At 68.3% G+C, this 57,516-nt stretch carries 48 protein-coding genes and 1 pseudogene (2 of these 49 only partly in view); 21 read left to right on the forward strand and 28 right to left on the reverse strand.

Annotated features, from left to right (window positions below; translation table 11 throughout):
• A protein-coding gene (locus GV007_RS03250) for a M20 metallopeptidase family protein (RefSeq protein WP_160070974.1) crosses the window boundary here: on the reverse strand, positions 1-570 show its 5' portion. It extends 642 nt beyond the left edge of the window; only the first 570 of its 1,212 coding nucleotides appear in the window; its start codon is at positions 568-570; its stop codon lies off the left edge, out of view.
• Positions 567-1,694 carry an amidohydrolase family protein gene (locus tag GV007_RS03255; protein ID WP_160070975.1) on the reverse strand — a complete coding sequence of 376 codons (1,128 nt, stop codon included), beginning with the start codon at positions 1,692-1,694 and terminating at the stop codon, positions 567-569. Before GV007_RS03255 ends, GV007_RS03250 begins: the two co-directional genes overlap by 4 nt.
• 232 nt (positions 1,695-1,926) lie before the next feature.
• Here GV007_RS03255 and GV007_RS03260 point away from each other — a divergent pair, with 232 nt between their 5' ends.
• The 6 genes and pseudogenes from GV007_RS03260 (at position 1,927) to GV007_RS03285 (ending at position 7,942) form a co-directional block, all read left to right on the forward strand.
• Entirely contained in the window at positions 1,927-3,201 is a 1,275-nt protein-coding gene (locus GV007_RS03260; protein ID WP_160070976.1) for an ABC transporter substrate-binding protein, read from the forward strand.
• On the forward strand, positions 3,189-3,941 hold the full coding sequence (locus GV007_RS03265; RefSeq protein WP_160071562.1) for an ABC transporter ATP-binding protein: 753 nt from the start codon (positions 3,189-3,191) through the stop codon (positions 3,939-3,941). The genes GV007_RS03260 and GV007_RS03265 overlap by 13 nt, the downstream gene beginning before the upstream one ends.
• Positions 3,934-4,434 (forward strand): annotated as a pseudogene (locus GV007_RS03270) (ABC transporter ATP-binding protein); the annotation flags it as partial. The gene GV007_RS03265 and the pseudogene GV007_RS03270, both read left to right, overlap by 8 nt.
• Before the next feature lie 253 nt (positions 4,435-4,687).
• On the forward strand, positions 4,688-5,560 hold the full coding sequence (locus GV007_RS03275) for a branched-chain amino acid ABC transporter permease (RefSeq protein ID WP_160070978.1): 873 nt from the start codon (positions 4,688-4,690) through the stop codon (positions 5,558-5,560).
• Positions 5,557-6,603 carry a branched-chain amino acid ABC transporter permease gene (locus GV007_RS03280; RefSeq protein WP_160070979.1) on the forward strand — a complete coding sequence of 349 codons (1,047 nt, stop codon included), beginning with the start codon at positions 5,557-5,559 and terminating at the stop codon, positions 6,601-6,603. Before GV007_RS03275 ends, GV007_RS03280 begins: the two co-directional genes overlap by 4 nt.
• Complete coding sequence (locus GV007_RS03285) at positions 6,590-7,942, forward strand: M20/M25/M40 family metallo-hydrolase (protein ID WP_160070980.1); 1,353 nt, start codon at positions 6,590-6,592, stop codon at positions 7,940-7,942. The genes GV007_RS03280 and GV007_RS03285 overlap by 14 nt, the downstream gene beginning before the upstream one ends.
• Positions 7,943-7,960: 18 nt before the next feature.
• On the opposite strand, the gene GV007_RS03290 is transcribed toward GV007_RS03285, so the two are convergent.
• Both GV007_RS03290 and GV007_RS03295 read right to left on the reverse strand, forming a co-directional pair.
• Positions 7,961-8,827, reverse strand: a complete 867-nt coding sequence (locus GV007_RS03290; RefSeq protein WP_160070981.1) for a MurR/RpiR family transcriptional regulator — start codon at positions 8,825-8,827, stop codon at positions 7,961-7,963.
• Positions 8,828-9,081: 254 nt separating this feature from the next.
• Complete coding sequence (locus GV007_RS03295; protein ID WP_160070982.1) at positions 9,082-9,981, reverse strand: alpha/beta fold hydrolase; 900 nt, start codon at positions 9,979-9,981, stop codon at positions 9,082-9,084.
• 73 nt (positions 9,982-10,054) lie between these two features.
• Between GV007_RS03295 and GV007_RS03300 the strand changes: the two genes are divergently transcribed.
• Entirely contained in the window at positions 10,055-10,807 is a 753-nt protein-coding gene (locus GV007_RS03300) for a formylglycine-generating enzyme family protein (protein WP_160070983.1), read from the forward strand.
• Positions 10,808-10,864: 57 nt separating this feature from the next.
• Here the strand turns inward: GV007_RS03300 and GV007_RS03305 are convergent, their stop codons facing one another.
• Positions 10,865-11,359: a small multidrug efflux protein gene (locus tag GV007_RS03305; protein ID WP_160070984.1), complete on the reverse strand. Its 495-nt coding sequence runs from the start codon at positions 11,357-11,359 to the stop codon at positions 10,865-10,867.
• A gap of 184 nt (positions 11,360-11,543) precedes the next feature.
• On the opposite strand from GV007_RS03305, the gene GV007_RS03310 reads away from it, so the two are divergent.
• Both GV007_RS03310 and GV007_RS03315 read left to right on the forward strand, forming a co-directional pair.
• A complete protein-coding gene (locus GV007_RS03310) occupies positions 11,544-12,776 on the forward strand; it encodes a sensor histidine kinase (protein WP_160070985.1) in 1,233 nt (410 codons plus the stop codon).
• A complete protein-coding gene (locus GV007_RS03315) occupies positions 12,773-13,375 on the forward strand; it encodes a response regulator transcription factor (protein ID WP_160070986.1) in 603 nt (200 codons plus the stop codon). The genes GV007_RS03310 and GV007_RS03315 overlap by 4 nt, the downstream gene beginning before the upstream one ends.
• A 501-nt stretch (positions 13,376-13,876) precedes the next feature.
• On the opposite strand, the gene GV007_RS03320 is transcribed toward GV007_RS03315, so the two are convergent.
• Complete coding sequence (locus tag GV007_RS03320) at positions 13,877-16,000, reverse strand: FtsX-like permease family protein (protein WP_160070987.1); 2,124 nt, start codon at positions 15,998-16,000, stop codon at positions 13,877-13,879.
• Complete coding sequence (locus GV007_RS03325) at positions 15,997-16,788, reverse strand: ABC transporter ATP-binding protein (protein WP_160070988.1); 792 nt, start codon at positions 16,786-16,788, stop codon at positions 15,997-15,999. The genes GV007_RS03320 and GV007_RS03325 overlap by 4 nt, the downstream gene beginning before the upstream one ends.
• Before the next feature lie 133 nt (positions 16,789-16,921).
• Between GV007_RS03325 and GV007_RS03330 the strand changes: the two genes are divergently transcribed.
• Together GV007_RS03330 and GV007_RS03335 are read left to right on the forward strand one after the other, a co-directional pair.
• Entirely contained in the window at positions 16,922-18,124 is a 1,203-nt protein-coding gene (locus GV007_RS03330; RefSeq protein WP_160070989.1) for a sensor histidine kinase, read from the forward strand.
• A complete protein-coding gene (locus tag GV007_RS03335) occupies positions 18,121-18,765 on the forward strand; it encodes a response regulator (RefSeq protein WP_160070990.1) in 645 nt (214 codons plus the stop codon). Before GV007_RS03330 ends, GV007_RS03335 begins: the two co-directional genes overlap by 4 nt.
• Positions 18,766-18,830: 65 nt before the next feature.
• Here GV007_RS03335 and GV007_RS03340 read toward each other — a convergent pair whose 3' ends face one another.
• Positions 18,831-20,054, reverse strand: coding sequence for a hypothetical protein (locus GV007_RS03340; protein WP_160070991.1), 1,224 nt, complete (start codon positions 20,052-20,054; stop codon positions 18,831-18,833).
• A 207-nt stretch (positions 20,055-20,261) separates the two neighbouring features.
• On the opposite strand from GV007_RS03340, the gene GV007_RS03345 reads away from it, so the two are divergent.
• Positions 20,262-22,859, forward strand: a complete 2,598-nt coding sequence (locus GV007_RS03345; protein ID WP_160070992.1) for a tetratricopeptide repeat protein — start codon at positions 20,262-20,264, stop codon at positions 22,857-22,859.
• Positions 22,860-23,051: 192 nt separating this feature from the next.
• Here GV007_RS03345 and GV007_RS03350 read toward each other — a convergent pair whose 3' ends face one another.
• Positions 23,052-23,948, reverse strand: coding sequence for a LysR substrate-binding domain-containing protein (locus tag GV007_RS03350; protein WP_160070993.1), 897 nt, complete (start codon positions 23,946-23,948; stop codon positions 23,052-23,054).
• Between the two features lie 126 nt (positions 23,949-24,074).
• Between GV007_RS03350 and GV007_RS03355 the strand changes: the two genes are divergently transcribed.
• Positions 24,075-25,031 (forward strand): EamA family transporter, encoded by a 957-nt coding sequence (locus GV007_RS03355; RefSeq protein WP_160070994.1) that lies wholly within the window; start codon positions 24,075-24,077, stop codon positions 25,029-25,031.
• Here GV007_RS03355 and GV007_RS03360 read toward each other — a convergent pair.
• Both GV007_RS03360 and GV007_RS03365 read right to left on the reverse strand, forming a co-directional pair.
• Positions 24,972-25,784 (reverse strand): tyrosine-protein phosphatase, encoded by an 813-nt coding sequence (locus tag GV007_RS03360; RefSeq protein WP_160070995.1) that lies wholly within the window; start codon positions 25,782-25,784, stop codon positions 24,972-24,974. The genes GV007_RS03355 and GV007_RS03360 overlap by 60 nt on opposite strands.
• Before the next feature lie 140 nt (positions 25,785-25,924).
• Positions 25,925-26,824, reverse strand: coding sequence for a helix-turn-helix domain-containing protein (locus GV007_RS03365; protein ID WP_160070996.1), 900 nt, complete (start codon positions 26,822-26,824; stop codon positions 25,925-25,927).
• A gap of 715 nt (positions 26,825-27,539) precedes the next feature.
• Here GV007_RS03365 and GV007_RS03370 point away from each other — a divergent pair.
• Both GV007_RS03370 and GV007_RS03375 read left to right on the forward strand, forming a co-directional pair.
• Positions 27,540-27,992, forward strand: coding sequence for an Asp23/Gls24 family envelope stress response protein (locus tag GV007_RS03370; protein ID WP_160070997.1), 453 nt, complete (start codon positions 27,540-27,542; stop codon positions 27,990-27,992).
• On the forward strand, positions 27,989-28,189 hold the full coding sequence (locus tag GV007_RS03375) for a DUF2273 domain-containing protein (RefSeq protein WP_104243617.1): 201 nt from the start codon (positions 27,989-27,991) through the stop codon (positions 28,187-28,189). Before GV007_RS03370 ends, GV007_RS03375 begins: the two co-directional genes overlap by 4 nt.
• Before the next feature lie 83 nt (positions 28,190-28,272).
• Here the strand turns inward: GV007_RS03375 and GV007_RS03380 are convergent, their stop codons facing one another.
• The 7 genes from GV007_RS03380 to GV007_RS03410 form a co-directional block, all read right to left on the reverse strand.
• Positions 28,273-29,343, reverse strand: a complete 1,071-nt coding sequence (locus GV007_RS03380) for a hypothetical protein (RefSeq protein ID WP_160070998.1) — start codon at positions 29,341-29,343, stop codon at positions 28,273-28,275.
• A 279-nt stretch (positions 29,344-29,622) separates the two neighbouring features.
• On the reverse strand, positions 29,623-32,154 hold the full coding sequence (locus GV007_RS03385; RefSeq protein ID WP_104305904.1) for an ATP-dependent Clp protease ATP-binding subunit: 2,532 nt from the start codon (positions 32,152-32,154) through the stop codon (positions 29,623-29,625).
• Between the two features lie 198 nt (positions 32,155-32,352).
• Positions 32,353-33,069, reverse strand: a complete 717-nt coding sequence (locus GV007_RS03390; RefSeq protein ID WP_160070999.1) for a hypothetical protein — start codon at positions 33,067-33,069, stop codon at positions 32,353-32,355.
• A gap of 254 nt (positions 33,070-33,323) precedes the next feature.
• A complete protein-coding gene (locus GV007_RS03395) occupies positions 33,324-35,864 on the reverse strand; it encodes a LuxR C-terminal-related transcriptional regulator (protein WP_160071000.1) in 2,541 nt (846 codons plus the stop codon).
• A gap of 243 nt (positions 35,865-36,107) precedes the next feature.
• Positions 36,108-37,337: a hypothetical protein gene (locus GV007_RS03400; RefSeq protein WP_160071001.1), complete on the reverse strand. Its 1,230-nt coding sequence runs from the start codon at positions 37,335-37,337 to the stop codon at positions 36,108-36,110.
• A 116-nt stretch (positions 37,338-37,453) separates the two neighbouring features.
• Positions 37,454-38,743: an MFS transporter gene (locus tag GV007_RS03405; protein ID WP_160071002.1), complete on the reverse strand. Its 1,290-nt coding sequence runs from the start codon at positions 38,741-38,743 to the stop codon at positions 37,454-37,456.
• 78 nt (positions 38,744-38,821) lie between these two features.
• On the reverse strand, positions 38,822-39,001 hold the full coding sequence (locus GV007_RS03410; RefSeq protein ID WP_068477200.1) for a hypothetical protein: 180 nt from the start codon (positions 38,999-39,001) through the stop codon (positions 38,822-38,824).
• An 89-nt stretch (positions 39,002-39,090) separates the two neighbouring features.
• Here GV007_RS03410 and GV007_RS03415 point away from each other — a divergent pair, with 89 nt between their 5' ends.
• From GV007_RS03415 to GV007_RS03425, 3 genes are all read left to right on the forward strand, one after another.
• A complete protein-coding gene (locus GV007_RS03415) occupies positions 39,091-39,879 on the forward strand; it encodes an HAD-IIA family hydrolase (RefSeq protein ID WP_160071003.1) in 789 nt (262 codons plus the stop codon).
• 73 nt (positions 39,880-39,952) lie between these two features.
• Positions 39,953-41,704, forward strand: a complete 1,752-nt coding sequence (locus GV007_RS03420; protein ID WP_160071004.1) for a BCCT family transporter — start codon at positions 39,953-39,955, stop codon at positions 41,702-41,704.
• Between the two features lie 158 nt (positions 41,705-41,862).
• Complete coding sequence (locus tag GV007_RS03425) at positions 41,863-42,945, forward strand: hypothetical protein (protein WP_160071005.1); 1,083 nt, start codon at positions 41,863-41,865, stop codon at positions 42,943-42,945.
• A gap of 139 nt (positions 42,946-43,084) precedes the next feature.
• Here GV007_RS03425 and GV007_RS03430 read toward each other — a convergent pair whose 3' ends face one another.
• The 8 genes from GV007_RS03430 to GV007_RS03465 all read right to left on the reverse strand — a co-directional run bounded on the left by GV007_RS03430 (position 43,085) and on the right by GV007_RS03465 (position 51,966).
• A complete protein-coding gene (locus tag GV007_RS03430) occupies positions 43,085-44,044 on the reverse strand; it encodes an endonuclease domain-containing protein (RefSeq protein WP_160071006.1) in 960 nt (319 codons plus the stop codon).
• A gap of 221 nt (positions 44,045-44,265) precedes the next feature.
• A complete protein-coding gene (lysS, locus tag GV007_RS03435) occupies positions 44,266-45,765 on the reverse strand; it encodes a lysine--tRNA ligase (RefSeq protein WP_160071007.1) in 1,500 nt (499 codons plus the stop codon).
• Positions 45,766-45,895: 130 nt separating this feature from the next.
• Positions 45,896-46,591: an arsenate reductase/protein-tyrosine-phosphatase family protein gene (locus GV007_RS03440; RefSeq protein WP_160071008.1), complete on the reverse strand. Its 696-nt coding sequence runs from the start codon at positions 46,589-46,591 to the stop codon at positions 45,896-45,898.
• Positions 46,592-46,705: 114 nt separating this feature from the next.
• Complete coding sequence (gene panC / locus GV007_RS03445; RefSeq protein WP_160071009.1) at positions 46,706-47,560, reverse strand: pantoate--beta-alanine ligase; 855 nt, start codon at positions 47,558-47,560, stop codon at positions 46,706-46,708.
• A 28-nt stretch (positions 47,561-47,588) separates the two neighbouring features.
• Positions 47,589-48,326, reverse strand: coding sequence for a DUF2520 domain-containing protein (locus tag GV007_RS03450; RefSeq protein WP_160071010.1), 738 nt, complete (start codon positions 48,324-48,326; stop codon positions 47,589-47,591).
• Positions 48,323-50,800, reverse strand: a complete 2,478-nt coding sequence (locus GV007_RS03455) for a PH domain-containing protein (protein ID WP_160071011.1) — start codon at positions 50,798-50,800, stop codon at positions 48,323-48,325. Before GV007_RS03455 ends, GV007_RS03450 begins: the two co-directional genes overlap by 4 nt.
• Positions 50,800-51,285 (reverse strand): PH domain-containing protein, encoded by a 486-nt coding sequence (locus GV007_RS03460; RefSeq protein WP_160071012.1) that lies wholly within the window; start codon positions 51,283-51,285, stop codon positions 50,800-50,802. The genes GV007_RS03455 and GV007_RS03460 overlap by 1 nt, the downstream gene beginning before the upstream one ends.
• Positions 51,286-51,387: 102 nt before the next feature.
• Positions 51,388-51,966: a YdcF family protein gene (locus tag GV007_RS03465; RefSeq protein ID WP_160071013.1), complete on the reverse strand. Its 579-nt coding sequence runs from the start codon at positions 51,964-51,966 to the stop codon at positions 51,388-51,390.
• Positions 51,967-52,450: 484 nt separating this feature from the next.
• Here GV007_RS03465 and GV007_RS03470 point away from each other — a divergent pair, with 484 nt between their 5' ends.
• Positions 52,451-53,140, forward strand: a complete 690-nt coding sequence (locus GV007_RS03470; protein WP_160071014.1) for a hypothetical protein — start codon at positions 52,451-52,453, stop codon at positions 53,138-53,140.
• On the opposite strand, the gene GV007_RS03475 is transcribed toward GV007_RS03470, so the two are convergent.
• Both GV007_RS03475 and GV007_RS03480 read right to left on the reverse strand, forming a co-directional pair.
• The gene (locus GV007_RS03475; protein WP_160071015.1) at positions 53,124-54,590 is read right to left on the reverse strand and encodes a hypothetical protein; all 1,467 of its coding nucleotides are present in this window, start codon (positions 54,588-54,590) and stop codon (positions 53,124-53,126) included. The genes GV007_RS03470 and GV007_RS03475 overlap by 17 nt on opposite strands.
• A 136-nt stretch (positions 54,591-54,726) precedes the next feature.
• The gene (locus GV007_RS03480; protein WP_160071016.1) at positions 54,727-55,851 is read right to left on the reverse strand and encodes a glycosyltransferase family 4 protein; all 1,125 of its coding nucleotides are present in this window, start codon (positions 55,849-55,851) and stop codon (positions 54,727-54,729) included.
• A gap of 84 nt (positions 55,852-55,935) precedes the next feature.
• Between GV007_RS03480 and GV007_RS03485 the strand changes: the two genes are divergently transcribed.
• Positions 55,936-57,054, forward strand: coding sequence for an acyltransferase family protein (locus GV007_RS03485; protein WP_160071017.1), 1,119 nt, complete (start codon positions 55,936-55,938; stop codon positions 57,052-57,054).
• A gap of 211 nt (positions 57,055-57,265) precedes the next feature.
• Positions 57,266-57,516, forward strand: partial view of a glycosyltransferase family 2 protein gene (locus GV007_RS03490; protein WP_160071018.1) — the start only. It continues 583 nt past the right edge of the window; only the first 251 of its 834 coding nucleotides appear in the window; its start codon is at positions 57,266-57,268; its stop codon lies beyond the right edge, outside the window.

The following is a 57,516-nucleotide window of genomic DNA, read 5'->3' on the forward strand; positions in this document are numbered from 1 at the left end:
GAAGTCGTCTGCCGACGCGTTCACCGGGCCAGGAATCGACGAGATGTGCCCGCTCGGGAGCGCCGGCTGAAGGTGAAGGCCGAGCATGGCCTGGATCTCGTTGCTTCTGAACTCATCGCTGGCGACGAAGTCACGGGCGCCAGACGGCATCACCTCTTCGCGCGGCTGGTAGGCGGCGACGAACCCGATCGGGATCTCAAGCTCGCTGAGCGTCATCACTGCCGCCGCGAGCGCGGCCGCATGCACATCGTGGCCGCACAGGTGCGCAGCACCTGGGCGCTCGGACGACCACGCTCGACCGCTCTTCTCCTGGATCGGCAGGGCATCGAGCTCCGCACGGACCGCCACGGAGGGCCCGCTCGCGGGGCCGACCCGGACGTACATCCCCTCCGCGACCGGCACGCCCGTGACACCGAGTGCAGCTTCGATGAGGGACCGAGTCTCCGTCTCTTCCCCGCCGAGCCGCGGGCTGCGGTGAATACTGTGGCGCAGTCCGATCGCCGCCGGGATGTGGCCGGCGAGGTGTCGGCTCGCTTCGCGCTCGAGCGCGTCGAGTTCCGCGATCCTCACGCGTGGTCCTCGATTCCGTAGAGGCGCTCGGCGTTGCCGGACGCGATCAGGCCCGCGATGCGGCGCGCTTCCTCGGCGGTCGTCCAGTCGTCGGCGATCCAGCTGTCGAGGAGTCGCCCCAGCTGCGTTCGCCACGACAGGCTGCTGATGAGGTACTGCTCGGCGAGGCCGTAGGCGTCCGAAGAGAACAGGATCTTCGTGAATGGAGCGACCTCCATCATGTGTCCGATCGCCACGCCAGCGCTTGGTCCGAGGTAGTGGGTGACGGCTCCGACGTCGCAGTACACATGCGGGAAGATCTGGGACAGGATCCCGGCCTCCCGGATGAACGGGTAGCAGTGCAGGAGGGTGAATGCGGCGCCGGACTCGACGGTTGCCGCGAAGAACCTGGTCGCCCGTGACGGGTCGGCTCGGAACAGCTGTATGTCGCTGTCTCCGTACCCCGTGTGCAACTGGATCGGCTTGCCGAACGGGATCGCCGCCCACAGCAGGTGGCGCAAGATGACGGGCTCGGTGAGCCGCCAATCCCCCGTGGCCGAGGCTGCGGAGAACCATCGCCCTGCTGCCTCGACGACCTCAGCGTCGCTCGGCGGCTCGGGCGGGATGTCGAATCCGAACCGGTAGACGATGATCGATTTGAAGCCGATCGCGCGCTCGGCGGCCTCGGTGAGTGCGGTGAGGAAGTCGCTGGCGAACGTTGCCGCGGTGCTCGCGGGGGCAATGTGCTCTGCAATGCGCTCGAGTCGCACGATCTCATGGGCAGGAAGCCCGGTGATCTCCGCCATGGTCGATGGCGAGGCCACCGGCGATGCTTCGAACCCCGTGTCGATGAGCAGGCGTGAGATCCCTGAGGCGCCCATCAGACGGCGATGCACCTCGTCGGCTCCGAGCTCTGCGCGCCGGTCGAGATAGGCGTCGATTTCGGTGTGGCGCGGGAGGTCGAGCAGCGGCGCGCAGCGGGAGCGGATCGCGAGGCCGATTGGAGAGTCGAGTGTCTCTTGCGGTGTGGGGGCCAGGTGATCGGACTCCGTCGCGAGGAGGCGGAACTCTTCGCCCGTCAGCGAGGTTGGAACCAAGCCGTGGCAATGGTGATCCAGCAGCGACAGTGAATCGGTCACGCTCATGTGAATCCCTTCGAAGTTTCGTCGTTGCCGACATGAGATCGAGGCGATATTTCCGGTATGCACGTTCCGAACAACCCCGTTCGAGGCACACTATCTCAGATCCAAGCAGAACGTAACCAGAATTTCACATCATTATCTATTGACCCTTTCTGGAATGTGAGTATCGTGAATCCAACGCATTCCAGACCGCTCGGGCAACGGTGTCCGAGACCACAACTGCAGGGAGTCCCCCATGAGTTCCAAACGCGTCCAAGTGCCTTCTCGTCGGGCAGCAGCACTGGCGGCAGTGGCGGCTGTGACCCTGACCATGTCCGCATGTGCACCCCCGAGTGGTGGGTCCTCCGGAGACGGGGAGGGTGACGTTGTCCTGGGCCTGCTTGCACCGCTCACCGGCGGCTCGGCCGCCGACGGCGAGCTCATGGAGCAAGGGGCGCGTCTCGCCGTCGACGAGTTGAACGCGGCGGGCGGCATCGATGGGCGGACAGTGACGCTCGAGGTCGCCGACGTCAAGGATCAGAGCGCCGACGCGGTGGCCTCAGCGGTCAACTCCCTGACGGCCAACCCCGACGTGGCAGCGGTCCTGACCGGGTACGCCAGCACCACCAACTTCGAGATCGACCTCATGGCCGAAGCGGGCATGCCCTACATCATCGGCGGAGGCAGCGACCAGACAGCGGCGATCATCTCCGCGGACCCAGAGGCCTACCCGACAGTGTGGTCGCTCACCCCCTCGTACGCCGGGTACGGCACCGACTTCCCTGCCAAGGTCGCAGCGTGGGACGAAGACGGCTCCTTCCCACTTCGCAACGAGACCGTATACATCATCTCCAGCGACAATCCCTACTCGAACGGAATCGCCTCCGGGCTGAGTGAGACGTTCGAGAGCGACGGCTGGAACGTCATCGGCCCCGACACCGTTCCGTTCGGCGAAGTCAACGACTGGACGACGCAGATCACCAAGATCAAAGAAGCCGATCCTTCGGTCATCGTCAACACCGACTACCAGACCGCGAACGCCGCGAGCTTCCTCAGCCAATTCGTCGCCAACCCGACCGACTCCCTGGTGTTCTCGCAGTATGCGCCGAGCGTGCCCGAGTTCATCGATCTGGCAGGCTCCGCAGCGAACGGCGTGCTCTACAACCTGCCGATCTCCCCGTTGAAGACCACGCCGGAAGGCGAGGCGGCGATCGCGGCTTTCGATGAGGCCTACGGCACCGACCCTGGCCTCTACGGAATCATGCTCTACGAATCCGTCCGCCTGTGGGCGGATGCCGCCGAGGCCGCCGGTGACCCCACCAACCGAGAGGCGGTCGGCGCCGCGATCGGCGATCTCGACGTCGTGACCTCACTCGGTCGAGTGCATTTCGACCCGGCGACGCATCTCACCGTGGCGGGCGACGACGGAATCCCGATGATCTACTTCCAGATCCAGGATGAGCAGCGAGTCAGCATCGCACCGGACGAAGCCGCCGAGACCTCCTTCACCGTGCCGCCATGGATGCAGTGACCCCCCGGCCCGGCCCCGTGCTGTCCGTGCGCAACGCCAGCCGGGTGTTCGGCGGCTTCACCGCAGTGCGCGACGTCTCCTTCGATGTAGCCGAGGGCGAGATCCTCGGCATCGCGGGCCCCAACGGCGCGGGCAAGTCGACGCTCTTCAATCTGATCTCCGGCGTACCGTTCGGACCGTCGTCGGGTGAGATCTGGTTCGACGGGGCGCGGATCGACCGACTCCGTGCCCCGAAGATCGCGCGACGCGGCCTGCGTCGCACGTTCCAGAGCGAGCAGCTGTTCACGACGCTCACAGTCGGGGACAACGTGTCAGTCTCCGCCGCATACCTCGGCACCGGTATGACCCGTGCGGCCCGGCAGGAGTCCATCGACATCGCCATCGACGCCGTCGGTATCGGTGCATACCGTGACCTGCCATCCGGCGAGGTGCCGTTGTTGGTGAAGAAGAAGCTCATGATCGCCTCGGCCCTGGTCGCGCAGCCGCGGCTCCTGATGCTCGATGAACCAGCGGGCGGGCTGGACGCGGAAGACCAGGCAGAGCTCGTCGAGCTCCTCAGCTCGCTCAACAGCCAGGGCCTGACGCTGCTCATCATCGAGCACGTCCTGAGCCTCCTCCGCGAGCTGGCGGGTCGGATGGTCGTGATGGCTGCCGGTTCTTCGCTGAGCGAGGGGACTCCCGAACAGGCGCTCAGCGACCCCGCCGTCGTCGAGGCCTACCTGGGAGGCGCGCATGAGTGAGCATCCACTGCTCGAGATCTCGGGGCTCCGAGCGGGGTACGGCCGGGCGACCGTGCTCCGGGGCGTCGACGTCACCGTGCAACGAGGAGAGGCGATCGCTCTCCTCGGCCCGAACGGCCACGGCAAGACCACCATGCTCAACACCGTCTCCGGGCTCATCCGCCCGATGGCGGGAGCCATCCGATTCCAGGACGAGGACATCGTGCGCCGCGACCCGACGGAGATCTTCCGCCGCGGACTCGTCCACATCCCTCAGGGCAGCCTGCTGTTCCCGCGCCTGACCGTGCAAGAGAATGTGCTGCTCGGTTCGCGTCGCCCCGAGGCCCGTGCCCACCGGAGCGAGACGCTCGAGCTCGTGCAGGCCCTGTTCCCGAAACTGCAGCAGCGCCGCGACCAGCTCGTCGGCACACTGTCCGGCGGTGAACGGCAGATGGTCGCGATCGCAATGGGTCTGATGGCGAGGCCGGAATTGCTGGTCCTCGACGAGCCCACGCTCGGACTCGCACCCAAGGTGCGGGGCGAGATCCTAGCAGCCCTCAAACAGGTACAGCGCACAGGACTCACGCTCCTGGTCGCAGACGGAGACATCGATTTCCTCTTCGAGCTCACCGACCGTTGGTATCTCATCGAACTCGGCCGCGTGGTCGGAAGTGGCAGCGCAGACCAGCGCCCCTCACAACAGGAGGTCATGGACATGTACGTTGGCGGGACCCATCCCACAGCCAGCTCGACTCCGGCAGGCAACAATGGCTGACGCACTCATCGCCATCCTCGTCTCCGCCGTCGTGCTCGGCTCGCTCTACGCTCTTCTGGCGAGCGGATTGTCGATCGTCTGGTCCACCCTCGGCGTATTCAACTACGCCCAGGGCGGGATCCTGATCGCGGCCGGATATCTCATCTGGACCCTCGCCGGTCCGCTTGGGGTCCCCGTGCTTCTGGCCTTCATCCTCGCCGTCCCGCTGGTGGCCCTTCTCGGCGTCGTGCTCGAACTGGTGGCGGTCCGTCCACTCGTGCACCGCGCCAACGGCACCCTGCTGGTGATGGTGTCGACGCTCGCCGTCGCGAGTGCCATGGGTGGCGCCATGCAGCTCATCTGGGGCCCGACGAACCGCCAGCTTCCCGCAGTCTCAACGGAGACGGTGTCCATCGGAGGGACCCAGGTCGCAGTGACAAGTCTGCTCGCCCTCGCGCTCGCCCTCGCTCTCGTGATCGGGCTCATCCAACTGCTGAACCGCACCGAGTGGGGCGCGGGCATCCGCGCCGTGGCGCAGAATCGCGACATGGCGCTGCTGATGGGGATCAAACCGTCTCGGGTATACGCGACGGTCTTCGGCATCGCGGCCGTCCTGGCATGCGCTGCAGCGCTCATCTACGGAACGACGTCCACCCTCACACCCACGAAGGGCTTCGAGCCGCTTCTGACTGCTTTTGTGGTGCTCGTGTTCGGCGGCTCCGCGACACTCTGGGGAACGCTCCTCGGCGCGTTCGTGATCGGCCTGCTCGAGGCGGCCACCTCGTTCGCGCTCGGCCTGCAGTGGAGTCCGGTCATCGTGTTCGTGGTGCTGGTCGCGGTCCTCCTGATCCGACCCCAGGGCTTGGTCAAAGGACGGACGGCATGAAACATCTCCTCTTCCGCTTCGGCGTCTACGCCGCCCTGCTGGCCGCGGCGTTCTTCACGCCGTACGTGATCGTGTCCGGCCCCGCGCGGCTTCTGGCCATCACTGCCTTGCTCTACGCTCTGCTGGCGACCAGCTGGAACCTGACGGTCGGGTTCGGTGGCATCTTCAACTTCGCGCACGTGGGCTTCTTCGGCCTCGGCGGCTACGCCATGGCAGTCTCGACGGTGTCGTGGGAATGGAATCCGTGGTGGGGCCTCCTGTTCGGCGGGCTCACGGGAGCGGCCGCCGCCGCCGTGGCCTTCCTCCCGGCGCTGCGGATGCGCGGCATCTACGTGGCACTGGTGACCTTCATCTTCGTGCAGTTGTGCTTCTACCTGGTGCTCGCCGTCCCCGGGCTGACCGGCGGCTCCAACGGGCTCCCCGGTGTGCCAGGGCTCGCGCTCGGCGACTTCCGCCTCTCGGATGCCGGCGGACTCGGCTATCTGTGGCTCACGGCGTTCGCTGTCGTCGCTCTGGTGATCGTGCTGCACCACGTCATCCGATCGCCCTTCGGGCAGAGCCTCATCGCGCTGCGCGACAACGAGCAGCTGGCGATCAGCCGCGGCATCAACCGCATCCGACAGCAACTGCTCTCCTTCGTGCTGAGCGGGTCGATCGCGGGCATCGCCGGTGCGCTGTACGTCTCGTTCTTCCGAGTCGCCGACACCACCCTCTTCAGCTTCGGCTTCGTGACCCTCGGCCTGAGCATGATCTTCCTCGGAGGTACCGGACACATCTGGGGACCGGTCCTCGGCGCGATCGTGGTCACGTTCGTCGACCGCTCCCTCACCGGCCTCGGTGCCTGGCAGCTGATCATCATCGGTGCGGGAACCGTACTCGTGATGATCTTCCTCCCGAAGGGGCTGGCCGGCCTCGTCGACACCTCCGTCCGCGCAGTCGCCCGCCAGGTGCGCCGACGGAGACCACCCTCCGCCCCGCAAACCATCCCATCGGCTCCAACCGTCACCTCACCAGGAAGCAGGATCGACCATGCCCGCATCTGACGCACCCCTCATGCCCGAGCCCGCGCTCGCACTCCGCGAACGGGTGCTCGCTGCCGTCGACGCGCTGACCCCGCGGATGATCGAATCGGTGGCTGCCGCCGTGCGCATCCCCAGCATCAACCCGAAGTACCCAGGGCAGGTCTACGACGACCATGTGGGACGCGAGAGCGAGGTCAGTGCGCTCGTCGCCGAGATCTACCGTGAGGCGGGAGCCGAGGTGGAGATGATCTCGGTCGAAGCGCAGCGGGACAACGCCTGCGCCCGTCTCGTCGGGTCCGGTGGCGGACGCTCGCTGCTGCTCAACGGGCACGTTGACGTGGTCCCGGCAAACGCTGAGAAGTGGAGCGAGGACCCATTTTCCGGACGGATCACGGACACGGCCGTCCACGGCCGCGGCACGACTGACAACAAGGCCGGCGTCGTGGCCGCCGCGTATGCAGCCCTCGCACTTGCCAAGGCCGGTGTGACGTTGCAGGGCGACCTCGTGCTCCAGGCCGTTGTCGGTGAGGAGGTGGGCGATCACGAGGCGGGCACCACCGCGGCAGTGAACGCGGGATACACGGCGGATGCGGCGATCGTCGTGGAGCCGTCTCATTTCGATGATGGGGATCCCAACTACGCCATGTCGACCCCGGGCGGCCTGGTGTTCCGCGTCACATTGCAGGGGAAGACGGCGCATTCGAGCCTGCGGGGCATGACCGTCCACCCGACGCTGCGCGGCGAGGCGCTCGGCGTCAACACCATCGACAAGTACTGGGTCGTCTACTCCGCGCTCCGCGAGCTCGAGAACCGCTGGGCGCTCACCGATCGGCACCCCGACTTCGTCCCCGGCTATTTCAATCTCCTCCCCGGCGTCCTCGAGGCGCACCCGGTGGGCTTCCGGGTGCCATTCGCCCACCCGGACGAGCTGGTCGTCGAATACTGCGTGGCCCACCACCCCGACCGCACCAATGCCGAAGTGGTCGCCGAGGTAGAGGCCGTGATCACGGCCGCATGTGCAAACGACTCTTGGCTCGCGGCCAACCCTCCCCAGATTGAGTGGACGCTGCTGTGGCCGCCATACAACGCTCCTGAGGACCTCGACGTGGTGCCGGCGCTGCGCGCTGCGCACAGCGACGCTCTCGGCGCGTTCGACGGTTCACGCCCGGCGCTGCGCGAGGGATTCATGGGCCTGTGCGACGCGACCTGGCTGCAGGAGGCTGGCATCCCCGGTGTGATCTACGGGCCGGGGGCCGCCACCACCGCCCACGCCGAAGGCGAGTACGTGCCGATCCACCAGATCATCACGGCGGCCAAGACCTACGCGCTGACGGCTGTGCGGTACTGCGGCGTGGCCTGAGCGAACGGCGGCTGCGGCTTACGCCAGGGGTGCTCGAGTGGCACCCCTGGCGCGCATGGCCTCGAGCTGCTCGAGCCGCGCTCGCCCCTCATCGCCGATCCGGTCGGTGACCGCCGCGATGAGGCTCTCCACGAGTGCGAGGGCCGGCACCAGGCTGTCGAAGGGTGACGGTGCCTCGACCCGCACTGGCAGAACGACCCTGGCCAGGTCGGCGACGGGTGAGAGCCACCGATCCGTGAGCAGCACCACCTCTGCTCCCCGGTCTGCCAGGCGCTGGGCGAACCTCACCGTCTCGATGTCGTAGCGGCGATAGTCGAAGACCACGATCACGTCGGTGCGTGACGAATCGTTGACGAGCCCGAGCCGGCCGATCTCGTCATCGGGAACCACCTCGACTCCTGGTCGGATCATCTGCAGGTGCGAGCACAGGTACTTGGCGAGGATCCAGCTGAAGCGGCCACCCATCAGGTGCACTCGGCGTCGCGGATCCGCGAGCAGGGAGACGGCGCGGTAGAACTCGCTTTCCGGCAGCTCGGCGAACGATTCGTTGATCCCCTGGTTGTACAGGTTCGCCGCATAGCCGAGGAACTGCGAGGACTCGACCCGCCTATCCGCGCGGTCATACTGCTCGAGCGGTGATCCGAGGTGCTCGTGGACCTCCCGAGCCAGCCGTCGCTGGAAAGCCGGATACCCCGAGAACCCAAGCCGAGAGATGAACCGCACGACCGTCGGCGGCGAGACGTTTGCTCGCTTCGCCAGCTCCGCCATGCGTTCGAGCCCGGCAATCGGGTAATTCGCGAGGAGCGTGCGGGCGACCTTGCGCTCGCTCGCCGAGAACCGATCCAGGGCGTCGCGGATGAGCTCCTCGATCGCCGGTTCGGACACGTCACTGCCTTCTGTCACCGGATACCCCCCTCGTGTAACGCACGTTACGAGGCGAGCCTACCGCCGTTTCTTTCGGGTCGAGCTTTCGACGCCGTCTTCCTCGTCAGACCGCCCAGCGAGCTTCTCCTGCCGCGGCGGACGATCCCGGCTAAGAGCGCCTCTCCCCTGCAGATTCGTCGTAGTCCGTGGCTGCCAGCCCCTCGAAGACTCGTCTCCCCCGGAATCGAGGCAGCGCGCGCTCGTGACAACGGCCCTCAGATCGATGAATCGTCGCCGGATGCACGCGAGCCGACCCCGCGATCGCCGGCCTGCAGCGCCAACTCGAGCACCTGCCGTGCCACCAGCTCCGGCTCGGATGCCGTGACGACGTGGCCCGACTGCTCCGCCCGCACGTGCACCGCCCCCGGATGCGCGGCGACCGTCTCGAGGTGCGCCGCGATCAGCGGGCCGCGCGTGCGGTCCGCCGGCGTCTCCTTCATGCCCGAGATCACCCGCATGGGCAGGTCGCCGAGCCGCGGCGGGCGCGACCGCAACCCGGCGAGCTCGCTCCCCACGAGGCGCTGCTCGGCGGCGGCGGCCCGGGCCGCGGCCGGGTTCGTCGACGCATCCAGCGCCTGTGCCGCCGCGATCGGATCCATCCCATCGACGAGGCTCCGCAGCTGCACACGCAGCAGGCCGAGTCGGGCGGTCGGCTCCAGCACCGCGGCCGAGAACGCGAAGAGGCGCCGCGTCGAAGGCCGGAAATACAGGGCCGCGTGCTCGTCGCTCTGGTCGACCAGCACAACCCCATCCGTCGGCGCACCGGCCGCAAGGCGACGTGCTGCCAAGCGCCGCACGATGGGCCCACCCCAACTGTGGCCGACGAGCACCAGCCGAGAGGGCTCCTGCGCGTTCACCACCGCGTCGAGGTCATCCGCGAGCCGCTCCAACGTGCGCGGGGCGGGATCCGGTGTGCTCTCCCCATACCCGGCACGCTCGTAGGCGACGACCCGCACGCGCTCCGCGAGCATCCGGTGCACAAGCCCCCAGTACAGGCCGCTCGCACCGAGGCCCGCCTCGAGCATGACCACCGCGCCAGCATCGAGAGGCCCGCTCGCGAAGGTGCGCAGGCGACGACCGTCGGGGGTGGTCACGAAGGCGGCGGAGTCGATCATCCCGGCATGCTCTCACGCTCCGACAACCACTCGCCAGGCACCGGCGGCAGCCTCCGGTGCGAGGATGGCCCCAATGGATATCGAATTTTCGGCCATCGAGGGCGGCACCGTCGAGCTGCACGACGCCCGCCGGAAGCTGCGCAGGCGCGTCGAGCTGGAGCCGTTCGAGATCGGCGTCTACGCCGTCACCCAGTCGCAGCTCGGCGAGCTCCTCGGCGAAGCCACCGACGACGGGACCAGCCACCCCGAACGGCCCGCGACCGACGTCAGCTGGCTGCGCGCCATCCGCTTCTGCAACGCCGCCTCCGAATGGGAAGGGCTCGACCCCGCCTACTCGTACGACGGAGAGCAGGTCACGTGGCACGTCGACTCGGACGGCATCCGCCTCCCCACCGAATCGGAGTGGGAGTTCGCGTGCCGCGCCGGGTCGACCGCAGCCCAATACGGGCCGCTCGCCGACGTCGCCTGGACGAGCCTCGACGGCGTCACCAGCCCGCAGCCCGTCGGCGGCAAGCACCCCAACCTCAACGGCCTCTTCGACACCCTCGGCAACACGTGGGAATGGTGCTGGGACCACCTCGACCCGGCCCGCTACGACGACTACCGCGTGTTCAGGGGCGGCGGCTACGCCGACGACACGTGGAGCGTCCGCGCCTCCGTTCGCCGCGGCGGTGCGCCCCGCATGCACCACGAGGATGTCGGGTTCCGCGTCGCGCGCGGCGGGTTCGACGCCGTGGACGCGGCCCAGGGCTGGTCAGCGGCAGCCGATCGCGAGCGCGCGACGTTGGAGGGGCCCACCCCGTTCGGGTGGACCCCTCAGAGCTGACCGGCGCCAGCCGCCATCCTCAAGCTGAGGTGACCGTTCGGCTCGGACAGCGAGCCGTCAGACCGCGAACTGGATGACGCCCGTGACGATGAGCGTCAGCAGGGTCGTCCACAGGATGATCGCGGCCGCCTGCCACACCAGCACGCGCCCCTTCGAGATGCCGCTTCCCGCGAGCGCGGCGGCCGTGAAGTGCGTCGGGAGCAGCAGCGGGCCGAGGAGGCTCACACCGGCGACCCCGTAGCGATTGAAGGCACGCTGGAACTTCTCGCGGCTCGCGGTCTTAGGCTTCGCGTCCGCCGGCGACTTCGCGAAGCGTGCCCGGATGGCAGCACCCAGGTACACGACCAGCGCTACCGCGATGAAGTTCCCGACGGCGCCCGCCACCGCGGCGATGACCGGGTTGATGCCGCCGATGATGCCGATCGTGGCCGCCCCCTCCCCCTCGATGAAGGGAACCGCGCCAGCCAGCGCCACGATGAGCGGCTGGAGCCACTCGGGCAGCTGCGCCATCAGGTTCTGGAAGCCGAGGATGAGCTCTGCGATGGGGTTCATGGTGTGGCCTTTCGAAGCTGAGATCTGGGCTACCGCGTCGGAGTACCGCGGTGATGACTCCATTCCAGTCGGGATGCTCGCGCAGCGGCAGTGTCACCGCGTCACCACTCCTCGTGAGGATGCGCGTGCCGGTTCGTGACATATGTCACGGGTCGCGCGTCCCCCGCTGGCCTACCGTGGAGGGATGAGCACTCCACGCATCGGCGAGATCGCGCTTGCCCGCGGCGTGACCGCCACCTGGTGGTACACGGTGGTGGGGGTCGTCTCCTTCGTCGCGTTCACGGGCATGTTCTGGGTCTTGTGGGCCTGGGCGTCGCCGGCGCTCGACGCGCCCTGGCGGCTCCCCGTCGCGATCGCCGGCGGGGCCGCCTGGATCGCGTCCAGCGTCTTCCTGCTCCTCGACTACCGACCGAGCGTGCATGCCACCCGTGACGGCGAACGGCACCCGCGGTCGCCGCTCAACATGACCGGGTTCGCGCTCGCCGCGCTGGGCGCGCTGCTGCTCGGAGTCGGCACGTCGTCCGTGCTCGCTGCAGTCGGGGTTCTCGGGTTCGTCCTGGCTGTCCGGCCGTGGACACCCGGCGTGCGGTGGCGGGTCGTCGTCGGCGCGACGGTGCTCGTCACCGCGCTTGTCTTCGTGGAGGCGTCCAGCTTCACGAGGCAGGGCATTCCCTCCAACGCGTTCTCGGCACCCGCGTTCTTCATCATGATGCTCCCCACCATGACCGCCTTCTCCCTCTGGTGGTGGGAGATCATCCTCGAACTCGACCGGGCCCGCGCCGCCGAGAGCCAGCTCGCCGCGACCCGTGAGCGTCTTCGTCTCGCCAACGACGTCCACGACCTGCAGGGCCACCACCTGCAGGTGATCGCGCTGCAGCTCGAGCTCGCCGAGCGGCTCCTCACGAAGGACCCGGCGGCGGCGGCAGAGCAGATCCGCGCCGCCCAGGGCGCCGTCGACGAGGCGCGCGCCGGCACCCGGGCGCTCGCGACGAGCTTCCGAGGCGTGCCCCTGCCCGACGAGCTCGAGAACGCGGCCGACCTGCTGCGCGCCGCCGGCCACGACGTGCGGATGCACGTGGGACCGGGCACCGCATCCGCCCCAGTCGCTGTACTCGGACCGATCGTGCGCGAGAGCGTCACCAACGTGCTCAAGCACGGCGACGGCGCCCGCGCCCGTATCGAGCTCAGCCGCGACGGCGACACGTGGCTCTACCGGATGGTGAACGACGCCGCCGACCGTACAGAAAGCGCCGAGGCCGACATCGCCTGGGGCAGCGGCCTCACGGGCATGGGCGAGCGCCTCGAGTCGAGCGGCGGTGAAGTCGAAGCCTGGAACGACGGCACGAGCTTCACCGTGCAGGTGCGACTGCCCATCGCCGCCCAGCACGCTGCGGCGAGCACGGAGGGACACGCATGATCCGGGTCCTGCTCGCCGACGACGAGGACATGATCCGCACGGCGCTCGCCTCGCTGCTACGCCTCGAGGACGACCTCGAGGTGATCGCCGAGTGCAGCACCGGCACGGCCGCCGTCGAGGAGGCCCTGCGCCTCAAGCCCGACATCTGCCTGCTCGACCTCGAGATGCCCGGCCTCGACGGTGTCGAAGTCGCCGAGCGCCTGCAGGAGCTGCCCGAGGTGCGGTGCATCGTCGTCACGAGGCACGCGAGGCCCGGGGTGCTGCGTCGGGCGCTCTCCGCGGGGGTGGAGGGGTTCATCCCGAAGTCCCGCCGCGCCGAGGAGGTGGCCGACATCATCCGACGCGTCGCCGCTGGCCGACGCTACGTCGACCCGGAGATCGCCGCGGATGCGCTCGCCGACGAACGCAGCCCCCTCACCGACCGAGAGCTCGACGTGCTGCGGGCCGGGCAGCGGGGCGAGACGATCGCGGAGATCGCCCGCACCCTGCACCTCTCCCCCGGCACCGTCCGCAACCACGTGTCATCGGCGCTCGGGAAGCTCGCCGTGTCGACCCGGCAGCAGGCGACCGTCGTGGCCCGCGAGCGCGGCTGGATCTAGCGCGGCGGGCTCAGCGCGGCGGTCCGGCCACCCACCACCCCGTCTCGGGATGGCCTACACACACGCAGATGGCTTGCACCCCATCCCGAAGCGCGGAACCCATCCCGAAACAGCAACCTCACCCAGGCGCACGCGCACGCGCGAAGGCAGATTCGCGGAACCGCGACCGCTCCCGCGCCCGCTCCCGACGCCACCCCGTCTCGGGATGGCCTACACGCATGCAGATGGCTTGCAACCCGTCCCGAAGCGCGGAACCCATCCCGAAACAGCAACCTCACCCAGGCGCACGCGCACGCGCACGCGCGAAGACAGATTCGCGGAACCGCGCCCGCTCCCGCGCCCGCTCCCGCTCCCGCTCGCGACGCCACCCCGATTCGGGATGGCCTACACGCACGCAGATGAGTTGCAACCCATCCCGAAGCGCGGAACCCATCCCGAGGTTGATGGGCGCGCGGTGTGACGGGCGTGCGGGACGATCGACGCGCAGGCTGCCGACGCGCGTCAGCGGGCGGCCACTCCGATCGCTGGCTGCACGCGACTCGCGGTCCGCATGGGCGCGAGCGCAGAGAGCACCGACGCGCCCACCACGCCCGCGCCGAGGACCGCGAGTGCCCCGAATGGCGGCACCCCGCCTGCCATGCCGAGGATGTGCAGGGCGAGCAGCCCGTATCCGCATCCCACGGCGACGCCGATCCCCGCGCCGATCGTGGCGGCGAGCGCTGCCTCTGCAGCGACGGAGCGGCGAGTTCCTGCGCGGCTGACGCCCAGGGCGCGCAGCAGCGCGATCTCCTGTCGTCGCTCGGCGACCGAGAGCGCCAGCGTGACGGAGACCCCGATCATCGCGACGAGCAGCGTCACCCCGATCATGGCGGCGCCGATGAGCTGCCCGATGAGGATCGTCTGCTCGGTCCCCGCCTGCACATCGGCGGCCCAGTACACGGGGATGCCGGCGTCCAGGCGGTCGAGCACGGCTGATCGCAGCGCCTCAGGCGCCACCCCCGGGGCCGGGTCGATGAGGATGTCCGCGTCGGCGAGGCGCGCCTCCACGTTCGGGTCAGCGGAGAGGCGGTCGATGACCGCGTCTGGGTCGTCCACGAGGTCGACGGGAATGATGGCCGCCGTGGGGAAGTTGCGGGCGACGCTTGCCTCGGCGTCGGCGGTCGCGCCGGCGACGCCGACGGTGAGCGCCGCTGTGAGGCCGACACCCAGCGTCAGCACGGTGGTCATGGCGGCGGTGCGGCGGGATGCGCGACGTGCGTTGGACATCGTCAGCCGAAGGGCGACTGACCTGGATGCGAGGGGCCGCAGCAGCAGGGCCGACCAGCGTATGAGGAAGGGCCCGACGGCGACGAGTGCCGCGAAGACGAGCGTGCCGCTCAGCGCGGCGAGCGCGAGGCCGAGGAACTCGTCGGTGGGCGCGACAGCCACCCCTGCGATCGCGGCGGCGGCTGCGAAGGCGGCCGCTGTGACAGCGGTCAGACCGCGGGCCCCTCCACGCAGCGGACGTGCATCCGACGAGCGTGCCTCCCCGAGCGCGGTGACCGGCGAGGTCCTGCCCGCAGCCTGTGCAGCCGGGAGTGCGGCGACGATGGAGCAGGCCGCGGCAAGGACGAGGCAGGCGATGAGTCCTGCAGGCGCGGCGTCGAATGGTGCGTCGACCAGCCCGGCCCCTCTCGCCGCCGCGACGAGCACCGCGGCGGCCGCGAGCCCAACTGCGACGCCCCCTGCTCCGCCGACGAGTCCGATGAACGCCGCCTCAACGAGCACCGAGTGGCGGACCTGGGCCCGTGACGCCCCGACACAACGCAGCAGGGCGAGCTCGGCGGCTCGTCGGGCTAGCAGGATGCGGAAGGTCGAGCTCACGATCACGACGGCGGACAGCACAGCAAGGCCGACGAATACCGTGAGCGCGCCGAAGACGCCCACGAGCGTGTCGGTCACCGAGCGCGCCTCCTCCGCGCGCCGCTCCTCGCCGCCCACGACAGTGCTCTCCCCCGCCACCGCGCTCAGCACGTCGAGGTCGGGCTCGCCCGTCACGAAGATCTGCATGGGGGTCATGGCGTCGCCGATCGCAACTGCATCCTGCTCCCGGATGAGGGCGACATCCTGACCGAACTCGTGCACCTGCCCGATGCCGGCGACCGTGAGCTCATGGCCGCCCGCCACGAACACGTCGCCGACCGAGGCACCGGAGCGTTCGGCCGTGCTCGAACCGATGACCACCTCGCCGATCTCCGGAGGGGCGCCGGCGGTCAGCGCGCCGATGCCGCTCAGCGGGCCGGTACCGGGGTCACTCGTCAGCTTCCAGACGGTGGTGGAGCCGCCGAGTTGCACTTCGACGTCGCCGAGGTACTCGACGGCGACCTCGTCCACGCCGGGGAGCGTACGCGCGCGCTCGGCGATCTCCGTGACCGCCTCCGTCGCGAGTTCCGCGTGCGGGAGGACAACTGCATCCGCCGCCGCCGGTGTGCTCATGCCGAAGGCCACGAGTGCGGTCCGGGCGTTGAGCGCGATCAGCAGGGACGCCGCCGCGAAGGCGGTCGCCGCGACGATCGCGATGCCGATGAGGACCGCCTGGCCCGGCCGCCGGAGCACGCTTCTGGCCGCCGCGCGGATGACGATCATGCGGACACCCCCGCACCGGCCGCGAGCGCGGCGACGTTCTCGAGCACCCGACCGCGGGTCGGCGAGGGCAGCGTGCCGGCGGCCCTCCCGTCCTTGAGCAGCACGACCTCGTCGGTGACGGCGGCGGCCACCGGGTCGTGGGTGACCATCACGACGGTCTGCCCGTACTCGTCGACACACGCGCGCAAGAGCGCGAGCAGGGAGCTGCCCGACTCGCTGTCGAGGGCACCGGTCGGCTCGTCGGCGACGATGAGGTCGGGTCGTCCGAGCAGGGCCCTCGCGACGGCGACCCGCTGACGCTGACCGCCGGAGAGCTGTGCAGGCAGGTGCCGGAGTCGGTCGGAGATGCCGAGCCGCTCGACGAGCTCAGCCCGCCAACCACGCTCGGGGCGACGCCTGGCGAGCGACGCTCCGAGGTCGATGTTCTCACCCGCGGTGAGATGCGGGAGCAGGTTGCCGTCCTGGAAAACGAACCCGATCCGGTCTCGACGTGCTGCCGTCAAGGCTGCGTCCTCGAGCCGCCCGAGGTCGGTATCGCCGAGCAGAATACGGCCGGAGGTCGGCTGGTCGAGCCCCGCGAGGCAGTGCAGCAGGGTCGACTTACCTGAACCGGAGGCACCCATGATGGCCGTGAACCGCCTCGCGGGCAGGTCGAGGCTGAGCCCGTCGAGGGCGCGCACTCGGTTGCCGGAGGCACCGTATTCGCGCACGACGTCGATTGCTTGAGCGGCCAGCGGGAGCGGCTGCACGGAGGGCTGGGAGCGAACAGCGCCGAGGTCTTGAGTCATGCATCCACCCTCCGATGCGTGCAGGGTTGCCCGCCTCGACCGAGGGGACGGTCATGTCCGGCTCGCTCGTCCCTTCGAACGATTTGCTGGCGAGACGCAGTGGAGCTCAAGCCGGTTCCGCGAGGATGGATGGGTGACGACAAGCAGCGACGGCGGACGAGGGCGGCTCGGCTCCCTCCCAGCCCGCCTCAAGGCGGCGCCGAAGGTCGCCGAGTTCGTGGCGCTCGCGTTCCTGCTCGTGGTCGATTTCGAGCTCGCCGCCCGGTCCGCGGTCGTCCCGGAGTCCGGTGCCGCCGATGCGCTCATCGCTGGCGCCATGGCGACCGCGTTCGTTGCTCTCGTCGTGGCTGCGCTCGTGGTCGCTCGAGGTCGACTGCCCGTCACCCTCACCGTGCTGTCCGCGTTCGCGGTCTCGCTCCTCGCATCCGGTGTTGCCGCATCCATCGGCTTCCCCTGGTTCTCGCTGACCGAGTCGGCAGCCCTCGCCGCGCTCACGGTGTTCGGCGTGCGCGCCGCGTCTCTCCGAGGCGCGATCGCCGTCGGCGGCGGCGCGCTTGTGGTCGCGCTTGCCATCACCCTCCTCCGCATCGGCGTCGACGAGGCCGCGATCCTGCTCGCCATCCTCATCTGGGGGTGCGCCGTGATCGGCGGTGTCGCAGCTCGGTTCGTGCGCCTCCGCCGTGAATCCGCTTTGGAGACTGCTCGCCGAACCGAGCGCTTGGAGCTGGCGCGCGAGCTCCACGACGTAGTCGCGCACCAGGTCACCGGCATCGTCGTGCAGGCCCAGGCGGCACTCGCCGTCGCCCGCGACGACCCCGAGCGCACCACCGAGGCTTTGACCGCCATCGAGGCGGCCGGCGCTGAGGCACTCACCGGGATGCGGCGCATGGTCGGTGCGATCCGCGACGAGCACAGCGACGGGAAACCCGCATCCTTGAGCGTTGGATACGGTCTCGCGGACATCCCGACGCTGGTCGAACGGTTCGACCCAGCCCGCGAGCGCACGACGCTGCACCTCGAGGACGCGGATGCGCCCCTGCCGCCGGGCGTCGGCGAATCCGTGTACCGCGTGGTCAGGGAGGCGCTCACGAACGCCCGCAAACACGCGCCTGCGGGGACCACGGCGGTGTCGGTGCGGGTGATCGACGCCGAGTTGGTGCTCGAGATCGAGAACGACGGGGTGCCCGCCGGTGCTCGCGAGGACGCCACTGCCGGGTTCGGGCTCACGGGCATGTCCGAGCGGGTCGCCGCCCTCGGCGGGGTGATGCGCGCCGGCGCGGGCACCTCGGACACGTGGACCGTCGCGGTCTCCCTCCCCCTGGAGACGCAGCGATGATCACCGTCGTGCTCGCCGATGACCAGGAGATGGTGCGCGCCGGGTTCCGCATGATCCTCGAAGCTGAGGGCGACATCCGCGTGGTGGGCGTCGCCGGCTCCGGCGACGAGGCCGTCACCGCGACGACGAAGACGAACCCGGATGTCGTGCTCATGGACATCCGAATGCCCGGGATGAACGGGCTCGACGCCACACGCATCATCACCGCTCGGCCTGATGCGCCGCGGGTCGTCATCGTGACCACGTTCGACAGCGACGAGTACCTGCGTTCCGCGCTGCAGGCGGGCGCATCCGGTTTCATGCTCAAGGATGCCGGACCGCGGCTGCTCGTCGAGGCGGTTCGCGCCGCCGCCGGCGGGGACGCGCTGGTCTCGCCCTCGATCACGGTGCGGCTGCTGGGCGAGCTCGCTGGCACCGCCGTGAGAAGGACCCCGACCAGCGTCGAGCACGAGCTCTCCGAACGGGAGGTGGAGATCGCGGCCGCAATCGCCCGCGGCGGCACCAACGAGGAGATCGCCGCCGACCTCTTCGTCTCCGTCTCGACCGTCAAGACGCACGCGCGCAACATCAGCGTGAAGCTCGGTGCCCGCAACCGCGTCGAGATCGCGGCCTGGGCGTGGCGGATGGGCGTCGTCAGGTGAGCGAGCGATGACGGAGGCGGGAGCCGCTGCGTGCGATTCCCGCCTCCGTCTTCGCCCCAGCGAGCTCAGCTCTGGTGGTGGCGACGGCGCGTCAAGCCGTAGGCCCCGAGCCCGAGCAGCAGGGCGCCGACCCCGGCGATCCAGCCGAAGGTCGCCGTGCCGTCGAAGCCCGTGTTGGCGAGCGCGTCAGGGGTGTGGGATCCGCCCGCTCCACCCGCCGGTGGCGTGCTCGTCGAGCCCGCGCCCGCAGGGGCGGTCGCGGTCGTCGTCGCCGATGCACTAGCCGTCGGAGTCTCGCCGCTTGTCGAAGTCGGCGTCGCCGTCGCCGTGGGCGTGGGCGTGGGCGTGGGCGCGCTCGGCACGATCTCGATCACGTCCCAGCCGAGCACGGCGTCGGCAGCGTCGGAGACCGCGATGGTCCGGTCTCCGGCCTCCAGCTCGACCGGCAGGGTCACGGCGATGCGCCCGGCATCGTCGACCAGCACGGAGCCGAGCAGGAGCGGCTCCGGGGTCTGCAGCCAGACATTGACCGTCGCACCTGCGTAGTCGGCGCCGACCCCGAGGGTGACCGTTCCGCCGATCTCCGCGGATGCGGGCACCGAGATGCCGCCGCGGCGTTCTTCCGCGAGATCCTCAGCACCGATGGGCGCTGGCGTCGGCGTCGCAGTTGGCGTCGGCGTGCGAGTGGGGGTCGCCGTCGGCGTGGCCGTCGGTGTGGCGGTCGCGGTCGCGGTCGCGGTGGGCGTCGCCGTGGCGGTCGCCGTCGGCGTCGGGGTGGCCGTCGGCGTGGGCGTCGCCGTAGCCGTGGGCTCTGGGGTCACGCCGCCGATCGCTGCGGTCCACTCGAAGGGCGAGGCGACGCAGGGGAGGACGGGCAGGTCCATCTGCGCCAGTCCTTCGCCCGTGAAGGTGCCATCCGCATCCAGTACCCCGGAGAGCTCGTAGGTGGTCGTGCCGCTGCCGCCGCTCAGCTCCCACTCGACCTCGAACGGCACGCCGACCTCGACGTCCACGGGCGGGTTGTCGCCGGACCAGACGATGAAGATCGTCTGCGGGAACATCCCGAAGATCGAGCAGGTGCTGGTGGTTGAGAAGCCGGTGAGCGTGCCGTTGCCGTCGATGGCGAACTCGACGTCGCGACCGCTGTCGGTGGTGCCCGAGTAGTTTCCGGCGGTGGCTGGTGCCGCCGAGGCTGGGAGTGCCGCTGCCGCAGCGAGGAACCCGCCGAGTGCGAGCGAAGCTCCCGTGAGCAGGGCCGCGCGCCGCCGCGTCCGTCGTCGTGTTGTCATAGGGGAGGTCACCTTTCGTCGGGCAGCAGCATCGGCCGCGTCTCCTTGCCCAGGGCGCGGCCACACCAGCCTCGCGGGGTGCCATCTGGCGCGGCAAGGGCGCGCCCCGACCCCGTACGAACCCGTACGGGTCGACGCGTGACGCCCTCCGGACGCCCGGCCGGGCCAGCGGATGCGACCATCCCCGTCTCTGCTACCTTCATCGGCATGAGCGCGCCGGTCTCGACCCTCGACGATCCCGACCTCCCTCCCGCGACGTTCGACGAGCTCGTCGGACGTCTTCGGCAGTTGCGCCAGCGCTCCGGTTCTCCGTCGTTCTCGGAACTCACGGAGCGTGTTCGCGACGTTCGAGTCAGCCGTGGGGCCCACGCGCGGGAGTCAGCGGTCGGCCGCATGACGGTCTACGACTGCTTCAGGCTCGGTCGCCGTCGTCTCGATGTGCCCCTGGTGCTCGACATCGTGCGGGTGCTCGGCGTCGACGATCGCGGCGCGCAGCTGTGGTCCGACTGGTGCGGCCGCGTGCTGAGCGGCGGCACGGCGCTCCGGGTCGCGAGACTCGGCCTCGACGAGTCCACCAGCCCCGCAGCTCCCCTGGTCGGGCGGGCGGATGAGCTTCGAATGCTGACGGCGAGCGAGGGGCCCGCGGTCATCACGGGGATGCCGGGCGTCGGCAAGACGCAGCTCGCGGTCCAGGCGCTTCACGCCCTGCTGGACACGGACGCGATCAGCGACGTCGTGGTCGTCAACGTGCGCGAGCAGCTGAGCAAGGGTGGGGCCGCGGATGCTCGTTCGCTTGCAGACGCGCTGGCTCGCGCGCTCGACGTGCCCGCGGAGGCCCGCGACACCGAGGCGTCGGTGATCGCCGCAGTCGCCGACGCCGCCGCCGCGCGCCGGATCGGGGCCTTCGTCGATGACGTCAGCGAGCTCGCTCCCCTTGAGCCGCTCATCCGTGCGCTGCGGACCCCGACCATCGTCGTATCTCGGAACGAGGCCGAGCGAGCGCCGTGGCTGCGGCTCGTCGAGCTCACCCCCTGGAGCGACGAGGAGACCGGCGCCTTCCTGCGCGCCAGCATCGGGACGGATCGCGCCGACTCGGAGCCGGAAGCACTGCAGGGTCTCGCCGCCGCGACCGGCGGATTACCGCTGGCCGCACGCCTGCTGTGCACGCGCATCCTGCAGCGACCGCACTGGCGGCTCGCTGACCACCTCGACGAACTCGACGAGCGCGAAAGCGCGCCGGATGGGCCGTTGCGCGCGTCGATCGAGCTGAGCTATGCGGCGCTCGACGCGCAGGTCCAGCGCACGCTGCGTCTCCTCGCTTCTGTTCCCAGCGATGGTCTCGACACGGCGGCCGTCGGGGTCGTCGCGGATGCACGTGACCAACTGCGCGCATCCGCGGTCCCCTCGGCGCAGGCGCAGGCGTCGGCCCTTGATGCCCTCCAGGAGGCGCAGCTCGTGCAGCGCTCGACCGGAGCGACGCTGCTGCACCCGGTTGTCCGATCGTTCGCGCTGTCGCGCAGCCTCGAGGAGGATGCCCCGGTGGAGCGCAGGGCCGCACTCGACCGGGTGCTGGATCTCTACCTCCGGCGCGGCTGGGCTGCGCTCGAGATCAGCTACCCCGACGCGTTCGAGCGAGCACGTTCGAGCACACGACGGGCCGCTGATTCGGAGCGTTCGGAGTGGAACCGCGGGTTCGAACCACCGCTTGGCGACGGCGACGCGGCGGAGTTCTGGCGGGGCCAGCTGCCGGTGCTCATCGAGCTGTCCGCGGCGGTCGCGGACAGACGGCCCGAGGTGCCGATCGAGGTCAGCGAGCTCGCCGCGCACCACCTCGACGTCGACGGCAGGCACCGCACCGCCGAACAGGTGCACCGTGAGGCCCTCCGTCGTGCGGAGGCCCGCGGCAACCCGGAAGCCATGGCGGTGGCAGCGCACCGCGTCGGCCAGTCGATGGTGCGGATGGGCAGCCCGTATGCGCGTGCCGAGCTGCTGCGTGCGCAGCAGCTCGCCGAGCACGTCGGCAGCGACGAGCTTGTGCTCAAGGCCTCGAACACCCTGGCCATCCTCGCCGCACAGGGTGGTGATCTCGACGAAGCGGCCCTGCAGTTCGAGCAGGCCGTCACCGCCGCCGAGCACGGCGGGCTCGACCACTTCGCGGCGTCGCTCAACGACAACCTCGGGATCGTGCTGCGGCGCCTGGGCGACCTCGAGGGCGCCAGAGCTCGGCATGGAGCAGCCCACCGAATCGCCCTCACCCGGGGCGACGAGGTCGCAGCTGGTGTGGCACTCGTCAACCTCAGCGACGTCGAGGTGGAGCTCGGCGACTTCTCGAGCGCGGCGAACTCCGCGCGCGACGCCGTCCGCCTGACCGAGCACCAGGCAGGCCTGCCGCACGCGTACGCACTCACGAATCTCGCCCTCGCGCTTGCCGGCCTCGGTGACCGTGACGCAGCGGCGGCACAGCACGGGGCCGCGCTCGCGCTTGCCGAGGCCATGGGCAACTCGTCGCTTGTCGCTTCGGTGAGGAACAACCTGGGTGAACTGCACCTGCAGTTCGGCCGGGTGGCGGATGCGGCCGGGCACCATGCGCTCGCCCTCGAGGTAGCCGAGGGTTCCGCCAACACGCACGAACGTGCCAGGGCGCTGCTCGGACTCGCGGAAGCGGAGCTCCGCGCGGGAACGCCGGATGTGGCGCGACAGCACCTGGCAGCCCTGATGGCAGGCATCGATTCGAGTACGCCGGAGGTGGCGACGCCGCAGCTTGAGCGCGCTCGCGCGCTGCTCGCTGAGCTCGACGCCGTCTGAGACCGGCCGCGCCCATCCGGTACGCCTTCGACGACCGCGGGCTCAGGTCAGGAGGACACCGACGTTTTGGGATGGCTCCAACGCAGGCAGATGGCTTGCAACCCACCCCGAAGCGTGGAACCCATCCCGAGGTTCGCATGGAGTCGGTCGGCGGCGAACGGAACGGGTCTGGTACGCCGACCAAGGGCCTCGTCAGCTGGCGGTGAGCCGGTCGAGCACATGGCGCAGCAGCGGCCACTCCGCGGTGCCGCGGAGGTACGCGGCGGATGCGCGCAGCATGGGCGGGTCCTGCATCCGCACGATCCGCACGTTGTCGCGCTGCTCCCTCGTGAGGGGCAGCATCCCGACCCCGAACTCGGCGGCGATGAGATCTTCGACGAGGGCCAGGTCGTCGGACTGGTGCGTGACGTTCGGCTCGTAGTCGGCGAGCGATGCGAGCACGCCGATCGCGATCTCGTCGGCGTTGTTCCTGGAGTTGCCGATCCACTCCTGGTCGCGCAGCGCCAGCATGAGTTCGCGGTTCGGCAGCGGCACCAGCCCGCAGCCCGGGAGCGCGTCGGCGTGGCGGTCCGCCATGCCGATACCCCACTCCCCCTGCCAGAGCCGTACGCTCTCGTAGCCGGCGGGGATACGCAGCGGGGCGAGCGTGTAGTCGTAGACGAGTGCCAGGTCGATTCGGCCGGCATCCACGAGCGCCAGCGCTTCGTCGGGTTCCTGCTCCTCGAGCACGAGCCGCACCCCCGGGTGCGAGGCGGCGAGTTCGCGCATGATCGGGAACAGGGCGCGGGCCGCCGTGGCGAAGCCGGCAACGCGCAGGGTGCCTTGCGGCTCACCGTCGGGGTCGAAGTCGCGCTTCGCTTCATGCAGGCTCGCCAGTATTCCGGATGCGCGCGTCGCGAGCCGAGCACCCGCGGCGGTCAGCCGAACCCCGCGTCCGATTCGCTCGAGGAGTCGGGCACCCAGCTCCTGCTGCAGGAGTGCGAGCTGCTGTGACACGACGGACGTCGTGGTGCGGTGCAGCTCGGCGACCGCGCGCATGGAGCCGAGCCGGTCGAGGTCGACGAGGTACTCGAGGCGTCGTGTCTCCATGGGCCCTCCAGCCGATGATCCTGGTCGCGGTCGTCACCGTCCACTCCACCATTGTGCGTGTTTCGCGAACGATGTGTTCGCTCATCTCGCGTGGACACGGACACCGCCGAGCGACATCCTGAATCCATGACCACGTCCAAGCTCGCGCCAGCTCCGCGGGGAACTGCACGTTCCGGCACGCTCATGACCATCTCGGCGATGCTCTTCGTGCAGCTCGGGCTCGCGCTCAGCACGGGCCTGTTCGAGCAGCTCGGTCCGCTCGGCACCGGTTGGATCCGCCTCGTGTTCGCGGCAGCGCTCGTGCTGGTCATCGTGCGCCCACGCCGTTCGTGGTTCACGCGCAGCAGCTTCCTGGCATGCGTTGTGCTCGGCGCGGCGACCTCTGGAATGACGCTCCTCTTCACGCTCGCGATCGACCGCATCCCGCTCGGCACTGCTGCGGCCCTCGAGTTCCTGGGTCCGCTCGCCGTCGCCGTGCTGCGCAGCCGCGGCCGGGCGCTGCTCTGGCCGCTGATCGCCGCCGTCGGGGTCGTGCTGCTCACGGAGCCGTGGACGGGGAACATCGACCCGCTCGGCGTCCTGTATGCGCTCGCCGCGGCCGCCTGCTGGGCCGTCTACATCCTCTGCACGCAGCGGGTGGGCGACGAGCTGAGCGGGGTGCGCGGCCTGGCCGTGTCGATTCCAGTCGCCGCCGTCATCGCGAGCCTCATCGCTGCTCCGAGCACGATCCCTTTGCTCACCTGGGAGGCCGCCCTCGCCGGCCTGGGCCTGGCCGTGCTCCTGCCGACCGTGCCGTTCATGCTCGAGATCCAGGCGCTGCGCCGCATCACCGCGGCCGCGTACGGAACCCTCACGAGCCTTGAGCCCGCCGTCGCACTGGTCATCGGGCTGCTGCTCCTGCACCAGGTGCCGGGCATCCTGCCGGTTGTGGGTCTCGCGCTGGTCATCGTGGCGGGCATCGGCGTCGAACGCTCGGCGGGACGCGCAGCTCCACCGAGCGCCCCGACGCCCGATGATCCCGGTTCAGGCGCCCGTGAGGCGCCCCTTGAGCGCGGCGAGCTCCGCACCGGTGAGCCCGCCTGACTGCAGGTACGCGGCCGAGCCGCCGTGGGCATCCACCCATTCGAGGGCACGCTCGATGGCCGAGGCAGGGGTGGCAGCGACGAGGTCCTTGATCTCGTCGGTGAGCGGCAGGCCGTACTGCGCGACCATGCCGTACATGCGCTCAGCCCACTCGCCCGCGAGGTGCTCACCGGACGACGTGTAGTCAGCGACGATCGCCGATCGCTCGACGCCGACCGCGTCGAGCAGCAGTGCCGAGCCCACTCCGGTGCGGTCCTTGCCTGCGGTGCAGTGGACGAGCACCGCTGTCGGCGGGGCGGTCGTCGCGTTGGCGACCAGGCGTGCGAGCTCGGCGAACGACGTGGCCCCGTGCTCGAGCATGCCGACGTAGAGCTCGCCGAGCGAGGGGATCTGCGCGAGCACCGCATCGAGCGCCTTCGCCTGCTCGGCCGGGTCTCCACCGCCAGCCGTCGACTGCAGCCCCTGCTGCACGAGACCGGACAAGGCACCCTCGAGCAGGGGCAGCTCCGCAACACGGAACGGGCGACTCACGGGGAGGCGGTCCGGCGCCATCTGCCGCTCTGAGGGGGTGCGGAAGTCGACGATGACACCGATATCGCTCGCGGCGAGCTCCTCGAGGCCGGTCTGGGTGAGGGAGCTCAGCGCATCTGACCTGTAGAAGAGGCCGGGCGTCGTCGTGCCGCCAGCCGCCAGCGGCATGCCGCCGGTGTCTCGGAAGTTGAAGGTGCCCTGGAGTGATGTCGCCGTCGTCATGCGACCAGCCTAGGACGGGGCTCCGACATTGTGTCGGTCGCGTGTGGGGCTCGTCGTGGGACTCCCGTGCCGACACCGATGAGCACCCCGAAAGACGAGGAGCTGCCATGGGCTGAACCCACCCAGCAGCGAGCGTCAGCTCACTCCACCGCCGGAAGGATCGCCTTCTGCGGCGACACCGCGGCGTCCGGGGCCGCGGCCAGAGCACTGCGCATGCGCCGCGCCGTGCCGAACCCCGCGCCCCTGGCGGCCGCATCCTGATTCGCTCCCTCGAGCAGCAGGCGCTGCGCGAGGCGCACGCGCGCCCTCCTGAGGTAGGCCGACGCGGTGTCACCCGTCGCGGCGAACGCCCGATACAGGTGCGCCCGGGATGCGCCGAGGGCGGCGGCCATCGAGTTCACCGTGGTCGCCTCGTCTGACGCGAACCGTGAGACGTACTTGACGGCCTCGCTGTAGACGTGAGCGAGGTCAGTGCTCGCCGTGCTGAGCGTGCGGAGCTCGGTCTGAGTTGCCAGCGCCCAGACCAGCGCCTCGACGCCGAGCCCGACGCGGGTGAAGGCGGGGTCCTCAGCGCGGAGTCCGCCGCTGAGGATGGACGCGGAGGCGTCGACGAGCACCTGCAGGTAGGCATCCGACGCCGAGGTCGTTCCGACGTAGTTCTCCGTGAAGGACTGGGGGCGGGGAAAGATCACCAGGAGGCTACTGACCGGACCGTTCGACGTCTTGCTGACGAGGTCCTCCGGGTTGGCGAACAGCACGCTGCCCGGGGTGAGCGTCTCCAGCGTTCCGGCGATGTCGACCACGACCTCGCCTTCCAGGCAGGCGAGGAGCAGCCTGGCGGCGCCCCCGGCAAAGGCGCTCGGGACTTCGTATCGGAAGGTCGCTGCCGTGTGGCGGTAGCGGCTGAGGGCGAAGGTGTCGTTCTTGAGCACATCGCCGACGACCCTGAAGTCCTGACCGTCCGACTGGAGATGCCATCCCCAGCCCCGCACGGTCTCGACGGCCTCCGGCCCCACCTCGTCGACAGTGAGAGAGACCACCCGAGGGAGTTCCGCCCGCATCGGCCACTGGCCGTCACTCGACTCCCTCACGGCAACCTCGGTGTCTGCCTGACTCGTGTGCTCCTGCACCTCACCCACTCCAATCGCTCGATGTCATTCGGAGAACGCGCAGACCGCGCGTTCCCTGGTGAGACGACACGAGCGCGCTGTTCGTCACACATTCCATTCTGTCGGATGGGTTGGAGAACGGGGTTGCGCGTCTCACGGGGGAGAAACACCCGGGGAAATGAGCTGCGATACAGCAAACTCGGAGTCACTCGGACGGCTTCAATTCCCCAGAATCATTTCCGTCGACGCGCTGAATCAAAGTGGTACTCGAGCCGAACCCACATCCGAATGTGCAAAAAATACCAGGTCATAGGAGATATATAGGCCGATTGCGACCACATCGCGGCGCGAAACTCTCGGCAACGATTCCGTACGTCGTGCATATGCTCACCGGGCAGATGCGAGTTCACTTCGCTGGGTGCACGCAATGTGAAATACCACTCGCGCGCCACAGCGGACCACAGCTGCGACCCCTCCCCCGACTCTGCCCGTTCTCGCCGACTCGACCGCGCCGTCAGGCCAGTGATCCGGCTCCCGAATCTCTTTTCTCAAGCCATTCGTGACAAATCATCGAAAGCACACGTCTCACCAGCACAACCCCGCGAACGGTGCACCCGCACCACCGGGCAACCACAAGGAGCGCATCATGTCGAACACCACCCCGAACGTCAGCACCTCGTCCAGCGACCGCAAGGACCTGCGTCCCGCTCACGCCTCCAACGGCAAGACCACGATCAACGACAGCGTCGTGGCTCGCGTTGCCGGTATCGCGGCCCGTGACGCTCGCGGCGTCTACGACCTCGGCGGCGGCGCGGCCCGCGCGATCGGCGCCATCCGCAACGCCATCAACGCCACCGACCAGAGCCAGGGCATCAGCGTCGAGGTCGGCGAGAAGCAGGTCGCCGTCGACGTGACCATCGTCGCCGAGTACCCCGTCTCCCTCCAAGACGTCGCCGACGGCGTCCGCGCCGACGTGATCCGCGCCATCGAGACGATCGTCGGCCTCGAGGTCACCGAAGTCAACGTGACCGTCAACGACGTCCACCTCCCCTCCGAAGACGACACCAACGACAAGACGGAAGAAGCTCGAGTCCAGTGAACACCGCATCCCTCACCCGAACCGGCATCCTCATCGGCGCAGTCCTCGCGCTCACCTGGATCATCCTCGGCTTCTGGGCGTTCTTCTTCGTCGCGATCGCGATGATCATCGGCGGCGTCATCGGACGCATCCTCGAAGGCAAGCTCGACGCCAGCGCCCTCGTCGACGTCATCCGAGGACGGAACACCTCCTCATGAGCACCGCCGCGACGACACNCCGCCCTCCCGTCTCGAAGAGTGAGCCAGATGCATCCGTTCGCCTCGGCGAGCGTGTATCTGGCTCACTCTTCTGCCCGCGGCTCCTGCCCAGCCAGCTCCACCAGCCGTCGGCGCCTGAGCTCGTGCGCGTAGGCGACGAAGGCATCAGGGGTCGGTTCGAGATCGTCGACGGTGAGACGTTCGTCGTGCCAGCCGAGCATGCGAAGCAGACGTGGGCGCTTGACGTCCTTGCGGAACTGCCGCTTGTCGACGCGGTGTCCGTCGCCGTCGAAGTCGTAGAGGATGCGCGCCTCGAGGTCCGCTCCATCCGCTCTCGCCAACTCGACGCCGTTGTGGACGATGGAGAGCTGCAGAGTCAGCTCCGGATAGCCGGACTCGTGCAGGTGGAAGCGCATCGACGTTTCGTAGGGGGACTCGACTCCGGCTCGAATCATGGGGGTCACCCGACGGAGCCGCGCGCTCCCCGTTCCCGGAGACCAGCGGTTCGCGGACTCGACGAGCTGCTCAACACTCGAGAGCGCAGTGAACCATGTGCGGTTCGGATAGTTGTCGGCTTCCGTGACGAGTGCGTCGCCGACCGCCAGCAGGTCAACCTCGGAAAGGTCCCGCGCGAGTAGGCAGTAGAGGAGCTCGGGCGGCGTGCACGGTACGCCATTGACCATCTGCAGATCGAAATGGCGTTCTGGCACTCCACGCGCCTGCACCCCAGCCGCCTTCGGACGGCAGCTCCCTTGCGGCACGATGACGTCGACGGTCGTGTCACGCAGCAGGCGAAGAGGCAACGGCAGCCCGCGCAGCAGTGCCGTGGCGCGCGGTCCGAACGCCTGTCCTGGCCGGAGCCGAGGGACATAGGCAAGGATGCGTCGCCGCTGCCGAAATCGGAGGCCTTGGAACTCGTCGAGCAGACCGCCGGGCGCCTGATTTCCACCGGGAGGCGACTTCGGCGGAACCTGACGAACACCGTAGAAGGGGCGCTCGAGCCCCGTGTTGCTCAACGATCCCCGCCCGACGCCCGCCTTGCGAGCGTCCGCAACGCTGAGCGCCTTCACCCCGAGCGCGGCGCGCAGAGGCTGCCGCGGACGCCAGGGCGTGCTTCCCTCTGGCCTCTGTCGGGCGTCCTTGGGTTCTCCCATTGCACGAGCGTAGAAGCAGCAGCCGCTCCCCCGGCCACCGATCTTCTCGCCTGTGGAGAGCCCGCCATCCCCTTCTCATCCAGCGCCTCACGCACGTCGACGTCGTCGTCGTCGTCGCGAACGCACCACAAGAATCAGCCAGAAACACCTGCCCGCGCTCGGGAGCATGCTTCTGGCTCACTTTTGCGAGGAGGCAGGGGCAGGGACAGGGACGGGGGTGCGCGACGAAGCCCCCGCATCACTTGGATGCGGGGGCTTCGCCGTACGTGCGTTCGGAGGTTACGCGGTCGGCGCGTCACCCTCACCGGCGTCGGCGATGATGCCCTCAGCCTGCGAGGTCACTCCGCCTGCCGCGACCGTCTCGGGGACGAGGCGCTTCGAGACGTTGAACACGAACTCGTCTACCGGGTAGTCGACCTCGACGTGGTCGCCGGCCTTGAGCTCGCCGCGGAGGATCTTCTCGGAGAGAAGGTCTTCCACCTCGTGCTGCACGGCACGGCGCAGCGGACGAGCGCCGAGCGTCGGGTCGAAGCCGACCTTGATGAGCTTGCGCTTGGCGAGCTCGGTGATCTCCACGGTCATGTCGCGGTCGAGCATGCGCTCGCTGAGGCGACCGATGAAGAGATCCACGATCTGCAGCAGCTCGTTGGTGGAGAGCTGCGGGAACACGATCGTGTCGTCGACGCGGTTCAGGAATTCGGGCTTGAAGTGCTTCTTGAGCTCTTCGTTGACCTTCGACTTCATGTTGTCGTACGACACCGAGGCGTCGCCTTCGAGCTGGAAGCCGACAGGGCCGCCGGAGATGCCCTTCGTGCCGAGGTTGGTCGTCATGATGATGACCGTGTTCTTGAAGTCCACGACGCGACCCTGGCCGTCGGTGAGACGTCCTTCTTCAAGCACCTGGAGGAGCGAGTTGAAGATGTCGGGGTGAGCCTTCTCGATCTCGTCGAACAGGACGACGGAGAACGGCTTGCGGCGCACCTTCTCGGTGAGCTGGCCGCCCTCTTCGAAGCCGACGAATCCTGGAGGGGCACCGAAGAGCCGCGAAACCGTGTGCTTCTCACCGAACTCGGACATGTCGAGCGAGATGAGCGCCGACTCGTCGTCGAAGAGGAACTCCGCGAGCGCCTTGGCGAGCTCCGTCTTGCCGACGCCCGTAGGGCCAGCGAAGATGAACGAGCCGGATGGGCGGTTCGGGTCCTTGAGTCCGGCGCGGGTGCGGCGGATGGTCTTGGACAGGGCCGCGATCGCCTCGTTCTGGCCGATGACCCGCTGGTGCAGGGCATCCTCCATGAACACGAGACGCGCAGTCTCTTCCTCGGTGAGCTTGAAGACTGGGATGCCGGTGGCCTGCGAGAGGACTTCGGCGATCAGGCCCTCGTCGACGGTGCCGGTCGACTTGACGTCGCCCGACTTCCACTGCTTCTCGAGGCGAAGGCGCTCGCCGAGCAGGTTCTTCTCGTCGTCGCGCAGTGACGCGGCGCCTTCGAAGTCCTGCAGCTCGATGGCCTGCTCCTTGTCGGCGCGGACGATGGCGATCTTCTCGTCGAGTTCGCGCAGCTCGGGGGGCGAGGACAGCACCGAGAGGCGGAGGCGGGCGCCTGCCTCGTCGAGGAGGTCGATCGCCTTGTCCGGCAGGAACCGGTCGGAGACGTAGCGGTCGGCGAGGGTGGCCGCGGCGACGATGGCGTCGTCGGTGATGGACACCTTGTGGAACGCCTCGTACTTGTCGCGGAGCCCCTTGAGGATGTTGATCGTGTGTGCGATCGACGGCTCTTCCACCTGGATGGGCTGGAAGCGTCGCTCGAGCGCTGCATCCTTCTCGAAGTGCTTCTTGTACTCGTCGATCGTGGTGGCGCCGATGGTCTGGAGCTCACCTCGTGCGAGGAGCGGCTTCAGGATGCTCGCGGCGTCGATCGCGCCCTCGGCGGCACCCGCACCCACGAGGGTGTGGATCTCGTCGATGAAGACGATGATGTCGCCGCGTGTGCGGATCTCCTTGGTGACCTTCTTGAGGCGCTCTTCGAAGTCACCGCGGTAGCGGGATCCGGCGATGAGCGAGCCGAGGTCGAGCGAGTAGAGCTGCTTGTCCTTGAGCGTCTCGGGAACCTGCCCCGTGACGATCGCCTGGGCGAGGCCCTCGACGACGGCGGTCTTGCCGACGCCCGGCTCGCCGATGAGGACGGGGTTGTTCTTCGAACGGCGCGACAGGATCTGCATGACGCGCTCGATCTGCTTCTCGCGCCCGATGACGGGGTCGAGCTTGCCTTCGCGAGCTGCCTGCGTGAGGTTGCGGCCGAACTGGTCGAGCACGGCGGAGCCCTGGGCTGCCTGCTGAGGCTGGTCCGCTCCCGCGACGACCTGCTCCTTGCCCTGGAATCCGCTCAGCAACTGGATGACCTGCTGGCGCACCCGGTTGAGGTCGGCTCCGAGCTTCACGAGCACCTGAGCTGCGACACCCTCGCCCTCGCGGATGAGGCCGAGGAGGATGTGCTCCGTGCCGATGTAGTTGTGGCCGAGCTGCAGCGCTTCGCGGAGCGACAGCTCGAGCACCTTCTTGGCTCGCGGCGTGAACGGGATGTGCCCCGTCGGACGCTGCTGGCCCTGGCCGATGATCTCCTGGACCTGCTCACGTACGGCAGGCAGCGAGATGTCGAGGGATTCGAGCGCCTTGGCGGCGACCCCTTCACCCTCGTGGATGAGGCCGAGGAGGATGTGCTCGGTCCCGATGTAGTTGTGGTTGAGCATCTTCGCCTCTTCTTGGGCGAGGACGATCACGCGACGGGCGCGGTCGGTAAATCTCTCGAACATCCGTTTCTCCTTCGACTCCCTGACCTCGACACCTGGCTACAGGGTCGGGGGCCGTGTACAGAGAGAGTAACGGCGTCAACCTCCGTTTCCCTCCCCTGTTCGCCCTGGGCGTGCGGATGCGTCGCCCGAGCACGCGAATGCGCCGCCGCTGGTCTCTTCGACCGCGCGACGGCGCATCCATCCTTCAGTTTCGGAGGGCTAGAGGCACTTCTCGAAGGAGAGGTCGCTCAGCCCAATGAGCTGGTTGTGGTTCGAGTCCAGCTTCTTGAGGTCCTGGTAGTAGCGGAAGGTGACCTCGCTGATGGGCCCCGTGTAGAAGAGCTGCACGTTGCCGTTGAGGGAGGTGCTGGGGATCTCGCCTTCGGTGGTCTTGCGCCACGGGCTTGCGAGGGTGCCGCTGCCTTCGAGTGCCGATGCCCGCGTGAAGGAGGTCGGTGGGGTCGTGGCGATGACGGCGTCGCGGTGGTTGCCCGGCGCCCAGTCGAGGTCGAAGAGCGTGAACGAGAGCTTCGTGACCGGCTCGCTGAAGACGATCTTGACGTCGACGCCGCTGCCGGAGCGGGCGGTCGCGTTCTCGATCTTGATCCACTTGAGCGACTGCGGGTTGCCACCCTGCGGTCCGTCCTGGACGGTCCCGTTGGTCGATGAGCCCGTGAACCCTCCGTAGCCGACGTAGCTCAGTGTCGCGGTGACTCCGGTGCCGGGGAAGGGAATGCTTGTGGGCTTGGTGCCCGTCTTGAGCGCGTTGTAGTTGGTCTTGATGACGCATCGGGAGGCCGCCTGGGCTGGCGCGGCGGTTGCGAGGGCGATGACGGGCGTGGTCCACGCGGCGGCGCGCAGCACTGAGCGGCGAGTGGTTCCGCCCTTCGCGTCGGTGATGACTGGGGTGGATGGGGAGCTGGGGATTTCAGACAAGGGGGAACCTCTTCGGAGCAGATCGGGGAAATTGCTTCCGCGCCGGTGGGCGCGTGGTTCGCCGGTGCATCCAGATCGGAGGTACCGAGCGGCTCCATAGCACCCCGGTTTCGAGTCCGATTTCGCGAAGTCACCCCAGACTTCACCCTAAGTTGTATCTACAATTAAATGACCCACCAATTTCCCCGGGCACCAACGAAGAAACCACCCCGGGCTTCACCCCGGAGTGGCTTGCGAAACAGAAGCTCGGCGAACTACTCGCCGTTTCGCTCCCGGAGAAGGCCCAGAGATTCGGCTCTCCGCAGGGCCTCCGGCCGCGTGTGGACGCCCAGCTTCTTGTACGCGGACCGCAACTGCGTCTTCACGGTATTGGGCGAGACGAACAGCTCCTCGGCGATTCGGGTCGGCGAGGTGTGCCTCGCAAGCGCGTGAACCACGACTCGTTCGCGCTCCGTGAACTGCGGCATGGCACTCACTTCCTGGAAGTTCGTCACGACGTCGAGCGAGTCGAACATCCCGATGTCGTCTGCGCCGCCGGATTCTCGGCTGAGCTCAGCCAGCGCGCTGCGGTCGCGATCGGGCAGCATCAGGAGCGGCGAGACGAGCCCGTACTGGAGCGACAGCCCAGAAGCGAGGCCGACCATGCTCCGGGCGACGTCACGGTCGCCATCGCGCAGCGCCCCGGCCGCGCCGATGAGGTGCATCGCCATGCGCATCCTCGGCGTCGTCACGAAGTCCAGCGACCGCGAGACCCATTGCATCGACTGATCCGTGTCACCGTCGACGAGAGCGAGCAGCGACCTGGCCGGCAGCGTGCGGAAGTCGTCGACGGCGTACCCCTCCAGCAACTTGCGCGCGCGTGCCGGGCGGCCGGCGGCGAGCCAGAGGACGACGAGGAGGGACTTCACACGGAAGAGACCGAGGCTCTCGCCGACCCCAGAGGCGGCGAGAGGACCGTCGAGCATCTCCTCGACGCGTCGGGCCTCCGCGAGCGCCTCACCCTGAGCCAACCGAGCAAGCATGACCGGCTCCTGCAAGTAGGGCCAGAGGTCGGACGTGACCGCGAAGCGCTCGATGTCCTCCAAGGCCGCCTGCGCCTGCACCCATTCGCCGCGCTCGAGATGCCCGTAGGACCTCGCGATGTGCCCGAAGGTGCCGAGGTGGCCACGCGCGCTTGTCGTCATCCAGGCCCCGTCTTCGATCTGCGCGAGCATCGCCGCCGAGGCGGGCATGTCTCCGTCGACGGACTTGTAGCCCGCCGCATCCCAGAACGACAGGTTGCGTGAGCTCTTCGACTGCGGCACCACGAAGGTCTCGGCGACCGCGGCGTGAGCCCCCGTCACGTCACCAACGAGGAAGAGCGAGAGCGCTGCCCCACGAGTGAAGACCGGGGACAGCGTCGCCGATGCGCACACCCGGCTCTGAGCAGCGCTGAGCTCAAGCGCTTCGCGCGCGAGCTCAGCCGACTCCAGGTGCCTGCCGAGCGTGCGCAGCGCGAAGACCTTGAAGCAGAGGTACTCGCCGCGACGCTCGACGGCAAGGTCGCCCGGGATGCGCATCCCTGCGGCGATCTGCAGGAGCGGCTTCGCGCTGCTCCGCAGCACCGGGTTGGCAAGACGGGCGAGACCGAGCACAAACGCGAGCACGGGGTACGCCACGAGCACGTCCTGCGGGAGATGCTGCAGCCGCGACACGTAGCGATCCGTCGTGTACGCCTCGACGACAGTGAGGAGCAGTCGAGCGCAGATGCGTGATGCGAGCTCGAAATCGTCGACCTCGAGCGCCAGCTCGAGGGCGCCTTCCGGGTCGCCGTTCGCGCTCAGCCATGCCGCGGCAAGGGACGCTGCGCGTCGATACTCGGCCGGCGACCCGGCCCGCAGCTCCTCGTGGAGCGCCTCACGGAGCGCGGTGACGTACTGGAAGGCCTTGCTACTGCGGGTGAACGAGATGTGCCTCCCGAAGCCATCCGCTTCCAGCATCTCGATCGCAGCATCCGGATCCAGGTCGGGGACGAGCATTCGCGCGAGCGAGGCGTCGAAGTACGGGACGACGCTGGTGATCCTCGCGAACCTGGCGAGCTCGTCGTTGGGCAGCTGACCGGAGAGGTTCGTCGAGTTGAGTGCGTTCTCGCGCCAGTGGAATGCGCGCGGGCCGGACCGGGAGAGCTCGAGGACGGCCGCGCGGACGGCGATGGCATAGCCACCGGTCGCCTCGTGCACTTCCGTCGGCGTCGCGACGTGGGTCTCCCCCACGACGATCTCGAAGAACGCTGCGACCTCAGCCTCTGTGAACTCCAGGTCGATGTTGGTCACGACGCGAACGCGGCCCTGCAGCTGGAGCCTCGACTGGTCGAGCGTGGTGCGTCCCCTCGCGGCGATGATGACCCGCATGTTCGGGACGCTCTCGGCACCCCTGAGGAGGTCCTGGTCGACGATCGGAACGAGGTCGCCGAGGCGCTCATAGCCGTCGAGGATGATCGTGAAGGGAACCTCGCTGCGCATGGCCGCGACGAGGTCGCGCTTCCCGAAGTCGTCGCTGTTGATGAGCGTCACGAGGTCGTCGTATTCGAGGCTCGTGAGGAGCCCTTCCCGGAGGGCCGCGCGAGCGATCTGCTCCCAGACGCCGTTGCGGGTGGTCGTCGCGGTGCCGAACGTCACCCAGAGCAGGCGGCCTGTGTAGTGACCGGATTCGGCCCACATGCGCAGGAGCGTCGTCTTCCCGTATCCGCTCGGCGCATGGAGCAGGGTGATCCGCGTCGAATCATCGTCGAGCGCCCGGAGGAGACGCTGTCTCACCAGTAGTTCCCGCGTTGTTGCGTGCACTGAATTCACCCCAGCTCGAGTCCATGATTCTTCACCTACCAAATGGATGGTCATGACTCTAACTCGCGAATCGCCGTTTGACGAGATCCGGGTGACCGGGGATTCACCGGGGATCATGCCATACCACACCAGAGGTTTACCACTTTCTGGCAGGCGAGAGGCGGGCGGATTGAGACCACCAGATGGGCGCTTTCTCAGGAAATTGCCGCTGCGAACCTATCGCTGATCAGCGCAAACCTGCTCGGCCATCGTGAGGGCGCCGGTACCATGCAGGCTCGAAGCCCAGGCGAGCTGAAGCTCACGCGTGAGATCCGGCCACTGCGACCCCGACCAGAATTCACAGTCACGAACCCCGAACTTCAGCTCGAAGACGCCGAGGCCCGTGAGGTTGTTCCCCACGAAGTTGACGCTGAAATCCCGATTCGCGTTCTGGAGCTCCGGGACCAGAGCGAGCAGCTCCTGCCATTCCGCGGTCTCCCGGAACGCCTTGGCGGCCTCCCCAGCCTTGACTCCCTGCATCGTGTCGTCGAAGGCGGTGACATTGACCTGGGTTCCACCGAGGGCCGAATCGTCTACGCGTACATGGACGCTCGCCAGCTGCTCCGACTCATCGAACACGGCGCTCGTCTCTCGGACGAACTCGATCTGCTCAGCTGTCGGCAGCTCGCTCTGCACGAACTGACCGGTCGTGAACGGAGCCAAGCCCATGAGATCCCACTCCCCGGTGGCAGCGCCCGGATCATGCAGCGAACGAGCGGTCTCGAGGAGCTGCATCGTGCGCTCGCTATCGCCACGCTCCTCGCTCGAGAGCTCGATCACGACAAGCCGCCCACGAGCGGCCGCAGAAAGGGAGGGCGCGCTGGACTCCGTCGGCGAGACAGTCGCGGGCGCCGGTTCGCCAGGAGCCGCCGTCAACGACGGCTGCGCTTCGGTCCCCTGCGAGGCGAGACCGTCCGCTGTTTCAGCGGATACCTGATCGGTCACGTCGAACATGCCAGCGGTCACCGGCGCAGAGTACGTGCGCGTGGAGATCGACTCGAACCCCACAGCCGTCAGCTCACGCCAGTAGCCGAGCTGGGCATGGAGCGACTCCGGCGTGGTGAGGTCGAAGTAGGAGTATGCGGAGCCCGCGAGCCTCAGCTCGACCGTTCCCGCCCACTGGCCCTGGTCGAGCTGCACGGTCGGGAAGGTCGAGGCGTAGTCGCCGATATCCGCGAGCTCCTCCTCGGTCACCTCCTCCGCGAGGGTGACGACGAGGTCGACCTTCACCGCCCCATCAACCGGCGGCCGGTCGAGGCTGGACCCCTCGACGCCGGGAAGCGAGCGAAGGGTCTGGTTGAACGACTCGAGCGCGGTCTGCACGGACGGGAACGGCCCGGAAGCGCATCCGGCGAGCATCGTCATCATGACGGCCGCGATGAAGACGGGCAGGGCAGAACGCGGCATCGTCAGCACCCTCCTCCGCGTCCTCGATCCAGCACGACGACGATCAGGTTACGCGGCGCTCCCCGGAGGTATCTGAGGACTCCCTCAGAGCGAGCGCCAGTCCGCTCCGCCGAGCTTCAGCTCGCCGCCGGAGAACCGGCTGCCTCGCCATCCGCTCTGACCTCGCCTGCCCTGCCGACGTGCACCAGGGAACGCCAGACGAGCGCGAGGATGAGGATGCTCGCGCCGAACGCGACCCAGATCGTGGTGACGATGCCGAAGCCCTGGCCGATAAGGCCCCCCACGAAAGTGCCGACGGCCATGCCGCCGATCATCCCGAGGAAGTAGACGCTCGAGACCCTCCCGCGCATGCGGCTCGGGACGGCCCGCCCACGGATGGTGCTCGCGAGCGTCGCCCAGATGACCGTGTACATGCCGAAGACGAACATCGTGAGGCCCGCGACGATGACGTTCGCCGTCGCCGCGAGAACGAGGTGCAGCACCGTCTCGAGCGCGAGACAGGTGCGCATGAGGCTCGTGTACGAGAACCGGCGCTCCAGGCGTCCGTAGAGGGCTGTGCCGACGAGCCCGCCGAGCGCCGAGACCGCGAGCAGCAGCCCGTAGCCGGCATCGTCCAGTCCGAGGCGCTGCTTCGCATAGAGCACGAGCACCCCGTAGGTCATGCCGTACGTGATGTTGAACGCGAACAGGATGATCGCGAGTGTCCGGACGGGCGGGTTCTGCCACAGCCAGGCGAAGCCCCTCGCGATGTCCCGACGCACACGGGCGACTGAGCGCACCGTCTCGATCGGCCCGGTCGTCGCCGTCGAGACGGGCGGTGAGGTGATGCGGGACACCAGCACCACTGCGAAGAGCAGGGAGACGACGGTCACGCCGTACGGGATCGCATGCCCGACCGCGAAGATGGCACCGCCGATCGCGGGACCGGCGAGCTGGTTCATGACGGTCTGGCTGGCGATGAGTCGCGAGTTCGCGATGCCGAGCTCTTTCGACGGGACGAGGTCGGGCACGATCGAGGTCCAGGCGTTGTCGGTGAAGACCTCCGCCGACCCCACGAGGAACAGCGCGATGTAGAGGATCGGCAGGTTGACGGTGTCGGTGAGCACGAGTGCGCCGATGACGGCCAGCATCAGGACGCGGCTGAGCGCCCCCGTGACGATGATCGCGACACGGGGCAGGCGGTCTGCGACCACGCCCGCGAAGAGGCCGAACACGAGCCACGGAAGCTGCTGCACGACCAGGGCCAGCGAGACGAGCAGCGGGTCCTGGGTGAGGCTCGCGACGAGCAAGGGGCCCGCCGCGATCAGGATGCCGTCGGCGAGGTTCGAGAACAGTGACGAGGAGAGGAGGTATCGGAAGGGCGTGCCAAGTGGCTTCGGGGATGCCCAGTTGAGCAGGAGTGACATAGGTCGGGTCCAGACGACGAGAACTGACCCCCTCTTCACTGAGGGGGTCGAGACGGAGCGGGAAGGTGAGGCGGCGCGCTAGCTGTTCGCGTCGAGCTGCGGGAGGCCGAGGCGAGCGCGTTCTTCGCGTTCGATCTTGTCGGCCATGGCACGCTCGCGACGATCGCCGGAGAGGATCGAAGTGAGGATCCAGAAGAACGCAGCCCCGATGATCACGGTCGGGATGAGCGACCAGAGCGCGTTGAGGAAGAAGTCCATGATGGAGGGAGTCTACGCGAAGCCCTCCGCGCACCGGCGAGTCTCGGCACATCCGTCTCGATGTCGGCGCATCCGCCTAGGCTGTGCCCATGGTCGATCGCTCGAACGTCGAATGCTGGCTCACTGACATGGACGGCGTGCTTGTGCACGAGCAGGCCGCGCTCCCAGGCGCGGTCGAGCTGCTCGCGCAGTGGCAGCGGGACGAGACCCCGTACCTCGTCCTCACGAACAACTCCATCTTCACGGCGCGCGATCTCGCGGCCCGCCTCCGCTCGAGTGGCATCAACGTGCCGGAAGACCGGCTCTGGACCTCAGCGCTCGCGACGGCGGACTTCCTGCGCCAACAGCTGCCGGGCGGGTCGGCGTTTGTCATCGGCGAGGCGGGACTGCTCACGGCACTGCACGACGCGGGCTACATCATGACGGAGACCGACCCCGATTTCGTGGTCGTCGGAGAGACCCGCAACTACTCGTTCGACGCCATCACGAAGGCCATCCGCCTCATCGGCAACGGTGCGCGCTTCATCGTCACGAACCCCGACGCGACCGGTCCGAGCGCCGACGGCCCCATGCCCGCGACCGGTGCCATCGCGGCCCTCATCACGAAGGCGACCGGCCGCGAACCCTACGTGGTCGGCAAGCCGAACCCCATGATGTTCCGGTCTGCGCTCAACAAGATCGGCGCGCACTCGCACAACACGGCCATGATCGGCGACCGGATGGACACCGACATCGTGGCGGGCATGGAAGCGGGACTGCACACAGTGCTGGTGCTCACGGGCATCAGCGATCAGCGCGAGATCGAGCGCTACCCGTTCCGCCCTGACGAGATCATCTCGGGGGTTCACGAACTCGTCCGGCCTGCTGGCGAGAGCTGAGCTGCATCCGCCCGCTCGACCTTGATTGCTAGGCCAACTAGCGATTTTCCGCAGCTCGCGTACCATTGGCGCAGTGACTTCCAGCTCCTCCAGCTCAGCAGCCGCTCCCGATACGCCGAAGAAGAAGGGCCCGCCGACGATCAAACGGTGGGTCTTCTGGCCCGCCGCGATCATCGTCATCGGCTTCGCAGGCTTCTCCATCCTCGCCCCGACCGCGGCTGACGCCGCGTTCAACGCCGTCCAGTCGTCGATCGTGCGCAACTTCAACTGGTACTACGTGCTCATCGCGGCGTTCTTCGTGGTCTTCAGCCTCGTGATGGGCTTCGGCAAGTACGGCGACATCAAGCTCGGCAAGGACGACGACAAGCCCGAGTTCTCGAACCTCAGCTGGCTGTCGCTCCTCTTCGCCGCTGGCATGGGAATCGGCCTCGTCTTCTACGGCGTGAGCGAGCCGCTCAGCCACTTCATCGAACCGAAGCCCGGCGTCTCCGGCACCGAGAGCCAGATCGCTCAGCAGGCCCTCTCACAGACCTACCTGCACTGGGGCGTGCACGCGTGGTCCATCTACATCGTCCTCGGCCTCGCGCTCGCCTACGCCATCCACCGCCGCGGACGACCGGTCAGCGTGCGCTGGGCGCTGGAGCCGCTCCTCGGCCGTCGCGTTCGCGGAGGCTGGGGCAACCTCATCGACGTCGTCGCGCTGGTCGGCACCATCTTCGGAGTCGCCACCTCGCTCGGCCTCGGTGTGCTGCAGATCGGCTCTGGCCTGGAAGCCGCGGGCATCCTCGAGTCCTCCACGACCTCATCCATCGCCATCATCGCCGTCATCACGGCGTTTGTGCTCTTCTCGGTGCTCTCCGGCGTCGGCAAGGGCATGAAGTGGCTCTCGAACACGAACCTCATGCTGGCGGGCGCGCTGCTCGTCTTCATCCTCATCGTCGGCCCGACGCAGTTCCTGCTGCGCGACTTCGTGCAGTCGCTCGGCAACTACCTGCAGAACTTCGTCAGCCTGACCTTCTCGACGAGCGCCTTCTCCGGCGAGGCGGGCGTCGACTGGCAGTCGGCGTGGACCACGTTCTACTGGGGCTGGTGGATGTCGTGGGCGCCGTTCGTGGGTGTCTTCATCGCCCGCATCTCCCGCGGTCGCACCGTGCGCGAGTTCGTGACGGGCGTCATGCTCGTGCCAACGCTCGTGACCTTCCTCTGGTTCTCGGTCCTTGGCGGCACGGCCCTCTACATGCAGCTGAACGGCGTCACCGACTTCGTCCAGGGCGACGGATCGGTCGACGTCGAAGGGGCCCTCTTCCAGATGCTGGCCCAGCTCCCCGGTGGTGCAGTGCTGACCATCGGTGCGATCATCCTCATCGCGATCTTCTTCATCACGTCCGCAGACTCCGGCGCGCTTGTCATGGGCATGCTCGCGACCGGCGGTCAGGCCGAGCCGAAGCACTGGGTGCGCGCATTCTTCGCGGTCATCACCTCGCTGCTCGCGGTCGCGCTCCTGCTCGCTGGCGGATTGAACGCCCTGCAGACGGCCGCGATCAGTATCGCGCTGCCCTTCTCGATCGTCCTGCTCCTTTCCTGCTGGGCGACGGCCCTCGCGTTCGCACGCGAGAAACGTGCATACGACCGGGCCAACCGCGCCGCCCTGGTCGGCCACATCGGTGACTTCTACGGTCTCGAAGTGGACGAGCCCGTCGAGCGTGCGCCCGGCAAGATGTTCCCGTGGCTGCGGAAGGCGAACGTCATGAACGTGCCCGTCGCGGGCCCGCAGACGAGCCAGGTCGCGGTCGTGGCGCAGGCTGAGGAGCCCAAGAACGACTGACCGCCGAGCGGCTCGGTTTCGAGGCAGGCAGGGGCCGGATGCACACGCATCCGGCCCCTGCCTGTTCCCCTGCAAGCGACGCGCGGTGCTTCCGTCCTCCTCTCCCCCGGATGTCAACCCTCAGCGAGCATTGACCGCGAAGCCCCACCCTGGAGTGGATGCAGAAACTCGCCGGCGCCCTCCTCCCCGCGCTCACGCCCTCCCGACTCCTCCACGTGGCAAAGACCGCCGCCGCCGCAACGCTCGCCTGGTACGCCGGGCACCTCGTCCCGGGAGAGGCGAACGCCTACGCCTACTACGCGCCCCTCGGCGCGCTGGTCGCGAGCGTCCCGACCGTTGCCGGTTCCGTGCGATCGAGCGTCCAGGTCGTGGTCGGTGTGCTCCTCGGAGTGCTCGCCTCCGGGGCGCTCGTGACCCTCGGCACCCCCGTGGCGCTGGCAGTCCCCGTCGCGGTCGGCGTCGGCACGCTGCTCGCAGGGATTCCGGTCTTCGGAGCGGGCCGCGACTACATTCCCATCGCAGCACTCTTCGTCTTCGTGGTGGGTGGCGCGAATCCCGACGGATTCTCCATCGGCTACGTCGTGCAGATGGCTGTCGGCGCAGCCATCGGTGTCGGGCTCAACCTCATCGTGCCTCCCGCGACCGGCCGGAAGCAGGCCATGCAGGCGACGAGCGCCCTCAAGGCGACCATCGCCGACACCATCCAGCGAGCAACGGAGCTACCGGCCGGCGACGCCCCGGAGGACGACCTCAAGGCCTGGCGAAGCTCACTCATTCGCCTCGACGGCGAACTCGCAGACGCCAAGACGCTGGTCGCCGAGGTGCAGGAGAACCTCCGAGGCAACGCCAGGGGCCTGCGCACCAAGTTCGACAGCTCCTCCGTCCAGGCGGAGCTGGACAGCCTCAGCCGCATCACTCGCCACATCGCCGAACTCCAGGAGCCGTTCCTCGAAGTCTCCTGGAGCGAGGCGAAGTCCGAGTCGGGACGCGCCTTGCAGGCCGCAGGAGAGCAGCTCGGACAGCTGCTGCGTGCCTGGGACCAGACCGACGACGATCTGCGCGCGCGGCTCACCGCCGCCTCCTCGGCCCTCGACGACCTGCAGCGATTGGAGTTCGAGGACCACACGGGATGGGACCCGCCAGCGCAACGCCGTTCCGTCACGATCTACGCGCTCAGGAAGATCGTCGCCGAGATCGAGTACCGCGTGGAGAGCCAGAAGAGCACGGCGTCCACGGGATAGGCGTGACTGCGCGCTGCCCGCGCTCCCCGCGCTCCCCGTCCGTATCCCCGCCCGCGCTTCCCGCCCGCATCGCGCAGAGCTGACTTGTGGTCGTCATTCTCGCGAGAGAACGACCACAAGTCAGCTCTGGGCGAAGGCATCAGCGTGAACGCATCGCCGAGCGGAGTCGAGCGAAGAGGCGCTTCGGGTCCTGGATGTCGCGTCGGGTGATCTGGATGACGATCCAGCCGAGACGCTCGAGCTCACGTCGGCGCTCGATGTCCTCCACCGCCTTCGCCACGGTGAAATGGTGTTCGCCTTCGTATTCGAGCGCGATCTTTAGCGAAGGGTAGGCGAGGTCGATCCGCGCCACGAACCGCCGCCCGTCGAAGACGCGGTGCTGCAGGACGGGTTCCAGAAAGCGGGCCGAGACGAGGGCGTGGCGAAGTCGGGATTCTCCGGGCGATTCGACCTGCGGTCTGGCGAGTACGACGGCAGCACGGAGCTGGGCGACTCCAGCACGTTTCGCCCAGGCGTCTGCGACTGCACGGAGCTCGTCCAGCGTCGCCAGCGAGCCGCCGTGGCGCCGTCCCGGGTAGTTGTCTGCGCTCGTGAGGAGTGCATCCGCCTGCACGAGAGTTTCGCGCGGGGCGATCTGAGCGGCGAGCTGCGCCCAGGCGACGCAGGGCGACAGCAGCCGGACACCCTCAAACTCGCGGTCGCTGAACAGGTGCGGCGCCAGCCTGAGACCCGTGATCGCGACTCCCGTTGGGACGTGCCGTGGACTCCGCACGGCGACGAACGTGTGTCTGCGCGATTCGATGGCCAGCGGGAGCGGGATTCCCCAGACCCGGCAGGCGGAGACGCTGGCCAGCGCGATGTCCCGCGGCGCGGCTCTCGCGTAGGCCAGGTCGGCGTCTCGCGCTGACGTGATCTCACGGGTGGTCCGGATTCCGCGGTGTGGGCCGGTGATCGTCGACGCTCTGACCTGGCCTCGCGTGATCCCGTTCTCGAGAGCGTCGGAGTAGCGGAACGTCGTGTCGGTGAACTCGGGCGGGAGCGGCGTTCTATGTCGCATCCACGAACGGTAGATGGATGCGCGCGGCGGTGTCCGGCTCATCTCCCCACCTGTGGAGACCACGCTCTCGACACCCGAGGATTCTGCAGGCCCGCCTCGCCGGCGCCGCCCGCACCGCCCCATCCCGCGCCGCCCGCGCCATCCCAGGCCGTTCCATCCCATCCCGAGGCGCAGAGCTGACTTGTGGTCGTCAAACTCGAGGTTTGACGACCACAAGTCATCTATGGGAAGACAGGGCGCGGGGAGCTACCCGACGAGGGCCCTTACTTGACGAGGGGGAACAGCACCGTCTCGCGGATGCCGAGGCCGGTGATGGCCATGAGCAGGCGGTCGATGCCCATGCCCATGCCGCCGGAAGGAGGCATAGCGTGCTCGAGCGCAGCGAGGAAGTCCTCGTCGACGCGCATCGCCTCGACGTCTCCGCGTGCCCCGAGCGCCGCCTGCTCGACGAAGCGGGCACGCTGCTCGACGGGGTCGATGAGCTCCGAGTACCCCGTCGCGAGCTCGAAGCCGCGAACGTACAGGTCCCACTTCTCGACGACACCGGGGATGGAGCGGTGGGATGCGGTGAGCGGCGACGTCTCGACGGGGAAGTCCATGACGAACGTCGGACGGGTGAGGTCCTCCTTGACGAAGTGCTCCCAGAGCTCTTCGACGAGCTTGCCGTGTGTGGGGTGGTCGACCTCGACCTCCACCTTCGCGGCGAGGGCCTCGAGCTCGGCGAGGGGCGTCGACGGCGTGATCTCGACGCCTGCCGCTTCCGACAGTGACGGGTACATGGACACTCGGTCCCAATCACCGCCGAGATCGAACTCGGTGCCATCCGCCCAAGTGACGACGTGCGAGCCTGCGACGGCGTGGGCCGCATTCTGCACGAGCTCCTGCGTGAGGTCGGCGATCGAGGTGTAGTCGCCGTAGGCCTGGTAGGCCTCGAGCATCGCGAACTCGGGGCTGTGGGTCGAGTCAGCGCCTTCGTTGCGGAAGTTGCGGTTGATCTCGAAGACCCGGTCGAGGCCGCCGACGACGGCGCGCTTCAAGTACAGCTCAGGTGCGATGCGCAGGAACAGCTCGGTGTCGAACGCGTTGGAGTGCGTCACGAACGGGCGGGCCGCGGCGCCGCCGTGCATCGTCTGCAGCATGGGCGTCTCGACCTCGAGGAACTCGTGGTTCGCGAAGGTCTGACGAAGCGAGGCGTTGGTCTTGGCTCGAGCGACCACCACTTCGCGGGCGGCGGGTCGCTGGATGAGATCGAGGTAGCGCTGGCGGACGCGCGTCTCGTCGCTCAGTTCGGCGTGGAGGTTGGGAAGCGGCCGGACCGCCTTGGACGCCATCCGCCATTCGTCGGCCATGATGCTGAGCTCGCCGCGGCGTGACGAGATGATCTCACCGGCAGCGAAGACGTGGTCGCCGAGGTCGACGTATTCCTTCCACAGGTCGAGCTGCTCCTGGCCGACGACGGCGAGCGAGAGCATGATCTGGATGCGCGACCCGTCACCCGCCTGGAGGCTCGCGAAGCAGAGCTTGCCGGTGTTGCGGAGGTGCACGATGCGCCCTGCGACGCCCGCGCGTTCGCCGGTGGACGCGCCGTCTTCCAGCTCGGTGTGGGCTGCGCGCACTTCGGAGATGGTGTGCGTGATGGGGAGCGTCAGGGGGTAGGGCGCGATGCCCGAGTCCAGCATCCGCGCGCGCTTTTCGAGACGCACCTGCTTCTGCTCGGAGGCTTCGGCCTCGGAGAGTGCGTCTTGGATGGGCGCGTCGGCCATTCGGGCTCCTTGCGTTGCGTGCGGCTGGGTGTGGATGCGTGTTCCGGGCGCGACGAATGGTGCTCGGAAACGCACTCCCCCAGTTTGGTGCACTTCGCGCCGTCGCGCGAACCGGCAACCCTCGGGGTCGCTACGCGGTGCGGGCCTTCGCCCAGTCGACGACGCCCTCGAGGTACGCGACGATCGTCTCGGCCGCTGGCACGAGCTCGCGGCCCGAGCGCTGATAGGTCTCGTCTGAGCGGCGGAACGGGTCGACCACGTCGTAGTCGGCGGCGTTCTCGAGCGGGGCGACGAGGCCGCGCAGCGGGGCGGCGGCGGCAACTGCTGCGGCGAGCGCTGCAGCGACGATGTCCTGCTCGGAGGCGCCCGAGCCGGCGCCGTCTGTGGCTCCTTCGAGCGCTTCGCGGCGCGAGCGACGCGAGCCGTGGCTCGCACCTGGCGCCTCGTAGGACTCCTCGAGGTCTTCCGCGGTGACCTGGCTCGCGATGTGCGCGAACTCGCGCAGCGTGAACGTGCGCCGGACGACGGAGGGGGCCAGCTCGACGATGCGCTGGCGGTGGTCGCGGGAGAGCGCAAGCACGAGGCCTGCTCCACGGGCGATGTCTTCCGTGAGCTGCCTCGAGATGTGCGCTTCCGCGTCCGTCACCCCGTACTGGGCGGCGAGCGCGAGCGCTTGCTGGGGCATCCCGCTGCCGACGAGTGCACCTGTTCCCGCGCTCTCGACGGTGACGCCGGGCAGATCCCGGAGCCCGTCTCGAAGCAGTTGCTCGGCGAGTGGCGAACGGCAGATGTTGCCCGTGCAGACCGTCAGGATGCGAAAGCTCATGCGTGTGTTCCCCCAGGGGTCGTGGAACGTTCAGCGTAGCAACGAGACGAGCGGGGCGCGGCACTCGCGCTGTTCGCGCGCGTCCGCCCGAAGCCGGAGCTGCGGGCGAGCGCCCTAGCGGTACTCGCCGACGTAGGCCGTCATGTTGTCGATGAGGCGCGTGGTGCCGACGCGGGCGGCGACCAGCACGAGTGCCGTCCCGCGGTACGCCTCGTTGACGAGCACGAACGTCTCGGGGTCGACGATGGAGACGTAGTCCATCTTCACGAGCTTCTCGTCCATGAGGGCCCCCTGGGCCTGCGAGATCATCTCGCGGATGCCACGGTCCCCGTTGGCGGCAGCGGCGGAGAGCGCGCGCACGAGGCTGAGGGCCGCGCTGCGCTCGTCGTCGGAGAGGTAGACGTTGCGACTGGAGCGCGCGAGGCCGTCATCTTCGCGGATGATGGGCGCGCCCACCACGTCGATATCGAGGTCGAGGTCGCGGACGAGGCTCCGCACGAGGAAGAGCTGCTGCGCGTCCTTCTCGCCGAAGACCGCCACGTTCGGGCGGATGATGTTGAAGAGCTTCGTGACGACCGTGAGGACACCATCGAAGTGCGCAAGACGGTGTGCCGCCTCGAGGATGCCAGCGGCCGGTCCGCCGACGACGCGTGTCTGCTTGATGCCGTTGGGGTACATATCGTCGACCGCTGGCGCGAAGACGTAGTCGACGCCGGCCGCGTCGAGCTTCGCGAGGTCGTCTTCGAAGGTGCGGGGGTAGCGTTCGAAGTCCTCGCCGGGCGCGAACTGCATCGGGTTCACGAAGACGGACACCACGGTCTTCGAGGCGCTTCGCTTGGCGATGTCGACAAGCGACAGATGGCCTTCGTGGAGAGCGCCCATCGTGGGCACCAGCGCGATCGTGTCGGTTTTCCCAACCTCCCGGAGCACTGCTTTGGCTTCGGCGATCGTGGTCAGAACGTGTGGCAAGAGCCCTCCTCGGAACCTGCGGCTGCCGCTACGAGCGCGGGTCCGCCTCAGGAAGCGTACCGTCGAGCGGGTCGAGGCGTTGCGGGGTGGCGTCGGCGAGGGCGTTGTCTGCGGCCGAGCGGACGAGGCTGGAGAGCATGAAGCCCGGGTTCTCGACCCCGATTCCGGTGAGCAGCTCTGTGGCCTGCTTGACGATGGAGCGAGTGAACTCCGTCGCGGTGTGGAGCGCTTCCGCATAGGTTGGGCGGTCCTGCTCGGCGATGACGACCGGCTCCGCGCCGATCTCGACGACGAGGGCCTGCGCGATGGGCAGCACCGGCCGCGGCGCGGTCACTGCGCACCAGGCTTCCTTGAGGCGGTGCAGGTCGAGGCTCGTCCCGGTGATCTCGATCGCGGGATGCACGGCGAGCGGGATCACGCCTCGGTCGAGGGCCGTGCCGAGCACGGCGGTCCCTCGCCCGGCGACGGTGTGCAGGACCAGCTGACCTGCGACCCACGCCTTGCTCTTGGAGAGCTCGAGGACGCGCGCTTCGAGCTCGTCCTCGTCGAAGGCGAGGATCACGAGCTCGCTGCGCTCGATGGCCTGCCGCTGGGTGAGGTTGGGGGCGCCGGGGAGCATGGCGGATGCGCGCTCGGTCGCTTCGGCGGACTCGGTGGCGACGCCGACCAGCGCGTGCCCGGCTCCGGCGAGTGCCGTTGCGACGATGAGACCTGTGGGCGAGTCGCCCACGAGTCCTATGCCGAGCCGTCCCTCACGTGTGCTCATGCGTTGCCCTCCGGAGCCTGTCTGCTGTCGTGACCCGGTTGCTGGTCCGGGGCGGTGCCGTTCTCCCGCTGTTCCCGCAGCTGACGTCGGGTCAGCGGCTGCGGCTGATCGGGAACAACCGACGGCTCTTGGACCTGGGCGCTCTCGGTCTGCGGCGCCGCCGTGGGCGCAGCCTCGCGCTCGGCTGGCGTGCGGTGCGCGGGTGCGGGGCCGATCGTCGCCGGCGACTGGATGGGAGTCGGGGTCGTGTCGATCGAGGAGTCATGCGATGCCGGCGGCGCGGCGACGGGTTCCCAGGAGACGGGAGCCCAAGCGCCGTTTGCCGGCGCTCCTGGCACGGGACCGATGGACGAGGGCATGGGTGCCGCAGCCGCGGGAGGTTGGGGAGCCGTCGCGGGCAGGCCGACGCTTTCGGGGGGAGCAGAAGGGCTGACGCCAGCAGAGGGCGTGGATCCTGCTGAGCTGGCGGAGCCGAACTGCGCCGGGATCCTCGAAAGATCGGGCGCGGGCGTGGCCCGCTGAGCGGCGGACGGTTCCGCGACGGGTGGTGTGGACGTGCCGTCCACGCCGCTCTGAGCGAGCGCCTGCTGGTACTCGCGTTCGGCCTGCAGCACGGCGATCGTCTGGCTGTCGACGGCGGTGCCGCGGCTCTCCGCATCGGCGACGCGCATGCGGGCGGTCGCGATGGCGCTGAGCGTCGCGGCCTCGCGCCAGCGGTGGGACGTGTCGAGGCTCGCGGCGCGGATGGCGACAGCGGAGACATCGTCGAAGAGTCGAACGCCGATGTCGCCGTCGACCATGCCGATGCGAGTCGTGACGCCCATGCCGAGCACGGTGTGCGCGTGGAGGTTGACGACGTTCGCGAAGTAGCCGATCGGGCCGCGGTCGAGTCCGATGGACTGCATCCGCTCGGCTGGCACGATGGTGAGCTTGCGTGACCAGGCACCGAAGCGCAGGTAGAGGGCGCGACTATCGAGGCGGAACCCGTGTCGCCGCCATGAGAAGGGACGCATCCACGCCGCGCGCTTGGGAGCCGTCACGAAGTAGTCGTCGTCGCCCTTGCTGTACATGCCGAGCTCGATGAGACGGCGCACCTCGTCGTTGACGAGCATCGGGAGGAGCAGCGCGAGCACTCGCTCGGTCTCAGCTCGCGTGCCGACAGGCAGCACGAGGTTGCGGGTGAGCGCTGCCTGGTTCTGCGAGCCGTCGGAGGAGACCTGCTCGGTGCCTGCGCGCGTGATGCGGACCATCCACCAGTCGAAGGGGCGCCAGAAGAGAGGCTGGGAGACCTGCACGGCGTGGATCCGGCCGGGCGGGACCGTGTCGTTGCTCGTGGTGAGGAGGCCTCGGCCGACGCGCACGCCGTCGGGCGTCGCGGCGATGCTGTAGTTGAGGGATGGCAGGATCTGACCGGCGGTGACGGCGAAGAACACCGCACCAAGGGGCAGGATCGAGAAGAGCAGCCACCAGAACCCGAAGGTGAAGGTGACGACGAGCCCTGCGACGAGCGCGACGACGATGACGACGAGCCACGGGTTGACGAGGTTGGCGACGACGAGGCGCCAGGGAGGGAGGCGCACCACCGACTGCGGTGCAGCTTCTCCGGGGGCCAGCTCGGGGCTCGTGAGCTCCTCGACTCGCTGCGCGAAGAACTCAGAGGCCCTGGTGCGAAGCTGTTCTGCGGTCGGCGGGCGTTGCGCCGGAGCCTGCCCGACCGCACCGGCTGGGCCTGCACCGTTGGGCTGGCCTGCGCTCGCCGGCATGTGCATGCCGCCGTTCACGCCTGCCGCGCCGTGCTGCGCGGAGCTGGGGAACGACTGGCCGTGAGCCGCACGCTCGTTGCGCTTCGCCCCCGATGCGCGCTGCAGGATGCCGGCGCGGATGCCGTCGGCGTCACGGGTTCGCACGTAGACGAGCTGGATGTTCGCGTTCTCGCCGGCGACGCCGATCTCGATCTTGGACGCGCCGACGATTCTCGCGACGAGTGGTCGCTGGATGTTGATGTCCTGCACTCGATCGAGTCTTGCCTGACGGCTTTTCCGGAACAGCACGCCGCTCTGCAGCTCGATCGTGGTGTCGCTGACCCGGAACTGCGCGAAGCGCCAGGAGAGGTAGCTGAAGAGCCCCAGGAGGACGATGACGAGGAGCGTCCCGAGCGCGGCCCAGAGCAGCCAGGTCTGGTTCTCGAAGACCATGCGAGTGGGGTCGTACTCGGCGCCGCTGTACTCATCGAGCTGCGGGAAGATGAAGCTCGTGATCGTCTGCCAGGACTGGTTGATGAGGAAGGCGCCGATCGCGATGACGAACACGCCGACTTTGAGGAGCGGTGTGAGCGGGTGGAGTCGATGCCACTCGCCGTCGATCAGGTCGGAGCCCTGTCCGAGCGCCGGCCCCGGAGCCTGTCCCTGCGGCGGCCCAGGCGGCGGACCCCCGAACTGCGCGCCCGGAGACTGCGGTGGGAGGTGGGCGCTCATCAGAGACCTGCTCGACGAGTCTCGGCGAGCGCGACGAGGTCGTCCCGGAGCTTCTCGGCATCCCGCCAGTCGAGGCCGGGGATGGTCACGTTGGTGATGGCGGCGGCGGTGACGACCTTCAGCGAGGAGAGCCCGAAGATGCGGGTGACCGGGCCGCGTTGGATGTCGACCAGCTGCAGACGACCGTAGGGGATGGCGACCATGCGGCTCCAGAAGAGACCGCGACGGAAGACGAGGTCGTCCTGGCGCAGCTGGTAGCCGATGGCCCGCACGCGGCGCCATTCGAAGGGGATGGAGATGAGGATCAGCAGGAGGATGGCCCCGGGGGCCAAGGCGATCCAATTCGACACGTCCGGGATCACGAGGAGAGCGATGACTCCCGCGAGCGAAACCAGCGCCCAGAAGAACGCGCCGAGGAGTTCAGACCAGATGTACTTCGCGGAAACCCTGCGCCATTGCACGGTGGTGTGGTCAAGCGCGGTCATGCTGCCCCCTCGTTGCGACGTGTCGTCATGCGCCTACCGTATCGAGAACGACCGACATGTCGGGTCGCCCTGCCTGGCATCAGCTGAACTGAGCCGTCGGTGTCAGCAGGTCGGCGCGACCAGCGCCTTGATGAATGCCCCCGATTGGTACAGGTACTGCCAGGCCCAGTTGGAGTCGCCGATACCGACGCCGTCGTCCGTGGCGAGCACTCCCCCGCCCAGGCAGTCGGTGAAGATCATGCGCGCGCGGGAGATGTGGGTGGTGCTCGTGACGATCATGACCGACTCCCATCCTTCCGCTGCGGCCAACCGCTTGACCATGAGCGCTTCGCCTGCCGTGGTGAAGGGCTCCGGGATGAGGCAGCGGGTGACGGGCGCGGTGGGCGCGTCGTCCGCCCCGACCTCGCACGCGTGGATGTTGATGGCGGAGTCGATGCCGTAGTCGTCGACGGCGATGACGATCGTGTCGCTGTAGCCGTCGGCGACCAGCTGCTGGGCGGCCTGGATGCGCGCCTCGCGCGGCGGGCCGAGGACGATGATGGCGTCGACGTCTCGGGGTTCATCCGTGGAGGGGAAGACGAAGAGGGGCAGCCCGGCCGCGATGACGACGATGATGAGGGCAAGCACCACGCCCGCGATGGGCGCCGCCCGTCGCACCACCCCTGTTCTGCTTCCACTCACGAGCACAGGCTACGTGAGCGGCGAGAACCACTTCCCCGTGCGCCGCGTCTCAGCGCCGCGCCCCGTCCGAGCAGGTACCCCTCAGGCCGGCGACTCATGGTCTGACGCGGCCCGAGCGGGCGCCGCAATGGCGATGGCGATGATCGGAGTGGCCCAGGCGACGGCGCCCAGCAGACTGCGCCGTTCAGCGCCACTCTCCGGCTCTGTATCTGATTCGTAAGTGGACATCGTCGTTCCCCCTTGCTTCCTGCGCGGGGTGTCTCCCGCGCACCAGGTCGGCCGGCGACTGACCCCCGTCGAGTTCCGACCTCCCGAATACCCGACCCTACTCGAATTGGTTCGGTCCAGGGGTGGGAGGAGCTCCCCTGTGGATCCGGCGACCGGGTGACCGGTTCGAACGCCACCGCCCCGCAGGTGCCGTCCCGCAGGAGCCGAGGGCGGAGCACCATCTTCGTCCCCCGTGGCGGGCAATAGCATTGGGCCCATGAATCCCCCGCCGGAGCCGCCTCCGCGACGCTTCCTCGAAGCTGTCGAGCGGCGACTTCCCGCCTCGCTCGTCGAGCATCCATTGCGCTGGAGTTGGGCTTGGTTCGTGCTCCTCGCGTCTGCGACAATCCTGGGGTGGGTCGCCGATTGGCCGATTCCCGTATGGGTGGCGGTCGTCGTGGTGGGATCACTGCCCTCGCTGACGGCGACGGTCGCCCTCCTCCTCCGCACTCCTCGCAGCCACCTCGACGAGCACGACTCGGTGTTCGGGCACTTCTTCGTGCGCTTCGTGACGCTCGTCGTCGGGTTCGCGGCGTGGACCATCTCGGTGGTGATGAGCGCGAGCCTCTCGACGCTGCTGCAGCTCATGGCAGAGAACCGCGAAGACGAGATCACCTACTCGGGCATACAGCTCTTCGCGGGCCTCATGCTCCCGGTCGTGCTGGCGATCTGGCTCGTCTTCCTGCTTCGCTGCGCCTGGTTCCTCGCCAAGCTCCGCGGATGGCGCGAGCACCCGTCCCTGGAGCGCTCGCGTGTGCCGGGTACCTTCCTGGCCGAGTTCCCGAGGTTGCGCCACGTCGTCGTCGGGTTCGCGCACCCCGGTGCCCTGCTCGCTTCCGCGGGGCTCTCGTCGGCTGCCGTCCTCACGGAGGAAACGCTGCGCCTGACCTTCACGATGTTCTTCTAGATCTTTTGGGCCATGCCTGCGCGGCGCCTGCGACAAGGGCGAGCAGGAGAAGACCTGCTACCAAACCCACCCCTCCGCAGACGCCGTCGGCGCCGGTCGCTGCGAGTGCGCTCGCCTTCGGTGTCGACGCGGGAACCGCCGGGTCGGGAGCCGAGTCGGAGGCGTTCGCCTCCGGCCCCACCGAGGTGGACGTGCTGGCCGATGCGGACGGCGCCGCAATCGGCACCCCAGGGACCGGCGCCGTGGGAGTGGGCGATGCCGTCGGAGCGATCTCGACGAGAGCGGAGGCCCGGATGAAGTCGGTGCCACCCATCGTGGATCCGGAGAGCGTCACCGCACCACTGACTCCACCCGCTGCGGCGCGGATACGGAACGAGAAGCTCGTGTCGGTCGTCTCGACAGGCACGGTGAACACGAGCAGATCTCCGATGTTCGTCGGCTCGCCGATGGTCGATGAGCCCTGGACGTAGCTCGCTCCGGCGGGGATCCGGATGCTCGGTGCCCCGGACATCGCGATCGGCGCATCCGCTGCGCCGAAGGTCGCTGTCACCGTGTTCTCACCCGGAGCGCCTGGCACCGAGTTCACATGGACCGGAACCGCCCGCTCGCCCTGCGCGGAGTAGTGCGTCTGGAGGGCGACCGTGGAGGAGGCGCCCGGCTCGAGATCGAGCATCCAGCTCAAGCCCATGACGTGGTCTCTTGCGTGGCCAGCGAACGTCGCGCTGTCCATGAACTCGACTTGCAGGCCCATGGAGACGCCGACTCCCCTGCCCTGGTCGATCGCGAACCGGCTGCCCTCGGTGAGCGGGATGAGCTGCGCGTAGTCGTCGCCCGCCGTGGTGCCCTGCCCCCAAGGTCCGGTCGGGATGCCCTCGACGCTTCGGCAGAGGATCGACCCGTCACCCGTCGGTGGTTCCGAGTAGGCGAGGGATCCTGTCTCCGGACGGGTGCAGTCCGCGATGCGGTAGACGATCGGGGTGAGCCGCTCGGTCGCGAGACTGGTGACCTCGATCGACGTGGTGGACGAGGAGCCGCCGGAGACGTAGGTGTCCACCTGGGTGAGCTGGAGGAGGTCGCCGTGCACGACCGTGGTGATCTGGAAAGGGTCGACCTGGGTGCCGCTGCCGGTGCTCGTCTGGGAGAGCGGAGACCACCCCCGTTGGTGCGCACTGGCTTCCTCGCCCGCGAGCCCGCTCAGCCAGAAGTCGGCGGGCACGTTGAGCGTGCCTCCTGCGGCTACTGCGGTCAGACAGCTCGCGCCAAGCCCGAAGAGCGGCGCGTCTGGCGTTCCCGAGACCGTTGCGCCGCAGCTGAGATCCGTTGTCGTCGTGAGTGACGTCAGCGGCCCCGTGTCGCTGATCACGGTCGCGGCACTGGCTGGCGTCGCGGTCCCGGCTCCGATGAGCGCTACGACGGTGAGCATGACGGCGACGATGTGTGCAGTTCGCATGTGTCCCCCTGGTGGTGCGCCTGCGCGCTGCCCGGCGCAGGGATCCTCGTCAAGCATCGGGGTGCACCGAGACGACGGCCAGGGCCTCGCCACACCCTGGCCGGGAATCGTCCTGACAGATAGCCGGTCGGGGCGACTACGCCGTATTCCGGCCCGTTTCCGGGGAGTCGGAAACAGCACCGGACGAGTTCTCCACCCGATCGCGCTCGAGCTGCTTGGCAATCGACTGCCACATCTGATCGAAGGTGTACCGGTCTTCGACGGCAGCTCGCGCCCTGCGGCCCACCTCGAGCAGCTCGGCTGGTCGGGCGAGAACTCTCTCGATCACCGCGGCAGCCCCTTGCGGGTCGTGGAGGGGCATGCCGAAGTTGCTCACGCCCTCGTCGATGTACTCGCGCATCGCCTCCGTCTCGGTCACGACGCAGGCCTTGCCCGAGGACATGGCCTCGAGCAGCACGCTCTGGCCAGTGGGGTACGCGAGATCGTGGGTCGGGATGACGACGAGCTGGGCGGCAAGGAGATTCTGCCGGTGCGCCGGCCCGTCAGAGGGTCCGCTCGTCGTGACGTTGTCCGGAAGTTCCATGTGCTGGAACCTGTCGAGATGCGAGACGAGGTGGAAGTCGATGTGCGGGAGGAGCCGTGCCGCCTCGACGAGGGTCTCGAAGTCGCGGCCAGCATCGAGGCCTCCGCTGAAGACCTGGAAGCGCTGCTCTACCGAGGCGTCCGGCACGTACTTCGTGTGCTCGACCCCGAAGTTGATGGGAGCGACCTTCGCGCCGGCGCCGATCTGAGCGAAGAGCTCGGCTTGGTTCCGTGAGAAGACGAAGATCCGATCCACACCCGCCACCGTTCGCGCGATCTCCTGGCGCCGCGAAGACGAGCCGGTCTTCAGTTCCTCCGCCCACCAGCAGGAGACGACGGCGAGCCGCGTCTTGGCGTATGCACTCAGGCCCCGGCGCTTGAGCGCGGCTGGAAGCACCGACTTGTCTTCGAGGATCGCCAGGACAGCATCCGCCCGCCGCGCCGTGGCCAGGCCCCGGATCGCGAGGTCGGCGGGAACACCCGTTCGGTGCTCGACGACGGCCTTGACCTTGCGGTGCACCCGAGAGGTCGCCATGCGAACTGTGGCTAAGTTGGCGTACTGGCCGAGCAGCTCAGCGCAGTAGGGTCCTCGCAGCTGATCGCCGGGCGAAGTCCCCGAAGTGATGGAGGGCAGCCCGTCGTGGTCGAAGAGGCCCAGGATGGTGACGTTGTCGTTCACGATGTCAGCCTAAGGACACTGAGGGCTTTTCTTCCCATCCCGTATACTCGATTGCATACTGTTTCGCACCAGGTTTCACCCTGAGTGCGCATACGCGCTCACCCCCCTTATGGCGCAGGTTCTTTTTTCAGGGGGGGCTCTATCTCATCGACACGCTTCGTTGAACTCGATGGCCTGCGCGGCCTTGCAGCCGCTGCAGTTGTCGTCGGGCACTTCACGACCACGTTCTCCGAGCACTACCCGACTGCGCCGGGCAGTTCCATCGAGCTGCAGTACGGCCAGTTCGGAGTTCAGCTCTTCTTCCTCATCAGCGGGTTCGTCATCCTCATGACAGCTGATCGAACCAAGCGGGCATCAGACTTCGCAATCTCACGATTCACCCGTCTCTACCCGGCCTACTGGATAGCCGTTGTCATCTCGATCGCCGTGGGCGCGCTTGCGAACGTTCCAGGAACGCAGTTGACCCCGCTCGAGATGCTCCTCAACTTCACGATGATCCAGCGACTGCTGCTGGTTCCGGACGTCAACGGCGCCTTCTGGACGCTTGCGGTGGAGATGCAGTTCTACATCATCGTCTTCCTCGTGCTCCTCCTCACCAAGTGCAGGCTGACGGACGTGCTCCTGCGATGGCTGGTGGCGGCCTGGCTCGCCATCGCCGTCGCCTCGGCTGTCACGGCGGCGCTCTTCGCCCCTGGCGTCGACATCACGGCCGCGCCAGTGCTGGTCCGTGCGATGGTCAACGTCACCCTCGCGGAGTACGGCCCCCTCTTCTGCCTCGGAATGCTGCTCTTCATGGCCCGCAGGAACCAGCGGTTCGAATGGCTGACGATCCCGGCCTTCCTGGCGGTCGTCGTGTCGGCCTACCTGCTCCACTCGTCGAGCTACGCCGCGATCGTCGCCGGCATCGGCGTCTTCTTCACCTTCGTCGCGCTGCGCACATCGACTCCTCCGCTTCGACTGCGTCCCCTGCTCTGGCTCGGAAAAATCAGCTACTCGCTCTACATCGTGCACGTCGTCGTCGGCTACGCGACGATCGATCTCCTCTGGCCACTCATCGGACGCGACCTCGCGACGTTGGCGGCCACCGCGGTCGCGGTAGTGCTCGCGTGGGGATTGCACGCTGTCGCGGAGTCCAGGATGAGCGCCTCGTGGCGACGGACACTTCTCCAATTGCGCGATAAAGCAAGGGACAACCTGCAATGAGGCCGAGAGCGACGCTCTGGCAAGACTTCGCCAGGTCGCATTCGCTGAGTATTCTGGTGCCGGTTGACGACGGGGATAGACCAATGCAGATCGGGGAGAGCAGATGTTGAATGGCGGAGGAGCAAGAAAGCGACTCGGTATCTACCGACGCGAGTTGGGGCGGATGCGCAACCCGAAGCTCAGAGCAATCCACCGGCAGGTGAATGCCCACATGGTGGGGAGACTCCCGCTCTGGCGCCCGCGGAAAAAGGGCAGCTTCTGGGCTGTCACCCTCGTCAAGAACGAGATCGATATCATCGAGCTCTCGGTGCGCCATTTCGTGGACCAGGGGGCCGAGCGAGTCCTCGTCGCGGACAACGGTTCGACAGACGGGACCCTGGAGCTGCTGCGGCGACTCGCCGAGGAGCTGCCGATCATCGTCATCGAAGACCGACTCACGGCGTACCACCAAGGCGAGAAGAT

Origin of the sequence: Pseudoclavibacter sp. 8L, assembly GCF_902506465.1 — a bacterium.
Classification (GTDB): domain Bacteria; phylum Actinomycetota; class Actinomycetes; order Actinomycetales; family Microbacteriaceae; genus Pseudoclavibacter.

Excerpts from the sequence above, each read along its gene's own strand:
- GV007_RS03255 (WP_160070975.1), bottom strand. The coding sequence starts at position 1,694 with ATGAGCGTGACCGATTCACTGTCGCTGCTGGATCACCATTGCCACGGC.
- GV007_RS03260 (WP_160070976.1), top strand. The coding sequence starts at position 1,927 with ATGAGTTCCAAACGCGTCCAAGTGCCTTCTCGTCGGGCAGCAGCACTG.
- GV007_RS03265 (WP_160071562.1), top strand. The coding sequence starts at position 3,189 with ATGGATGCAGTGACCCCCCGGCCCGGCCCCGTGCTGTCCGTGCGCAAC.
- GV007_RS03275 (WP_160070978.1), top strand. The coding sequence starts at position 4,688 with ATGGCTGACGCACTCATCGCCATCCTCGTCTCCGCCGTCGTGCTCGGC.
- GV007_RS03280 (WP_160070979.1), top strand. The coding sequence starts at position 5,557 with ATGAAACATCTCCTCTTCCGCTTCGGCGTCTACGCCGCCCTGCTGGCC.
- GV007_RS03285 (WP_160070980.1), top strand. The coding sequence starts at position 6,590 with ATGCCCGCATCTGACGCACCCCTCATGCCCGAGCCCGCGCTCGCACTC.
- GV007_RS03295 (WP_160070982.1), bottom strand. The coding sequence starts at position 9,981 with ATGATCGACTCCGCCGCCTTCGTGACCACCCCCGACGGTCGTCGCCTG.
- GV007_RS03300 (WP_160070983.1), top strand. The coding sequence starts at position 10,055 with ATGGATATCGAATTTTCGGCCATCGAGGGCGGCACCGTCGAGCTGCAC.
- GV007_RS03305 (WP_160070984.1), bottom strand. The coding sequence starts at position 11,359 with ATGAACCCCATCGCAGAGCTCATCCTCGGCTTCCAGAACCTGATGGCG.
- GV007_RS03310 (WP_160070985.1), top strand. The coding sequence starts at position 11,544 with ATGAGCACTCCACGCATCGGCGAGATCGCGCTTGCCCGCGGCGTGACC.
- GV007_RS03315 (WP_160070986.1), top strand. The coding sequence starts at position 12,773 with ATGATCCGGGTCCTGCTCGCCGACGACGAGGACATGATCCGCACGGCG.
- GV007_RS03320 (WP_160070987.1), bottom strand. The coding sequence starts at position 16,000 with ATGATCGTCATCCGCGCGGCGGCCAGAAGCGTGCTCCGGCGGCCGGGC.
- GV007_RS03325 (WP_160070988.1), bottom strand. The coding sequence starts at position 16,788 with ATGACTCAAGACCTCGGCGCTGTTCGCTCCCAGCCCTCCGTGCAGCCG.
- GV007_RS03335 (WP_160070990.1), top strand. The coding sequence starts at position 18,121 with ATGATCACCGTCGTGCTCGCCGATGACCAGGAGATGGTGCGCGCCGGG.
- GV007_RS03340 (WP_160070991.1), bottom strand. The coding sequence starts at position 20,054 with ATGACAACACGACGACGGACGCGGCGGCGCGCGGCCCTGCTCACGGGA.
- GV007_RS03345 (WP_160070992.1), top strand. The coding sequence starts at position 20,262 with ATGAGCGCGCCGGTCTCGACCCTCGACGATCCCGACCTCCCTCCCGCG.
- GV007_RS03350 (WP_160070993.1), bottom strand. The coding sequence starts at position 23,948 with ATGGAGACACGACGCCTCGAGTACCTCGTCGACCTCGACCGGCTCGGC.
- GV007_RS03355 (WP_160070994.1), top strand. The coding sequence starts at position 24,075 with ATGACCACGTCCAAGCTCGCGCCAGCTCCGCGGGGAACTGCACGTTCC.
- GV007_RS03360 (WP_160070995.1), bottom strand. The coding sequence starts at position 25,784 with ATGACGACGGCGACATCACTCCAGGGCACCTTCAACTTCCGAGACACC.
- GV007_RS03370 (WP_160070997.1), top strand. The coding sequence starts at position 27,540 with ATGTCGAACACCACCCCGAACGTCAGCACCTCGTCCAGCGACCGCAAG.
- GV007_RS03380 (WP_160070998.1), bottom strand. The coding sequence starts at position 29,343 with ATGGGAGAACCCAAGGACGCCCGACAGAGGCCAGAGGGAAGCACGCCC.
- GV007_RS03385 (WP_104305904.1), bottom strand. The coding sequence starts at position 32,154 with ATGTTCGAGAGATTTACCGACCGCGCCCGTCGCGTGATCGTCCTCGCC.
- GV007_RS03400 (WP_160071001.1), bottom strand. The coding sequence starts at position 37,337 with ATGCCGCGTTCTGCCCTGCCCGTCTTCATCGCGGCCGTCATGATGACG.
- GV007_RS03405 (WP_160071002.1), bottom strand. The coding sequence starts at position 38,743 with ATGTCACTCCTGCTCAACTGGGCATCCCCGAAGCCACTTGGCACGCCC.
- GV007_RS03410 (WP_068477200.1), bottom strand. The coding sequence starts at position 39,001 with ATGGACTTCTTCCTCAACGCGCTCTGGTCGCTCATCCCGACCGTGATC.
- GV007_RS03415 (WP_160071003.1), top strand. The coding sequence starts at position 39,091 with ATGGTCGATCGCTCGAACGTCGAATGCTGGCTCACTGACATGGACGGC.
- GV007_RS03425 (WP_160071005.1), top strand. The coding sequence starts at position 41,863 with ATGCAGAAACTCGCCGGCGCCCTCCTCCCCGCGCTCACGCCCTCCCGA.
- GV007_RS03430 (WP_160071006.1), bottom strand. The coding sequence starts at position 44,044 with ATGAGCCGGACACCGCCGCGCGCATCCATCTACCGTTCGTGGATGCGA.
- lysS (WP_160071007.1), bottom strand. The coding sequence starts at position 45,765 with ATGGCCGACGCGCCCATCCAAGACGCACTCTCCGAGGCCGAAGCCTCC.
- GV007_RS03440 (WP_160071008.1), bottom strand. The coding sequence starts at position 46,591 with ATGAGCTTTCGCATCCTGACGGTCTGCACGGGCAACATCTGCCGTTCG.
- GV007_RS03450 (WP_160071010.1), bottom strand. The coding sequence starts at position 48,326 with ATGAGCACACGTGAGGGACGGCTCGGCATAGGACTCGTGGGCGACTCG.
- GV007_RS03455 (WP_160071011.1), bottom strand. The coding sequence starts at position 50,800 with ATGAGCGCCCACCTCCCACCGCAGTCTCCGGGCGCGCAGTTCGGGGGT.
- GV007_RS03460 (WP_160071012.1), bottom strand. The coding sequence starts at position 51,285 with ATGACCGCGCTTGACCACACCACCGTGCAATGGCGCAGGGTTTCCGCG.
- GV007_RS03470 (WP_160071014.1), top strand. The coding sequence starts at position 52,451 with ATGAATCCCCCGCCGGAGCCGCCTCCGCGACGCTTCCTCGAAGCTGTC.
- GV007_RS03475 (WP_160071015.1), bottom strand. The coding sequence starts at position 54,590 with ATGCGAACTGCACACATCGTCGCCGTCATGCTCACCGTCGTAGCGCTC.